General features: G+C 72.0%; 55 protein-coding genes and 2 pseudogenes (1 of these 57 cut by a window edge). 26 read left to right on the top strand and 31 right to left on the bottom strand.

Annotation, left to right across the window (positions count from 1 at the left end):
* Together POF73_RS21995 and POF73_RS21990 are read left to right on the top strand one after the other, a co-directional pair.
* Positions 1 to 1292 carry the 3' portion of an ABC transporter substrate-binding protein gene (locus POF73_RS21995; protein WP_272118029.1) on the top strand. The gene continues 415 nt to the left of window position 1, outside the view, so the window shows 1292 of its 1707 coding nt (coding positions 416-1707); its start codon lies off the left edge, out of view; its stop codon occupies positions 1290 to 1292.
* An 11-nt stretch (positions 1293 to 1303) separates the two neighbouring features.
* Complete coding sequence (locus POF73_RS21990; protein ID WP_272118027.1) at positions 1304 to 2326, top strand: GNAT family N-acetyltransferase; 1023 nt, start codon at positions 1304 to 1306, stop codon at positions 2324 to 2326.
* Positions 2327 to 2451: 125 nt separating this feature from the next.
* Here POF73_RS21990 and POF73_RS21985 read toward each other — a convergent pair whose 3' ends face one another.
* The 4 genes from POF73_RS21985 to POF73_RS21970 all read right to left on the bottom strand — a co-directional run bounded on the left by POF73_RS21985 (position 2452) and on the right by POF73_RS21970 (position 6142).
* Complete coding sequence (locus tag POF73_RS21985; protein WP_272118025.1) at positions 2452 to 3414, bottom strand: EamA family transporter; 963 nt, start codon at positions 3412 to 3414, stop codon at positions 2452 to 2454.
* Positions 3411 to 4700, bottom strand: coding sequence for a serine hydrolase (locus tag POF73_RS21980; protein WP_272118023.1), 1290 nt, complete (start codon positions 4698 to 4700; stop codon positions 3411 to 3413). Before POF73_RS21980 ends, POF73_RS21985 begins: the two co-directional genes overlap by 4 nt.
* Before the next feature lie 72 nt (positions 4701 to 4772).
* Positions 4773 to 4988: a ferredoxin gene (locus POF73_RS21975; RefSeq protein ID WP_443049588.1), complete on the bottom strand. Its 216-nt coding sequence runs from the start codon at positions 4986 to 4988 to the stop codon at positions 4773 to 4775.
* The gene (locus tag POF73_RS21970) at positions 4985 to 6142 is read right to left on the bottom strand and encodes a cytochrome P450 (protein ID WP_272118022.1); all 1158 of its coding nucleotides are present in this window, start codon (positions 6140 to 6142) and stop codon (positions 4985 to 4987) included. The genes POF73_RS21975 and POF73_RS21970 overlap by 4 nt, the downstream gene beginning before the upstream one ends.
* A gap of 301 nt (positions 6143 to 6443) precedes the next feature.
* Between POF73_RS21970 and POF73_RS21965 the strand changes: the two genes are divergently transcribed.
* Complete coding sequence (locus tag POF73_RS21965; protein ID WP_272118020.1) at positions 6444 to 7187, top strand: SDR family NAD(P)-dependent oxidoreductase; 744 nt, start codon at positions 6444 to 6446, stop codon at positions 7185 to 7187.
* A 289-nt stretch (positions 7188 to 7476) separates the two neighbouring features.
* Entirely contained in the window at positions 7477 to 8790 is a 1314-nt protein-coding gene (locus POF73_RS21960) for a LysR family transcriptional regulator (protein ID WP_443049587.1), read from the top strand.
* A 302-nt stretch (positions 8791 to 9092) separates the two neighbouring features.
* Here the strand turns inward: POF73_RS21960 and POF73_RS21955 are convergent, their stop codons facing one another.
* The 6 genes from POF73_RS21955 to POF73_RS21930 all read right to left on the bottom strand — a co-directional run bounded on the left by POF73_RS21955 (position 9093) and on the right by POF73_RS21930 (position 17726).
* Positions 9093 to 10760 (bottom strand): ABC transporter substrate-binding protein, encoded by a 1668-nt coding sequence (locus POF73_RS21955; protein ID WP_272118018.1) that lies wholly within the window; start codon positions 10758 to 10760, stop codon positions 9093 to 9095.
* A 333-nt stretch (positions 10761 to 11093) separates the two neighbouring features.
* On the bottom strand, positions 11094 to 12278 hold the full coding sequence (gene argJ, locus POF73_RS21950) for a bifunctional glutamate N-acetyltransferase/amino-acid acetyltransferase ArgJ (RefSeq protein WP_272118016.1): 1185 nt from the start codon (positions 12276 to 12278) through the stop codon (positions 11094 to 11096).
* Positions 12279 to 12429: 151 nt separating this feature from the next.
* Positions 12430 to 13407, bottom strand: a complete 978-nt coding sequence (gene cs1, locus POF73_RS21945) for a clavaminate synthase Cs1 (protein WP_272118013.1) — start codon at positions 13405 to 13407, stop codon at positions 12430 to 12432.
* A gap of 39 nt (positions 13408 to 13446) precedes the next feature.
* On the bottom strand, positions 13447 to 14388 hold the full coding sequence (gene speB / locus POF73_RS21940) for an agmatinase (protein WP_272118010.1): 942 nt from the start codon (positions 14386 to 14388) through the stop codon (positions 13447 to 13449).
* Between the two features lie 81 nt (positions 14389 to 14469).
* On the bottom strand, positions 14470 to 16002 hold the full coding sequence (locus tag POF73_RS21935) for an asparagine synthase-related protein (protein ID WP_272118008.1): 1533 nt from the start codon (positions 16000 to 16002) through the stop codon (positions 14470 to 14472).
* 2 nt (positions 16003 to 16004) lie between these two features.
* Positions 16005 to 17726 carry a thiamine pyrophosphate-binding protein gene (locus tag POF73_RS21930; RefSeq protein ID WP_272118006.1) on the bottom strand — a complete coding sequence of 574 codons (1722 nt, stop codon included), beginning with the start codon at positions 17724 to 17726 and terminating at the stop codon, positions 16005 to 16007.
* Between the two features lie 445 nt (positions 17727 to 18171).
* Here POF73_RS21930 and POF73_RS21925 point away from each other — a divergent pair, with 445 nt between their 5' ends.
* The 4 genes from POF73_RS21925 to POF73_RS21910 all read left to right on the top strand — a co-directional run bounded on the left by POF73_RS21925 (position 18172) and on the right by POF73_RS21910 (position 22807).
* Positions 18172 to 19821, top strand: a complete 1650-nt coding sequence (locus POF73_RS21925; RefSeq protein ID WP_272118004.1) for a penicillin-binding transpeptidase domain-containing protein — start codon at positions 18172 to 18174, stop codon at positions 19819 to 19821.
* Positions 19822 to 20173: 352 nt separating this feature from the next.
* The gene (locus POF73_RS21920) at positions 20174 to 20968 is read left to right on the top strand and encodes an AfsR/SARP family transcriptional regulator (protein ID WP_272118002.1); all 795 of its coding nucleotides are present in this window, start codon (positions 20174 to 20176) and stop codon (positions 20966 to 20968) included.
* Positions 20969 to 21087: 119 nt separating this feature from the next.
* Positions 21088 to 22083, top strand: a complete 996-nt coding sequence (locus tag POF73_RS21915; protein WP_272118000.1) for an MBL fold metallo-hydrolase — start codon at positions 21088 to 21090, stop codon at positions 22081 to 22083.
* Between the two features lie 136 nt (positions 22084 to 22219).
* On the top strand, positions 22220 to 22807 hold the full coding sequence (locus tag POF73_RS21910) for a BLIP family protein (protein WP_272117998.1): 588 nt from the start codon (positions 22220 to 22222) through the stop codon (positions 22805 to 22807).
* 20 nt (positions 22808 to 22827) lie between these two features.
* Here POF73_RS21910 and POF73_RS21905 read toward each other — a convergent pair whose 3' ends face one another.
* Complete coding sequence (locus POF73_RS21905) at positions 22828 to 23436, bottom strand: TetR/AcrR family transcriptional regulator (RefSeq protein WP_272117996.1); 609 nt, start codon at positions 23434 to 23436, stop codon at positions 22828 to 22830.
* A 62-nt stretch (positions 23437 to 23498) separates the two neighbouring features.
* Here POF73_RS21905 and POF73_RS21900 point away from each other — a divergent pair, with 62 nt between their 5' ends.
* Positions 23499 to 24614, top strand: coding sequence for an alpha/beta hydrolase (locus POF73_RS21900; RefSeq protein WP_272117994.1), 1116 nt, complete (start codon positions 23499 to 23501; stop codon positions 24612 to 24614).
* On the opposite strand, the gene POF73_RS21895 is transcribed toward POF73_RS21900, so the two are convergent.
* The 3 genes from POF73_RS21895 to POF73_RS21885 all read right to left on the bottom strand — a co-directional run bounded on the left by POF73_RS21895 (position 24582) and on the right by POF73_RS21885 (position 26392).
* Positions 24582 to 25055 carry a DUF6114 domain-containing protein gene (locus POF73_RS21895; RefSeq protein ID WP_272117992.1) on the bottom strand — a complete coding sequence of 158 codons (474 nt, stop codon included), beginning with the start codon at positions 25053 to 25055 and terminating at the stop codon, positions 24582 to 24584. The two genes, POF73_RS21900 and POF73_RS21895, sit on opposite strands and share 33 nt — an antisense overlap.
* The gene (locus POF73_RS21890; RefSeq protein ID WP_272117990.1) at positions 25052 to 25528 is read right to left on the bottom strand and encodes a DUF6230 family protein; all 477 of its coding nucleotides are present in this window, start codon (positions 25526 to 25528) and stop codon (positions 25052 to 25054) included. The genes POF73_RS21895 and POF73_RS21890 overlap by 4 nt, the downstream gene beginning before the upstream one ends.
* A 390-nt stretch (positions 25529 to 25918) precedes the next feature.
* Positions 25919 to 26392, bottom strand: coding sequence for an SRPBCC family protein (locus POF73_RS21885; protein ID WP_272117988.1), 474 nt, complete (start codon positions 26390 to 26392; stop codon positions 25919 to 25921).
* A gap of 184 nt (positions 26393 to 26576) precedes the next feature.
* Between POF73_RS21885 and POF73_RS21880 the strand changes: the two genes are divergently transcribed.
* The 6 genes and pseudogenes from POF73_RS21880 to POF73_RS21855 form a co-directional block, all read left to right on the top strand.
* Positions 26577 to 26753, top strand: coding sequence for a hypothetical protein (locus POF73_RS21880; RefSeq protein ID WP_272117986.1), 177 nt, complete (start codon positions 26577 to 26579; stop codon positions 26751 to 26753).
* Positions 26754 to 26788: 35 nt separating this feature from the next.
* Complete coding sequence (locus POF73_RS21875; RefSeq protein WP_272117984.1) at positions 26789 to 27460, top strand: HemK2/MTQ2 family protein methyltransferase; 672 nt, start codon at positions 26789 to 26791, stop codon at positions 27458 to 27460.
* Positions 27444 to 27689: a CDGSH iron-sulfur domain-containing protein gene (locus POF73_RS21870; RefSeq protein ID WP_443049586.1), complete on the top strand. Its 246-nt coding sequence runs from the start codon at positions 27444 to 27446 to the stop codon at positions 27687 to 27689. The genes POF73_RS21875 and POF73_RS21870 overlap by 17 nt, the downstream gene beginning before the upstream one ends.
* A gap of 32 nt (positions 27690 to 27721) precedes the next feature.
* Positions 27722 to 28840, top strand: a complete 1119-nt coding sequence (locus POF73_RS21865) for an iron-containing redox enzyme family protein (RefSeq protein ID WP_272118220.1) — start codon at positions 27722 to 27724, stop codon at positions 28838 to 28840.
* Positions 28782 to 29012 (top strand): annotated as a pseudogene (locus POF73_RS21860) (Ppx/GppA phosphatase family protein); the annotation flags it as partial. The gene POF73_RS21865 and the pseudogene POF73_RS21860, both read left to right, overlap by 59 nt.
* 223 nt (positions 29013 to 29235) lie before the next feature.
* Positions 29236 to 29789: pseudogene (locus POF73_RS21855) on the top strand (ornithine decarboxylase); the annotation flags it as partial.
* Positions 29790 to 29849: 60 nt separating this feature from the next.
* On the opposite strand, the gene POF73_RS21850 reads toward POF73_RS21855, so the two are convergent.
* Together POF73_RS21850 and POF73_RS21845 are read right to left on the bottom strand one after the other, a co-directional pair.
* Positions 29850 to 30491, bottom strand: a complete 642-nt coding sequence (locus POF73_RS21850) for a diguanylate cyclase (RefSeq protein ID WP_272117982.1) — start codon at positions 30489 to 30491, stop codon at positions 29850 to 29852.
* A 151-nt stretch (positions 30492 to 30642) separates the two neighbouring features.
* Complete coding sequence (locus POF73_RS21845) at positions 30643 to 31014, bottom strand: beta/gamma crystallin domain-containing protein (RefSeq protein WP_272117981.1); 372 nt, start codon at positions 31012 to 31014, stop codon at positions 30643 to 30645.
* Between the two features lie 290 nt (positions 31015 to 31304).
* On the opposite strand from POF73_RS21845, the gene POF73_RS21840 reads away from it, so the two are divergent.
* Positions 31305 to 31820 (top strand): hypothetical protein, encoded by a 516-nt coding sequence (locus tag POF73_RS21840; RefSeq protein WP_272117980.1) that lies wholly within the window; start codon positions 31305 to 31307, stop codon positions 31818 to 31820.
* Between the two features lie 30 nt (positions 31821 to 31850).
* Here POF73_RS21840 and POF73_RS21835 read toward each other — a convergent pair whose 3' ends face one another.
* Complete coding sequence (locus POF73_RS21835) at positions 31851 to 33227, bottom strand: cryptochrome/photolyase family protein (RefSeq protein ID WP_272117977.1); 1377 nt, start codon at positions 33225 to 33227, stop codon at positions 31851 to 31853.
* A gap of 7 nt (positions 33228 to 33234) precedes the next feature.
* Between POF73_RS21835 and POF73_RS21830 the strand changes: the two genes are divergently transcribed.
* On the top strand, positions 33235 to 33438 hold the full coding sequence (locus POF73_RS21830) for a DUF7691 family protein (protein WP_272117975.1): 204 nt from the start codon (positions 33235 to 33237) through the stop codon (positions 33436 to 33438).
* A 43-nt stretch (positions 33439 to 33481) separates the two neighbouring features.
* Here POF73_RS21830 and POF73_RS21825 read toward each other — a convergent pair whose 3' ends face one another.
* Both POF73_RS21825 and POF73_RS21820 read right to left on the bottom strand, forming a co-directional pair.
* The gene (locus tag POF73_RS21825) at positions 33482 to 34537 is read right to left on the bottom strand and encodes an MASE1 domain-containing protein (protein WP_272117972.1); all 1056 of its coding nucleotides are present in this window, start codon (positions 34535 to 34537) and stop codon (positions 33482 to 33484) included.
* Between the two features lie 4 nt (positions 34538 to 34541).
* A complete protein-coding gene (locus POF73_RS21820) occupies positions 34542 to 35390 on the bottom strand; it encodes a PP2C family protein-serine/threonine phosphatase (RefSeq protein WP_272117971.1) in 849 nt (282 codons plus the stop codon).
* A gap of 234 nt (positions 35391 to 35624) precedes the next feature.
* Between POF73_RS21820 and POF73_RS21815 the strand changes: the two genes are divergently transcribed.
* Together POF73_RS21815 and POF73_RS21810 are read left to right on the top strand one after the other, a co-directional pair.
* Positions 35625 to 36203: a tellurite resistance TerB family protein gene (locus POF73_RS21815; protein WP_272117969.1), complete on the top strand. Its 579-nt coding sequence runs from the start codon at positions 35625 to 35627 to the stop codon at positions 36201 to 36203.
* A 129-nt stretch (positions 36204 to 36332) separates the two neighbouring features.
* Positions 36333 to 37709 (top strand): hypothetical protein, encoded by a 1377-nt coding sequence (locus POF73_RS21810; protein WP_272117967.1) that lies wholly within the window; start codon positions 36333 to 36335, stop codon positions 37707 to 37709.
* Between the two features lie 34 nt (positions 37710 to 37743).
* On the opposite strand, the gene POF73_RS21805 is transcribed toward POF73_RS21810, so the two are convergent.
* From POF73_RS21805 to POF73_RS21785, 5 genes are all read right to left on the bottom strand, one after another.
* Positions 37744 to 39006 carry a sensor histidine kinase gene (locus POF73_RS21805; RefSeq protein ID WP_272118218.1) on the bottom strand — a complete coding sequence of 421 codons (1263 nt, stop codon included), beginning with the start codon at positions 39004 to 39006 and terminating at the stop codon, positions 37744 to 37746.
* A gap of 265 nt (positions 39007 to 39271) precedes the next feature.
* On the bottom strand, positions 39272 to 41494 hold the full coding sequence (locus POF73_RS21800; protein WP_272117965.1) for an MMPL family transporter: 2223 nt from the start codon (positions 41492 to 41494) through the stop codon (positions 39272 to 39274).
* Between the two features lie 258 nt (positions 41495 to 41752).
* Complete coding sequence (locus POF73_RS21795) at positions 41753 to 42166, bottom strand: arsenate reductase ArsC (protein ID WP_272117963.1); 414 nt, start codon at positions 42164 to 42166, stop codon at positions 41753 to 41755.
* Between the two features lie 74 nt (positions 42167 to 42240).
* Positions 42241 to 42978, bottom strand: coding sequence for an aquaporin (locus POF73_RS21790; protein WP_272117961.1), 738 nt, complete (start codon positions 42976 to 42978; stop codon positions 42241 to 42243).
* A complete protein-coding gene (locus tag POF73_RS21785) occupies positions 42975 to 43409 on the bottom strand; it encodes an ArsR/SmtB family transcription factor (protein WP_272117959.1) in 435 nt (144 codons plus the stop codon). The genes POF73_RS21790 and POF73_RS21785 overlap by 4 nt, the downstream gene beginning before the upstream one ends.
* 104 nt (positions 43410 to 43513) lie before the next feature.
* On the opposite strand from POF73_RS21785, the gene arsM reads away from it, so the two are divergent.
* Positions 43514 to 44413, top strand: coding sequence for an arsenite methyltransferase (arsM, locus tag POF73_RS21780; RefSeq protein WP_272117957.1), 900 nt, complete (start codon positions 43514 to 43516; stop codon positions 44411 to 44413).
* A gap of 250 nt (positions 44414 to 44663) precedes the next feature.
* Here the strand turns inward: arsM and POF73_RS21775 are convergent, their stop codons facing one another.
* The 3 genes from POF73_RS21775 to POF73_RS21765 all read right to left on the bottom strand — a co-directional run bounded on the left by POF73_RS21775 (position 44664) and on the right by POF73_RS21765 (position 49388).
* Entirely contained in the window at positions 44664 to 45938 is a 1275-nt protein-coding gene (locus POF73_RS21775) for a vWA domain-containing protein (RefSeq protein WP_272118216.1), read from the bottom strand.
* A gap of 473 nt (positions 45939 to 46411) precedes the next feature.
* Complete coding sequence (locus tag POF73_RS21770) at positions 46412 to 47659, bottom strand: AAA family ATPase (RefSeq protein ID WP_272117954.1); 1248 nt, start codon at positions 47657 to 47659, stop codon at positions 46412 to 46414.
* A 115-nt stretch (positions 47660 to 47774) separates the two neighbouring features.
* Positions 47775 to 49388, bottom strand: coding sequence for a hypothetical protein (locus POF73_RS21765; protein WP_272117952.1), 1614 nt, complete (start codon positions 49386 to 49388; stop codon positions 47775 to 47777).
* 294 nt (positions 49389 to 49682) lie between these two features.
* Here POF73_RS21765 and POF73_RS21760 point away from each other — a divergent pair, with 294 nt between their 5' ends.
* The 6 genes from POF73_RS21760 (at position 49683) to POF73_RS21735 (ending at position 53632) form a co-directional block, all read left to right on the top strand.
* Entirely contained in the window at positions 49683 to 51113 is a 1431-nt protein-coding gene (locus POF73_RS21760; protein WP_272117950.1) for a PA14 domain-containing protein, read from the top strand.
* A gap of 132 nt (positions 51114 to 51245) precedes the next feature.
* Positions 51246 to 51599, top strand: coding sequence for a PadR family transcriptional regulator (locus POF73_RS21755; protein ID WP_272117948.1), 354 nt, complete (start codon positions 51246 to 51248; stop codon positions 51597 to 51599).
* Between the two features lie 12 nt (positions 51600 to 51611).
* Positions 51612 to 52172: an HAAS signaling domain-containing protein gene (locus tag POF73_RS21750; protein ID WP_272117946.1), complete on the top strand. Its 561-nt coding sequence runs from the start codon at positions 51612 to 51614 to the stop codon at positions 52170 to 52172.
* 56 nt (positions 52173 to 52228) lie between these two features.
* Positions 52229 to 52483: a PLD nuclease N-terminal domain-containing protein gene (locus POF73_RS21745; RefSeq protein WP_272117944.1), complete on the top strand. Its 255-nt coding sequence runs from the start codon at positions 52229 to 52231 to the stop codon at positions 52481 to 52483.
* Between the two features lie 32 nt (positions 52484 to 52515).
* The gene (locus POF73_RS21740; protein ID WP_272117942.1) at positions 52516 to 52743 is read left to right on the top strand and encodes a hypothetical protein; all 228 of its coding nucleotides are present in this window, start codon (positions 52516 to 52518) and stop codon (positions 52741 to 52743) included.
* A gap of 124 nt (positions 52744 to 52867) precedes the next feature.
* Complete coding sequence (locus POF73_RS21735; protein WP_272117940.1) at positions 52868 to 53632, top strand: hypothetical protein; 765 nt, start codon at positions 52868 to 52870, stop codon at positions 53630 to 53632.
* Positions 53633 to 53644: 12 nt separating this feature from the next.
* Here the strand turns inward: POF73_RS21735 and POF73_RS21730 are convergent, their stop codons facing one another.
* The 4 genes from POF73_RS21730 to POF73_RS21715 are packed head-to-tail and all read right to left on the bottom strand — an operon-like array spanning position 53645 to position 55748.
* On the bottom strand, positions 53645 to 54214 hold the full coding sequence (locus tag POF73_RS21730) for a hypothetical protein (protein WP_272117938.1): 570 nt from the start codon (positions 54212 to 54214) through the stop codon (positions 53645 to 53647).
* Positions 54198 to 54689 (bottom strand): RNA polymerase sigma factor, encoded by a 492-nt coding sequence (locus POF73_RS21725; protein ID WP_272117936.1) that lies wholly within the window; start codon positions 54687 to 54689, stop codon positions 54198 to 54200. The genes POF73_RS21730 and POF73_RS21725 overlap by 17 nt, the downstream gene beginning before the upstream one ends.
* A 49-nt stretch (positions 54690 to 54738) precedes the next feature.
* Positions 54739 to 55398 (bottom strand): class F sortase, encoded by a 660-nt coding sequence (locus POF73_RS21720; RefSeq protein ID WP_272117933.1) that lies wholly within the window; start codon positions 55396 to 55398, stop codon positions 54739 to 54741.
* Complete coding sequence (locus tag POF73_RS21715; RefSeq protein ID WP_272117931.1) at positions 55395 to 55748, bottom strand: Tat pathway signal sequence domain protein; 354 nt, start codon at positions 55746 to 55748, stop codon at positions 55395 to 55397. The genes POF73_RS21720 and POF73_RS21715 overlap by 4 nt, the downstream gene beginning before the upstream one ends.
* Positions 55749 to 55954 lie beyond the last annotated feature (206 nt).

Raw genomic sequence — 55954 nt, 5'->3', positions numbered from 1 at the left:
ATCTAGTGCCGCTCCTTGACGACCCGGCCCGGCCCTACCCCGGCCCGTACCGGACCGACGAACCGCTGAAGTCCGTCCACACACCGGACGAGCACACCGTCGTCTTCCATCTGAACCGGCCGTTCTCCGACTTCGACCACCTGATGGCCCAGCCCTGCGCGGCGCCGGTGCCGGGGCACGCCGACACCGGCGCCGACTACGGCAACTCCCCGCTCTCCAGCGGCCCGTACCGGGTGGCCGAGCACCGGCCGGGCGCGTACCTCCACCTGGAGCGCAACCCGTACTGGGACCCGGCCACCGATCCGATCCGGCCCGCGCTGCCGGACCGGGTGGAGCTGACCATCGGCCTGGACGTCGACGAACTCGACGCACGGCTGGTCGCCGGGGAGTTCGACATCAACCTGGAGGGCAGGGGGCTGCAGCACACGGCCCAGGGCCGGGTCACCGCGGACGACGTGCTGCGCTCGCACACCGACAACCCGCGCACCAGCTTCCTGCACTTCGTCGCGATGCAGCCGCACATCCCGCCGTTCGACGACGTCCACGTACGCCGGGCCGTGCACTACGCCGCCGACCGGCTGCTCCTCCAGGAGGCCCGCGGCGGCCCGGTCACCGGCGGCGATCTCACCACCGCCCTGTTCCCGCCGCGGCTGCCCGCCCACCAGAACCTCGATCCGTACCCGAGCGGCCCGGACCTGCGCGGCGACCTGGACGCGGCGCGGGCCGAGCTCAAGGCGGCGGGCCTCGCGGACGGCTTCGAGGCGGTGATCGGCACCCAGCGCGGCAAGTTCCGGATGGTGGCCGACGCGCTCGTGGAGTCGGTGGCCCGCGTCGGCATCCGGCTCACCGTCAAGGAACTGGACGTGGCGACGTACTTCAGTCTGGGGGCCGGTCATCCGCAGACCGTGCGCGAGAACAGGCTGGGGCTGATCGTCACCGACTGGGGCGCCGACTTCCCCACCGAGTACGGCTTCCTCGCCCCGCTGGTCGACGGCCGCCAGATCAAGCGCAACGGCGGGAACTGGAACCTGCCCGAGCTCGACGACCCGGCGGTCAACGCCCTGATCGACGAGACCCTGCACACCACCGACCCCGCCGGGCGCGCCCGCCTGTGGCGGGAGGTGGAACGCCGGGTGATGGAGCACGCCGTGCTGCTGCCCCTGGTCCACGACAAGACCTTGCACTTCCGCAATCCGTGGGTCACCAACGTCTACGTCCACCCGGCCTTCGGACTCTACGACATCCAGGCGATGGGCCTGGACGCCACCGGCCCCGACTCGTCCGACGCGTAAGGAAACCTCGTATGACCGACACCCCACGGGATCTGGAGTTCGTCCCGCTCAGCGCGGACGACGACGAGACGGCCGGCCAGTGGCTCGACCTGCTCGCCGAGTCGTCCGGCGACGCTCCGCACGCCGCTCCGCCCTGCAACGTCGACATGATCGGCTCGCTGCGGCACGCCCCGCCCGGCACCGCGCTGGACGACTGGGTGGCGCGGGCCGACGGCAAGGTGGTGGGTGCGCTGCGGCTGGTGCTGCCCGAGGGGGCGCCCGCCGCCCGGGTCGACCAGCTGCTGGTGCATCCCCGGTTGCGCCGCCGCGGCATCGGGCGGGCGCTGCACGCCCACGCCCTCGAACTGGCCGGCAAGCACGGGCGGTCCACGCTCGCCGCGACGCTCTCCGAGGGGCTGCCGGACGGTCCTCCGCTGGGCGAGGGGCCGGCCGCGTTCGCCGCCGCCATGGGCGCGGTGCGCGCGGACGTCCCGGGCGGACTGCACCAGTGGCTCGACCTCGGCCGGCACAATCCGCTGGCCCACGGCGTCCCCGCCGCGCCGCCCGGCTACTCGCTCGTCACCTGGGGCACCATCACGCCCGACGAGTACGCGCTCCAGGTGTCGGCGCTGGAACTCTCCCTGGGCGACGCCCCCGCCGACGCCGCGCAGCAGGAGGTCCGCACCAGCTACGCCCGCCAGTTCGAGAAGATGCGCGTCGGCCGGGGCCGGCGGGCCCACCACACCGGCGTCGTGCACGAGGCGAGCGGTCGACTGGCCGGCTACACCAGCGTCTCCAAGACCACCGGCAACCCCGAGTACCTCCTCCAGGGCATGACCGTGGTCCACCGCGACCACCGCGGCCACGGCCTGGGCCTGCTGCTGAAGCTGGCCAACCTGGACCTCGCCCTGCGCCACGAACCGCAGGTACGGCTGGTGGAGACGGCGAACGACGAGACCAACCGGCCGATGATCGCGCTGAACGAGGCCATGGGCTTCGAGCCCTACGACCGATGGGTGTCCTGGACCCGGGACGTCGCCCCGGCGGAGAACTGAGCAGAAGGCTGAGCAGCGGGCCGGGCAGCGGACTGCGTACGGCCCCCGAGGACCGATACCCGGTCCGCGGGGGCCTTTCGGCGTCCGGCGCGAAGACTCCGACCCGGACAGCAGCCCGCCGACCGTCAGCTGTCCTGGACGCGGGAGGCCGGCTCGGCCGGGGGCTGGGCGGCGGGGCGCGTGCCGCCCTCGAAGACCGGGGCCCGGTCCTCGGGGGACTTGCGCCTTGTGGTCGTCGAGCCGAGCAGCACGCCGCCGACGACCGCCACGCTGCCCGCGGCCGCCCAGCCGGTGAGACGTTCGTCGAGAAAGAGCCAGGCGACCGCGACACCGACGACCGGTACCAGCATGGAGAACGGCGCCACCGTGGCCGCCTCGTACCGCTTCAGCAGCGTCGTCCAGATGCCGGAGCCGACGACGGAACCGGCGAGCGCGGTGTACAGCAGCGCCACCAGGGCGGGCCAGCCGTCGCCGCCGAAGGAGTCGCCGAGCGCGCGCCAGCCGGTGGTGGGTCCCTCCATGACGGCCGACAGGGCCAGCAGCGGCACCGGCGGCACGACCGCCATCCACAGGGCGAAGCGCAGCGGATGGTCGGGGCGGGCCTGCCGGCTGGCGATGTTGCCCAGCGCCCAGCCGAGGGCCGCCAGCACGGTCAGCAGCAGCGGCAGCAGCGCGGCGCTGCGGGCCCGTTCCACCGCGATGACCGTCATGCCGAGCACGGCCAGGGCGATGCCGCCCAGCTGCCGCCGGGAGATCCGCTCCCCGAGCAGCGCCGCGCCCAGCAGCATGGTGAACGGCGCCGCCGCCTGCACCACGACCGACGCCTGCCCCGACGGCATGCCCTGGTCGATGGCGAGGAACAGCAGCCCGAACTGCAGCGCCCCGAAGCCCAGCCCGTACAGCACGAGCCAGCGCAGCGGTGCCTTGGGCCGGGGCACGAACAGCACCACCGGCACGGCCAGCACCAAGAAGCGCAGCGCGGAGAGGAAGAACGGCGGGTAGTGGTCGAGGCCGATCCGCACGGCGAGGAAGTTCAGCCCCCACAGCAGGGCCACGAAGGCGGCGAGGGACCGGTCCCGGACGCTCACCGGCCGAGCAGCCCGGACTCGATCACCCGCGCGCCGAGCCCGCGCAGGAACAGGCCGTCCCCGACGTACTTCTGCTCGTCGGCCTGCTGCCGCAGCACCAGTACGTAGGTGTCGCCGGCGTGGTCGCGCAGCAGCCAGCAGAACATCATCACGCCGGGGGCGGAACCGGCCTTGAAGTAGGCCCGCGTCCAGCGGTCGCGGTCCACGACGAGGCCCGGGTAGGCGGTCATGATGTCCTCGACGGTGCCGGTGGCGTCCCGGTCGCTGTCGGCCGCGAGGCCGCGCAGGACGCCCAGCACGTCGTAGGCGTTCATGAACCAGTCGACGCCGAACTGGTGGACCGTCTCGCCGAGGTCGGACAGGCGCACCGTCAGCGGCCGGTCGATGCCGTCGAGCAGTGCCCGGCGCGCGGGCTCGTCCGCCGCGGCCCAGCGTTTCCTGAGCTCCGGGTCGCCCCAGCCGAGTTCGAAGATCTCCCGGCTGGTGGCGAACGGGCGCAGCAGCACCGGGTCGTGGTGCCCGGAGTCGGCCACCGCATCCTCCACGGCGGCCCTGCCCAGCCGGTCGAGGATCAGGTCGGCGGCCGTGTTGTCGCTCAGCACGATCATCTTGTGCGCCGTCTCGCGCACCGACACCCGGGTGCCGTCCGGGAGGTCCTGCATGTCACCGGTGGGCAGACTGCGCAGCCCGGCCCGTACGGTGATCTCGTCGTCCCAGGTCAGCTCGCCGCTGTCGATGGCGTGGGCGAGGGCGCGCATCACGTACAGCTTGTTGGTGGAGCCGGCCGGCATCGGCCGTTCGGCGGCCGAGGCGTGCAGGACGTCGTAGCCCTCGGGGGTCAGCCGTGCGGCGAGGGCGGACGTCTCGACGCCGGGGGTGCGCAGCGCCTCCTCCAGCGCGTCCCAGGTGGGTATCTCCGGTGTGACGACCTCGGGCTGGAGGGTGAACTGCTGGAGCAGGCCCTTGGAGTCGAGCGTCAGCGACAGCGTCTGGCGTCCCTCCCCCGCCCCGGCCAGCACCACCCATGCCTTGTGGGCGACGGGCTGGTAGGAGGCGACCGAGAACGGCCCCTTCGCCCGCCACCGGGCCAGCGTCGCCGCGAAGTCCGGCGCGAGCCGGGCGGCCAGCGCGGGTACCAGACGGCCGCCCAGGTCCACGTCCGTACCGGCGTCGGGCCCGGTCAGCAACTCCATCGCCCAGCGGGCCGCCTCGCCCCGCGGCGAGTCGTCGGCGGCGAGCGCCGCGAGCGCGGCGGACGGGACGGTACCGGCACCTTCGGTCATCATCGCTCCTTGTCGGCCGCCGTCCGGGCGGGATCCGTGCTGATGCACTCGCTCAGGGCCTGTACTCACAGGCGTTCAGTCCTCGTCGACGGTGATGGCCCCGCACGGGCACAGTTCGGCGCACAGCCGGGCCGACTCGTGGGACTCGGGCGGGGGTGTGGCGTCCAGCAGGACCACGGTTCCCGTGTCCGGGTCCTGGTCGAAGATCTCCGGTGCCGTGGCCGCGCAGCGGCCCATGGCACAGCAGGCGGCCGGGTCGACCACTACGGTCAGCCGGTGCACGGCGCTCACCAGGTCACGGGGAGCGCGCCGAGCCCGTAACTCGACACCTCGTGGCGGAAGTCCAGCTCCTCGAACGGCACGGCGAGCTTGGCGCCGGGCATCCAGCGCAGCACGGCCGCGAGGATCTCCTCCAGCTCGACCCGGGCCAGCCACTGACCCAGGCACTGGTGCATGCCGTGGCCGAAGGCGACGTGGCGGCGGGCGTCGCGGTGCGGGTCCAGCCGGTCCGGGTCGGGGAAGACCCCCTCGTCACGGTTGCCCGCCGACAGCGACAGCACCACGCCCTCGCCCGCCTTGATGAGCACGTCGTCGAGCTGTACGTCCTCGACGGCGGCGCGGGCCAGGCCGTTCTGCACGATGGAGTGGAAGCGGAGCAGCTCCTCGACCGCCTTGGGCATGAGGTCCGGGTCCTCGGTGAGCGCCTCGGCCAGGCCCGGGTCGGTGAGCAGGCTCAGCAGGCTGAGGCTGGCCTGGCTGGTGGTGGTGCCGTGGCCGGCCACCAGCAGCAGCCGGCACATCGGGACCAGTTCCTCGACGGTCAGGTTGCCCGGCCGCACCTGGTCAAGGACCAGCCGGCTGATCAGGTCCTCGCCGGGGTCCGCCAGCCGCTGCTCGACCAACTCGCGCAGATAGCCGTCCAGTTCGTCACGGGCGGCGGCGACCTGGTCGGGGGTGTAGCCGCGGTCGATGAGGACGGCGCTGCGGCTCTCGATGAACTCGCGGCGCTCGTCGCCCGCCCCGAAGAGCAGCGTGATGACGCGGGACGGCACCGGGATGGTCAGCCCGCCGACCAGATCGACCGGCCGCTCCCCGGCGACCAGCTTGGCGAGGAGGTCGTCTAGCAACTCCCGCACCGCCGGCCTGAGGGCCTCGGCGCGACGGGCCAGGAAGTCCCGGGTGAGCATCGAGCGCAGCCGGGAGTGGTCCGGGTCGTCCATGCGGATGAAGGACGCCGACGCCGGGTTGGCGCGCACCAGTTGGGAGGTGCGGGTCAGCATGGGGAAGCCGGGGGCGCTGGTGACCGCGGTGAAGCGGCGGTCACCCAGGACGGCCCGGACACCGGCGTGCGAGGTAACCAGCCACACATGGGCACCGTCCCACAGGGTCACCCGGCTCGCGGCCCTGCCGCCGCGCAACTCGGCGAGCTGTGGTGGAGGGTCCACGGGTGACACTCGGGTCATCGGGTACGCCGGTGCCGTCTGCTGCTCGTGAGGCGTCGCCTCGTTCATCATCCACCGCCCATCGCCGCACACGGATCACGCCATTCGTGCAGCCAATCTGCCGCAGGCCGGCGGGGCACGCCCGGGGCATCGGCGCTGCCCGCATAACCCGACGGAAACAGTCATAACCAGGGCCGCCGAAAGGAATTCAGCGGCAATGCGCCGACTGCTAGCTTCTTCTGGATTCTTCGAAAACAGCACGGCCCAACAGCACCGCCAACCACCGTACGAAGTGGGGAAATTGATGCCGTCCGCATTGCAGGGGAAAGTCGCGCTCGTCACGGGTGCGAGTTCGGGAATCGGCGAGGCCACGGCGCGGATGCTGGCCGCGGAGGGCGCCGCCGTGGCGATCGCGGCCCGCCGGGTCGAGCGGCTGCACGCGCTCCGGGACCAACTCACCGCCGCCGGGGCCGAGGTGCACGTCCTCGACCTGGACGTCACCGACGAGCAGGCCGTCCACGCGGCCGTGGCCTCCACCGTGGAGACCCTCGGCGGGCTCGACATCGTGGTCAACAACGCCGGGTTGATGCTGCTGGGGCCGGTGGAGGGCGCCGACACCTCCGACTGGACCCGGATGATCGACACCAATGTCCGCGGCCTGATGTACGTGACCCATGCGGCGCTGCCCCATCTGCTGCGCAGCCAGGGCGTCGTGGTGCAGATGTCGTCCATCGCGGGGCGGGTCGCGATGCGCGGAGCCGCCGTCTACAACGCGAGCAAGTTCGCCGTGAACGCGTTCAGCGAGGCGCTGCGCCAGGAGGTCACCGAGCGCGGGGTGCGGGTGGTGGTGATCGAGCCCGGCACGGTCGAGACGGAACTGCGCGAACACATCACCCACGCCCCGACGAAGGCCGCCATCGAGGAACGCGTCGCCAAGATCCGCCAGTTGCAGGCCGCCGACATCGCCGAGGCGGTGCGCTACGCGGTGACGGCCCCGCCGCACACGACGGTCGCCGAGATCTTCGTACGCCCCACCGACCAGGCCTGACCGGCCCCCCTCGGGACCGGGCGGCGCGCGCGTCCCCGCGTGCTCTCCGCCCGGTCTCCGGCGGCTCTCCCGACAGCGCACGAGGACGGCTCGAAGAGCGACCCGAAGAGCGGGCCTGCCTACGCTCGTTTCCGAACCGAATTGAAGAGCAGCTCAGGCAATTCAGCGGTACTGATCTTCACGGAAAAGGAAACCGAAATTGTCTCTCGGGTCGGAACTGACGTCGGTGGCCGTTCGGCCGGAAATTCACGCTCCGTTCAGCCGCCAAGACCTGTCATTACTGGACGCGGTGGGACAGTGCGGTGACCTGGGGGAGGTCGCCCGGCGGGCCGGGGCGCGGCACGCCGCCGTGGAGCGCCAACTCGACCGTCTGGACCGGGCCGTCGGGCTGCCGCTCACCCTGCGCAGCCGGCACACCGCCCGGCTGACCTCGGCGGGTTCGCGGCTGCTCGTCGCCGGGCGCCGCTTCTACCACCAGATCGACCTCGCCGCGCGCACCCATATCTTCGGCCACGGCTCCGAGGCGGTGGACGCCCCGGAGGTGCTGTCGATCGCCTCCACCGAACCGCTCCTCGAAGAGGTCGTCGAGGACGCCGCCGCCCTGCTGGGCCTGCTGCTGTCGGTCCGGCACGAGGCGCCGCACCGGGTCACCGGGCAGCTGGCCGGCTATCACGTGGACGCCATGTACACCTGGAGCCTGGACTCCCCGCGCCACTCCCTGGACCGGACGACCCGCACCTATGCCGTGCTCGACGACCCGCTGTGGGTGATCCTGCCGCGCGACCATCCGCTCGCGGGCCGGGAGACGGTGTCGCTGGCCGATCTGCGGGACGAGACCTGGGTGTCGGAGACCGGGCCCACCTCGGAGATCCTGGTGTCCCGGGTCTTCCAGACGGCGGGCCTGCCGTCGCCCACCCGGCTGCGCGTCACCGACGCCTCGGTCGCCCGGGGCATGCTGCGCCGGGGGGACGCGATAGGGCTGGGCTCCCCCACCCATCCGGCCGTCCTCGATCCCTCGCTGGTCCGCCGCTCCCTGGCGGAGCGCCCGCGCCGCACCACGAGCCTGCTCGTCGACCCCACGATCGTGCCCCGGGCGGTGGCCCGGCGGCTGGCCGCGCTGATCGCCGACCGGCATCTGCGGCGCTTCGCCGAGCAGCACCGGGACCTGCTGCACGAGTCCTGGTGGGCGAACTGGTACGTGGAGCACGCCGAGCGGCTCGCCGACGACGCACCGGACCCGGCCCCGGCTCCGGTGCCGGCCGAGACCCGCAAGCTGGACGTGGCGGACCTGCATCTGCTGCAGGCGGTGGCCCGGCACGGCAGCATCAACCGCGCCGCCGCCGTGCTGTGCATCAGCCAGTCCGCACTCACCCGCCGGATCCACCGCCTGGAGCAGTCCCTCGGCGCCCATCTGCTGCTGCGCAGCCCCCGGGGCACCGAACTGACCGGCCCCACCCGCCGTTTCCTGCACCAACTCGCCCGCTACGAGGCCGAGTTCCGCGACTCGGCCGCCGCCTGCCGCACCGTCGACCACCCCCTCCCGCCGGAGCACTGGCCGACTCGGCACGTGACTCCGGCGGGGCTGTCGGGGGAGGCGGGGTGAACGGACCCGGCGCCCAGAGCCTGTGAAGAAACCCCCGTCGTCCGCCCGAAGGGCGGGCGCTGCGGCGTCGTGGGGGCACCTCCTGCCCGAGCCGTGCGAAGCGCGGTTCGAGGGTGGGGGAGCGTGCGATCGCAAGGCGCCGGAGCGCCCTCGATGGGGGTGCCCCCGCGCGAGCCGTGCGAAGCGCGGTTCGAGCGTGGGGGAGGAACCACGTGGGCGTTTCGGCAACGCCGCTGGGGTCCCCCCTCCGGGGGAGTGCGTGCCAGACGCCGCAGCGCAGGCGGGGGTTTCTTCACAGGCTCTTACTTCGCGCCGAGGGCCACGTAGTCGTACATCCCGAAGGACCCGGTGACGTACACGTGGCGGGCGTCCGGGTGGCGGTACAGGAGGGAGCGGGGGTAGAGGTACGGCACGATCACCGCGTGGTCCATGGTGAGGCGGTCGATGCGGTGCCAGATCTCCGCGCGGCGTGCCGGGTCGGCGCAGGCGGCGCCCTCGTCGAGGAGGGCGTTGATCTCCGGGTCGTCGAGTTCGCCCATGTTCTGGTTGCCGCGCTCCTTGATCGCCCGGCCGTCGGTGATCTGCTGGAGGAAGCCGTAGCCGTCCGGGAAGTCGGCGCCCCAGCCGAACATGATGATGCCGATGCCGTGTTCGCGCAGGTACTCGGGGCAGCCGCCGTAGCGGTCGAAGTAGTCGCCGGAGGGGAAGTCCAGGACCTCCGCCTCGATACCGACCCGGGCGAGACCGGCCGACAGCGCCTCGGCGGCCCGGTACTCCTTGAGCCGGTCCTTGCGGGCGGCGATCTTCGTGCGGAAACCGTCGGGCATCCCGGCCGCCTTGAGTTCGGCGCGGGCCGCGGCCAGGTCGCCGGTGGCGTGCGGGCCGACCGGGTAGCGGTCGAAGGGCCGGTAGCCGTCGAGGGTCGGCGGCAGGATCGTGGTCGCGATGTCGCCGCCGACGGGGCCGCCGTACGCCTCCTGCATCGCGGCCTTGTCGGTGGCGAACTGCACGGCGCGCCGGCAGTGCACGTTGTCGAACGGCGCGATCCGGCTGGACAGGCAGTAGATCCAGGTGAAGCCGCTCAGCGGGTTGTCGGCGTTAGCGCGCAGCGCCGGGTCGGCGAGGATGCGCTCCTGGGTGGAGGGCTGCACCCCGAAGCCGGCCAGGTCGATGTGCGCCTCACCGTCCAGCAGCATCCGGTCCACCTCGTGCGGGTCCTTGCCGAGGTGGACCTCGATACGCCCGGCCCGGCGCACCCGCACCGGGTCGGTGGCCGGGTCCCAGTGCGGGTTGGGCTCCAGGACGGCCAGTTCGCCGCGGGTGTAGGAGGCGACCCGGTACGGTCCGGTCGCCACCGGCTTCAGCCGGTACCCGGCGCCGGTGTCCAGGCGGCGCGGCACCGGTGTCGTGCTCGGCATCGTCGCCAGCAGGTCGAGTCCGGCGAACGGCTCCTTCAGCCGGAAGACGAGGGTGCGCTCGTCGGGGGTCTCCAGGGTGATCGGGCCGTCCACGTCCGGCTCCCGCCACGGGCCGCCGTAGTCCGTGCCGAGCAGATGCCGGAAGTAGGTGGGGCCGGCGCCCAGTACGTCGGTGCCGTAGTTGCTGCGGGCGATCGCGTACTTGACGTCGCCGGAGGTGACGAGCGTGCCGTCCTCGTAGCGCAGCCCTTCACGCAGCCGGTACGTCCACACCCGGCCGCCCTCGGAGGACTCGCCGAGGGACTCGGCCAGGTCGGGCACGAGCTGCTGGCCCGCCTTGCCCGGGGCGGTGTCGAAGGTGACCAGGGTCCGGCCGATCAGCCGGAGGAAGTTCCAGGTGTAGGCGTAGTAGGTGTTGCCGGGATCGAGTGAGTCGAAGTCGTCCGTGCGGACGAGCCGGAGCGTGCCGCCCTCGGCGTCGGTGGAGCGGACCACACCCCGCACAGCGGCGTCGAAGTCCTCGTCCGTGCTCGTCGACCGAGTGGTCTCCATGGCCCTCCAGCCCTCGTCGCGTCGCGTTCCCTCACATCGTGCGGGGACGCTGCGCCGGACGAGGGCCGGAGCGGGGCGTGCGCATAGCCGGGGGCCGGTCGGTATAGCCGGGGCGGGGAGATGCCGGAGACCGCGAAGGGCCCTCCGCCCTTGCCCGCCGGAGGGCGCGCCGTGCCCGCCGCGCCGGCGGCTGATGTCACCTCGGTGCGTGCGGGCCTGCGGGCGCGCGGGCGGCCGCGAGGCGCCGGATCCGCCCTCGGCGGGGCCCCCGCGCGGAGAGCCGGGGGAACGCGTGCCGCACACCGAAGGGCGGACGGGGCCCGGTCACAGGTCTCAGGTCGTGTACTCCGAGTTGAGCCGCACGTAGCCCTCGGTGAGGTCGCAGCCGTAGACGGTGAAGGCACCCCGGTCGATGCCCAGGTCGATGCCGATGACGACCTCGTCGCCGCGCAGGTGCTCGGCGACGGCGGCGCGCAGGGTGTCCTCGTCGTGGTCGTCGCGGGCGGACGGCGGGTAGACCTCGACCTCGCCGAAGCGGACGGTGACCCGGTCCTGGTCGATGTCGGTGTCCTCGGAGCACTTGCCGATCGCCATGACGACCCGGCCCCAGTTGGGGTCGCTGCCGTGCACGGCGGTCTTCACCAGCGGGGAGTTGACGACCGTCTTGCCGACCCGCTTGGCCTGGGCGTCGTCACGGGCGCCGGTGACCTGCACCTCGATGACCTTGCTCGCGCCCTCGCCGTCGCCGGCGATGTCCTTGACCAGGGCCAGCGCGACGGTGTGCAGGGCGCGCTCGAACTCCTCCGGGTCGACGTCCCCGGCCATCCCGTTGGCGAACAGGGCGGCCGTGTCGCTGGTGGAGGTGTCGGTGTCGATGCTCACCGCGTTGAAGGTGCGGTCCATGACCCGGCGGAAGATCCGGTCCTGCTCGGCCGGGTCGAGCCGGGCGTCGGTGGCGAAGAACGTCAGCAGCGTCGCCATGTCCGGCTCCAGCATGCCGACCCCCTTGGCGATGCCCACGAGGGTCGCCTCGCCGACCCGCACCCGGACCTCCTTCGGCCGGGTGTCGGTCGTCATGATGGCGCGGGCCGCGCGGTCGAAGCCGCCGTCCGGGAACGGCAGGGCGAGCGTCTTGAGGTGGTCCCGGATGCTCTGCATCGGGTACTGACGGCCGATCACCCCGGTGGAGGCGATGAGGAGTTCGCCCTCGGGCACGCCGAGGGTGCGGGCGACGGACTCGCGGATCTCGCGCGCGTTGGCCTCGCCCTCCGCCCCGGTGGCGACGTTCGCGTTGCGGGCCAGCACCACCACGCCGCGGGCCCGGCCGTCGGCGCTCGCGTCCCGGCACAGCCGCACGCTCGGTCCGGCGAACCGGGAGCGGGTGTAGACCGCGCTCACGACCGCCGGGACCGTGGAGGCCAGCACGGTGAAGTCGTCGCGGCCGTCGTCGGCCAGTCCCACCGGCGCCGTGTGCACGACGAAGCCCTGCGGGGCGGCCTGCGGTGCGGTGTCGGACATGTCAGCGTCTCCTGTCGCAAGGGATCATGAACTACATCTTTGCCTGCATCTGTTCCTGCATCTTTTCCAATGAGTCAGCATATTCATGCGCAACGGCCGTCGCCCCCCACCGAGACCGGTGGAGGGCGACGCCCCTGTCGCTACGGCGTTCCTAGCGACGCGGCGAGAACGAGACGACGTCGCCCGCCCGCTCACCGCCGGACAGCTGGCCGTTGCGGTCGGTGCGGATGTACACCCGGTGCAGCCAGCGGTCCTTGCCGTCCCAGCGCGGGCTGAACGGCGTACGGGCGTGCGTCGTACGGAAGTTGTCGATGATCAGCACATCGCCGGGGATGAGCTTGACGCCCACGGTCACGTCGTCCAGAGCCTTGGACAGGGCGGCGACCGCCTCCTTGTCCTCCGGGTCCTCGGGCGCCAGCAGCTCGCGGTCGTAGCCCAGGTACGGGTCCTGCGGATCGCCGTACAGCGGCTTGACGTTGGCGATGGCGCCCGGGTCCTCCACGCCGCCGCGGAAGGCCACGTCGACACAGCAGGGCATCGGGCGGTCGAACAGCCGTGCCCGCGTCTCCTCGTCGAGCAGCGGCAGCGCCTTGCGGACCGACCCGACGAGGGTCTCGGCCTTGCGCTCGTGGTCGGCGCGGGAGCAGGCCAGCATGACGTAGTTCGGCTGGAGGACGTGGTACGCCATCTCCGTGTGGAACTCCAGCAGGGTCTCGGAGGTCTCCGAGGAGAGGTAGTGCGCGCCCGGCGACGGATACACGTCGTGGTAGACGGTGCCCGAGCGCAGCTCCTGGTACCCCGTGTGCAGCCCGAGCCGCCGTCCGGCCAGCGCGAGCATCGCCTCCATCACCAGGCGCCGGCGGTCCTCCGGGGCCGGGGTGGAGGTGGGCGTGACGGGCAGCTCGTCATCGTCGACGGGCAGCCCGCGCAGCAGCAGATAGCCGTCCTCGCTGCCCTTGGCGTTGAAGGTGTCGAGGGCGGCGGCCAGTCCCTCCGGCAGCCGGTCGGCCAGCTCCTTCGCCTGCTGGAGAAAGCCGTACAGGTCCGCGCGCGGCACGTCCGGCAGCTCGGCGGCGAGCGCGAGGAGCGGCTCGCGGTACGGGGTGCAGTCAACTATCGGAGAAGCCATGACGCGATGTCTCCTTCACATCTGGTGTGGTGGGCGCGTTCACATCTGGGTGTGATGGGCGCGGGCGTACTGGTAGAGCAGTTCGGCCCCGATCTCCGTGGCCAGGACCGAGGTGATCCCGCCGTGGTCGTACAGCGGAGACACCTCCATCACGTCGAAGCCGACCGGCTTGAGGTCCCCGACGCAGCGCAGCAGGGCGAGGACCTCGCGCGAGCTGAGCCCGCCCGGGGCGGGGGTGCCGGTGCCGGGGGCGAAGGCCGGGTCGACCACGTCGACGTCGACCGACACATAGACCGGCCGGCGGCCGATCCGCTCCCGGATGAGGTCGGCGGCCCCGCGTACGCCGAGCTCCCCGAACTCGTCGGCGGTGACCACGCGTACGCCGTGGCCGCGGGCGTAGTCGAGCGAGTCGGGCTTCGGGTTGTGGCCGCGGATGCCGAGCTGGACCATCGCGGTGGGGTCGATGAGCTTCTCGTCGATCCCGTGCCGGAAGGGCGTGCCGTGGTGGTAACGGCCGCCGTAGAACGCCGGGTTGGTGTCCGAGTGGGCGTCCAGGTGCAGTACGGCGACCGGGCCGTGCTGCTCCGCGACCGCGCGCAGGGCGGCCACGGTCAGCGAGTGGTCGCCGCCGAGCATCAGGAAGGCGGCGTTGGCCTTCAGCAGGGTGCCCAGGTGCCGCTGCGCCGTCTCGATCGCGATGTTCATGTCGAACGGGGTGAGGTCCATGTCCCCCGCGTCGACACAGTTGATCAGGTCGAAGGCGCCGGGCCCGCGGTCGATGCCGACGCCGTGGATGAGGCCGGACTCGTTGCGGATGGCGCGCGGGCCGAACCGCGCGCCGGGCCGGTAGCTGGTGCCCCCGTCGTACGGGGCCCCGATGACGACGACGTCGTAGCCGCGGGGATCACGCTCGTGCGGCAGCCGCATGAACGTGGGTATCTGGGCGTAGCGGGGCGAAACGTGCGAGTCGATGCGCTCCACGGTTTCAGCTCCCCTCCTGGAGATGGGTGACGGTCGGGGCTGGGGCCTGGCGGGCGTGCGCGGTCCTGCCGCCTGTCGCGCTCATGCCGCCCCTCGCCCGAACCGGTCGGCCACCGACCGCACCACCTCGGCGGTGCTCACCTGCGAGGGGTGCCGGCCGGCCGCGACGGTCAGGGCGAACAGGTCGCGCACCACCTGCCGCTTGGCTTTGCCGACCGCCTCCGGCGCGACACCGTGCTCGGCGAGCAGCCCGGAGAACGACGACGTGGTGCCCGAGCCCTCGTGGACGCCGAGCTTGGGCCGCAGCACGGTCTCCTCGGGCAGCGCGTCGGCCAGCGCGGCACGCAGCACCCACTTGTCCCGGCCGTGCCGGCGCTTGAGCCCGGCCTCCAGCGGGACGAGCAGGTCGAGCACGTCCCGGTCCCAGTAGGGGTGGGTCGTCCAGTGGCCGGCGAGCGTGGACAGCACCGGGGTCATCTCGTTGAGGCCGTCGAAGGTCGCCATGTCATGGGCCACGGCGGTGTCCAGGTTCGGCAGCCGGTCCTCGCGGTGCATGCCCGCGAGCGGAATGTCCGCGCCGTACCCGGTGAGGATCCGGCGCGGCGGGCCGTCGAGCGCGCGGTAGAGCGCCACCAGCGGCAGCAGGTACTCGATGATGTCCGGGTCCACCGACTCCGACGCCCAGACCGCGTACGGCAGTTGGGCCAGCAGGTCGGCGGCGGGGACCGTGATCTCCCGGTGCCGGCTGCCCAGATGGTCGACGACCACCCGGGCCTGGGCGAACTCGTCGGAGGTGTCGGTGCCCATGGACACCGTCTCCAGTCCGCCGGCCGCCCGGTGCGCGCAGGCCGCGACGCCGGAGGAGTCGATGCCGCCGGACAGCACCACCAACGGCGTGGCGCCCGACGGCACCCGGGCCGCGACCGCCTCCTCCAGGGCCGCGCGGACGGCCGCCACGGCCTCGTCCTCCGGCATGATCCGCCGGGCCAGGGGCGGGGTCCAGGTGCGGTGGGCCTCCGCCGTGCCGGACTCCAGGTCGATGTCCAGCACCGCGCCGGCCGGCACCTGGTAGACGCCCGCCAGACCCGGCACCCGCCGGGCGTCGGCGAGCGGGAAGCCCCGCGGCGCGTCGTCCCCGGCGAGTGTCTTGGCCTCGGTGGACGCCCGGACCTCGCCCGGGCTCATCCGCACGTACAGCGGCACCGAACCGGCGTGGTCGGTGGCCAGCAGCACCCGGCGTCCGGTGCCGACGACGGCCGCGAAACGGCCGTTGACGAGCCGGAAGGCGTGCAGTCCGTAGCGCCGCAGCAGCCGCAGCAGCAGCTCCGCGTCGCCGTCCGGCCCGGCTCCCTCGGGCAGGACGGACCGCAGGGCGGCACGGTTGTAGAACTCGCCGGCGAGGATCACCGAGGTGTCCTCGTCGCGGGCCCGCGCGGCGTCCGGCGCGGTCCCGGGAGCGTGCACCAGCGTCGCGGCCAGGGTCTGGTCGCGCAGCGGGGCCTCGATGTGGGCGAGGCTGCCGCGGGTCGCGAAGACCACCTCGGGGACCGGGCTTCCGCCGGTGCGGGCGGAAGCCAGGAACCCGAAGGCAGCCGGGAAGTCAGCTGCCTCCATGGTCAGATGCTCAGGGCGGCGAAGCCACCCGGCTTGAAGTCGTAGCTGATGGGCACCTCGATCAGGAACGGGCGGCCGAGCTCGGCGCCCTTGCGCAGCGCCGCCAGCAGCTCCTGCCGGTCGGTCGCCCGGGTCGCGTCGACACCGTTGGCCTCGGCGAGGGCGACGAAGTCGACGCCGGTGAACTTCACCGCGGGGTCGTGGCTGCGGTGGTGACCCATGTTCTGGTACAGCTCGATCAGGCCGTTGGTGTCGTTGTTGACCACCACGGTCACGATCGGCAGGCCCAGCCGGGCGATGGTCTCCAGGTCGGCGCTGTTGGAGTGGAAGCCGCCGTCACCGGCGATGAGGAAGGTGGGCTGGCCGGGCCGGGCCAGCTGGGCGCCCATCGCGGCGGGGATGCCGTAGCCGAAGCTGGAGCAGCCGGCCGAGGTGAGGAAGCCGAACGGCTGGTCGGCGCGGGCGAACAGCACGCCGTAGTGCCGGAAGAAGCCGATGTCGGAGACGATCGTGCCCTCACCGGGTCCGGCGGCCTCCGCCATGACCGTGTTCATCGAGTCGATGACCTGGTGCACCCGCATGCCGTCCTCGTAGGCCTGCGGGTCCGTGAGGAACTCCGCGACGCGGGCGCGCAGCGGCTCGATGTCGTGCCGGTTCTTGGCCGCGAGCGAGGCCGTCGCCGCGTCCAGGTGCTCGACGAAGGCGAGCACGTCGGTGACGACGTCGACGTCGGGCCGGTACACGCGCGGGATCGGGTTCGCCGTGGGCGAGACCCGCACGGTCTTCTTCTCCATGCCCCGCTCCCACATGGAGGGCCGCAGGTCCTCGGCGTAGTCGTAGCCGACGGTGAGCACCAGGTCCACCGGGGCGAACAGGGTGTCCAGCGCGGGGAAGTCGAGGATGCCGTCCATGTAGCCGGTGACGGCGCCGTAGTTCAGCTCGTGGCCGTGCGGCAGGACGCCCTTGGCTATGTACGTCGTGATGACCGGGACGTTCAGCCGCTCGGCCAGCGCACGGATCGCGGGCACCGCGCCCGAGCGGATCGCGGCGGCACCGACCACCAGCACCGGGTGCTCGGCCTGCGTCAGCAGCTCAGCCGCCCGGTCGGCCTGAGCCTGCCAGCCGTCGGCGACCGCGCCGGTCGGCTTGGCCGGGGTGACGGCCGGCGGGTTCGGCACCGAGGTGTCGATGCCCTCGGAGGAGCCGAGCAGGTCGACGGGCAGCGAGATGAACGAGGGGCCCACCGGCTCGGTCATGGCCGCGCTCACGGCCGAGTCCACCAGGTCCGTGATCTCGTGGGGGCGCTGGAGCTCCACGGCGTACTTGGACATCGGCGCGATGATCGACACCGAGTCCAGGCACTGGTGGGTGTCGTTGGGGAAGATGTCGTGCGACTCCGACTGCGCCGCCAGCGCGATGACCGGGGAGCGGTCGAGCACGGACGTGGCGATGCCGGTGGAGAGGTTGGTCATGCCGGGGCCCAGGGTGGCCCAGCAGGCCTGCGGACGGCCGCTGATGCGCGCGAGGACATCCGCGGCGACACCGGCGGTGAACTCGTGCCGGGTCAGGACGAAGTCGATCCCCTCGACCTCGTCGAACAGGATCGAGGCGGCCTCTCGGCCGACCACGCCGAACACCTTCTCCACACCGTGCTCGCGCAGCCGGGACAGCAGGGCGTGCGCGGCGGTCGGCTTGTCGCTCGGGCCGGTCGATACACGGGACATGGGCGTCTCCTGACTCGGGCAGCTCTGGACGTATCTCGGCCACAGTGGCCGCGCTCCCTCTTCGCGCCCTCTCCCGGACATATCCGGGGATCGGGCGGAGAGAGAACGAAGAGCGACGACGGCCGAGAACCGATCTTCCGAGCGGGTGACGCAGCCACGGAATCGACCGAATCAAGCCAGTTAATTCGACAGGACCGATCACATCAGAAGGGCTTCGCGTATTGGCCCATTCCGATTCCGTTACGGAGTGTGACAGCCGGGGCGGCGCGCCCCTTGGACTTTCCGATGGTGCGATTGCATTCTTGTTTGTTTGCCGTTCCTTTGCCTGTAAATCGAGGTGATTCGTTCCACTTGTCCGCTCTCAGGCTTTCTTACATAAGTGGAGGTGTCCAGAACGTCACGTGCGAGGAGTGAAGAAAGAGCAACGACACATAACCTGGGGGCCATGACGCATTCCCGCACCCAAGGCGGCTATCCGCCGCCCCGCCGCCGCTCCACCGGCCGGACTGTCATAGCGACGTGTGCCGTACTGGCCGTGGTTGCGGGCGCCGGCTACTGGGGATACACCGCCTTGGCCGGCGGGTCGGGATCGGAAGACCCCCAGGTGGCGGAGGCGACGAAGGAGCTGGAGAGCTTCTTCACCGCCTGGGAGGCGGGCGATGCCCAGCGGGCCGGCACCTCGACGGACACCCCGGACAACGCCGAGTCGCTGATCAAGTCCGTGATGACGAACCTGGAGCCCTCCAGGACCGAAATCAAGGCGGGCACCGGCGACAAGAAAACGGAAGGAGAAGTCGAGGTTCCGTTTACCGTGAAGATGGCCCTCCCGGGCGCGGGCGAGTACTCATGGGACTCGAAGGCGAAGGTCATCGAGAAAGCCGGGAAGTGGAAGGTGGAGTTCCACACGGAGATGATTCACCCGGCGATGGTGCCGGGCCAGACTCTCGCCCTGGATTCCCGGGACCGCGCCGCGATCCTCGACGCGGACGGCGACGATCTCCAGTCCGCCTCCCTCGTCGGCATGGTGGACGAGAAGACCGGCAAAGGCATGTCCGGCCTCCAGGCGCGCTATGACAAACAGCTCTCCGGCGGCTCGGCCGCGACGAAATCCGTCGTGATCGTGGACCGGCAGTCCGGCCAGGTGGTGAAGAAACTCACCGGTACCGAAGCGGGCAAGGGCAAGCCGGTGCGCACGACCATCGACCCGAAGGTCCAGGAGGCCGCGGCAACGGCCCTGGAGGGCGTGAAGAAGAACGCGGCGATAGTCGCCATCGACCCCACCAACGGCAACATCCTGGCCGCCGCGAACATGCCCTCGGGCATGAACCGCGCGCTGGAGGGCCGTTATCCGCCCGGCTCGACCTTCAAGGTGGTGACCGCCGCCGCACTGCTGAAGCAGGGCATGTCACCGTCGGATCCCGCGAACTGCCCGAAGTTCGCCACCGTCGACGGCCAGAGCTTCGAGAACCAGGACCAGTTCGTACTCCCCGCCGGATCCACCTTCCGGGACAGCTTCGCCCACTCCTGCAACACCTTCTTCGTCAACTCCCGCGCCAAGCTGGGCGAGTCCACCCTCCACGACACCGCGGAGGCCTTCGGCATCGGCGGCACCTGGGACGTGGGCACGGTGACGTACGACGGCAGTGTCCCGGTCTCCACCAGCGACAACGACAAGGCGGCGTCCACCATCGGACAGGCCCGGGTCCAGGCCTCGCCCCTGGTGATGGCCTCGCTGGCGGCCACGGTGAAGGCGGGCGCCTTCAAGCAGCCCGTGCTGGTGCCCGACGCGGTGAAGAAGCGGTACGAGGCCCCGGCCAAGCTGGACTCGAACGTCTGGGAGTCGCTGCGCGCCATGATGCGCGCGACCGTGACCGACGGCGCCGGCCGGGCCCTGAAGGGCATCCCCGGCGAGCCGCACGCCAAGACCGGCACCGCCGAGTTCGGCACCGAGACACCGCCGCGCACACACGCTTGGATGATCGGCTACCAGCAGGACCAGAACCTCGCCTGGTCGGTCATGTTGGAGGACGGCGGCTCCGGCGGCTCGGACGCCGGCCCCGTGGCAGCGAAGTTCCTGAAGAACCTGACGGGGTGAGAGATGCCTTCTGACGTTCCGGACTGATCAGCGGTACGGGGGAACTTCCGCTGTGAGAATGCCGAAGTGAGGATGCCGACGAGCGCTGCCCGACGAACGGGCCGGTCGTCCGGTACGACGGCCACCGGCCGCGCACGGCCCCACTTCGGCGGCGACTGTGCCCCCATGTCCGACGGCGGTTCCACGACCGCCGTCTCATCCGACTTCCGTCGCCGGACCCTGCGCCATCGCCAGGGCTCCCGCATGAAGTGACAGGCGCGACAGCACCAGCAGTTGCCACCGGAGCCGCACCCGGGCCCGCACCACTCCCGCGGGTGAGGGTGGGGTCCAAGGACAGTAGGGGGAATCCGTCATGAGCACCTGGAACGACGTCACGATCAGACTGCTCGGCCCGTTGGCCCTGGTCAAGGAAGCCGAGTCGATACCCATACCGGGGCAGCGCCAGCGGCGCTTCCTCACCTCCCTGGCCCTACAGATCGGACACGTCATCTCCAAGGAGAGGATCAGCGAGGACTCCTGGGACGGGGAGCCGCCGCTGACCGTGTCGAGCCAGCTGCAGACTTCCGCCTGGATGATCCGCAGGGTCCTGGAGCAGGCGGGACTGCCCCGCGACACCCTCGGCTCGCACGACGGCGGCTACGAGCTGCGGGTGCCGCCGCAGTCCGTCGACCTGTTCGTCTTCCGGGACGGCGTCCGCAAGGCCCGCGACGAGTACGCCCTCGGCAAGCACCGGGAGGCCTCCGACCGGCTCAACACCGCGCTCGCCCTGTGGAAGGGGCCGGCCTTCGTCGACGTCACCTCCAGCCGGCTGCGGCTGAAGGCGGAGGCGCTGGAGGAGGAGCGGAACACCGCGGTCGAACTGCGCGCCCTGATCGACATCGGGCTCGGCCACTACACCGAGGCGATCAGCCGGCTGTCCGAACTGGTCGGCCACGCCCCGCTGCGCGAGGACCTCTACACCAGCCTCATGAAGGCGTACTACGCCGAGGGCCGCCAGGCCGACGCGATCCAGGTCTACCACCAGGCGAAGAAGATCCTGCGCGAGCAGATCGGCATCAACCCCGGCGCCCGGATGACCAACGTGCTGCAGGCCATACTGCGCCAGGACGAAAGGCTGCTGCAGGTGGGTCAGCCCGAGCGGCGCTGAACGACGCCGAGTGCGCCGCTGACTCAAAAACACCACCAGCACCGCCACCTACCGTAAGGTCGCCATCGCTCAAGGTAGTCGCAGTGGCGGCAAGTACGGCAAGTGCGGGTGGGTGGAACATGACCGGGCGACGTACGGTCCTCAAAGGCGTTCTCGCGGCATCGGGTGCGGCTGCCGAACCCGGAGTCCTCGCCGCGAGACCCCTGGCCGGACGCGCAGGGCCGTACACCACCCCGGTGCAGCTGCGCTGGCTCGGCGTCGCCGGCTGGGAGATCGTCATCGGCGGCGACCGCAGCATCCTCTTCGACCCCTACCTGAGCCGGATGCCGTGCCGGGACCGCGGCGGCATGCTCGACCCGACGCTGCCGCTGCGGCCCGACCCGGCCATGGTGGAACGGGTGGCGGCACAACACCTCGCCGCCGCACCCGAGTTGGTGCTTCTCAGCCACGGCCACTTCGACCATGTGGCGGACGTGCCGCAGCTCGTGGCCCGTCCGGCGTGGCGGCAGGCCCGGATCCGGACCGTCTGCGACGAGACGGTCCGGTACCTGCTCACCGCCATGGGCGCACCCCGGTCCCGGATGGACGACGTCATCCAGGTCAGGGGCGGCGAGTACCTGCAGTTCGACGGCTACACGGTGGAGGTCTTCCGCAGCCTGCACAGCCAACTCGCCGACCACGGCTGCTTCGCCCCCGGCCGCAGGCTGACACCGCCTCGACGGCCGACAGTCCTCGGCGACTTGGTGGAGGGAGAAACCCTCGCCTACCTGGTCTCAGTGGACGACGGCCCGTCCGTCCTGCTGATGGGCGCGAGCAACTTCGTGGAACGCGAACTGGCCGGCATCCGCCCCGACGTCGTACTGGTCCCCATGAGTTCACACGGGGCGGTCCACCGCTACGTCGAGCGCCTGCTCACAGCAGTGGGCAACCCGCCCCTCCTCATCCCCACCCACCACGACGACCTGGACACCCCGCTCGTCGCGAACCCCGCCCGCCTGGCGGCCTCGGTCCAGCCGACGGCGGCCAAGGAGCTGTCGAGGGCGGCGGCGTCCGGCTCCCGCGTGCTCTCTCCCCGGCACCTGCGGCCGGTGGCCGTCACCACCGCACTGTCCTGACGCGTTGAAGCGGTGATGTGTCCGCCGCCGATGGCGCGGAGCGTTCCGAGATCCCCCGAAGAGCGAGGCCGGTGAGCATGGTCGTGCGTCCTGACGCGTCCCGACGGGACCACCTGACGGGACAGACGGAGAGGGGATGGACCAGATGAAGAAGGCATGGCGCTCCGCGCTCGCGCTGGCCGCGGTCACCGCGGCGACGGTCCTCGGTACGGCCGCCAACGCGGGAGCCGCGGACGAGGAGTTCAGCTTCACGGCCGAGAAGTACACCGCGGTCCAGTTCGGTATGTCGAGGGCCCAGATCCACGAGATGCTCGACGTCGGCAAGACCAAGCCCGGCGACGGGAAGGGCTGGTGCGAGGACGACGTCTCCATCCTGTGCATGACCGCGTCGGGCGACTACGTGCCGTACGGCAACTTCTGGTTCAACTCGGCCGACAAGCTGATCGGCAAGCGGCACGAGCTCCTGTTCACGCCGAAGACGCCGTCCATGACGCTGGCCAAGTACAACAGGGTGACGGTCGGCATGACCGAGGCGCAGGTCTGGTCGACCGTGTCCAAGGACTCGTGCGTCCTGCAGAGCGACTCGTACCCCAACTGGCCCGCGACGACCGGCCACAAGTACTACTACTACTGCACCGCCTCCACGGGCCTGTTCCCGCCGAACGCCCACTTCTACTTCGTCGACGGCAAGGTGACGGAGAAGTACCAGCGGGCGCTCACCTGACGGTCGGCTGAGGCAACCGGTCACGGTCGCGCCAGCGCACGCAGGCACAGCGACTCCACCGTCTCGACCACCTGAGCCGCGGTGCATCCCTCGGGCGGGTCGAGCAGGGCGCCGTGGAGCTGGGCCTCGATGCTCTGGACCAGCAGCAGCGCGGTGAGCCCCCGGTTCGGGCCGCCTACCGCCAGGCGGTGCAGATGGTGCTCCACCTCGGCGGCGATCCACTGCTGGACCTCGCGCAGCCGAGCGGCCGACTCGCGGGGCCGCGGAGCCCGGTCGTAGAGCAGACGTTGGAGTCCGGGCTCGGCCGTGTGCGCGTCGGCGACGGCGCGCACCACGGCCGAAACGGTCTGCGGCAGGGGCGGGTTGGTGCTACGCAGTTCCGACAGTGTCACGAGCAGGCGGGACGTGAGGCCCAGCATGTGCCGCTCGCCGAGGGCGTACAGCAGCGCGTCCTTGTCGGGGAAGTACTGGTACAGCGATCCGATCGACACACCTGCCCGCTCGGCGATGCGGTTCGTCGTCGCCCTGGCGTAGCCGTCACGCTCGAAAAGCTGAGCAGCCGCTTCCAGGATGGCGTCGTACGTCTCCTTGGACCGCTGCTGACGTGGGCGTTTACGGGGCAGTGGCATGGGTCGTCCCGAGGCGATGATGCGAGTTGTCAACAGTGACTATCGCTCACACCCTTGAAGGCATGTTCACCTTCGACATCGACCCCGCCGACCTGTTCGAGGAACGCGCCCGCCAGTTCGTGGCCTGGGGCATTCCGAAAGACGCCGTCGGGCATGCCCGGAGCGCGATCGACGACATGTGGGGCTCCGGCCGGGGCGGTTGGGTGGCGGTGTGGGGGCGTCTCGCGCGCCAGGCCGAACGGGACGGCAGATGGCTGCTCGCGGCCCAGCTGTGGGGAGCGGCGCGCTTCCCTGCGATGGCGACCGAGGAGCGGGTGGCGGCGTACGAGCGGCAGCGGGAGTGCTACGCGCGGGCAGCCGGGCGTTTTCCCGTGCGCTTCGAGCGTCGTGTGCTCGATGTTCCGGCGCCGGAGGGCGACCGGCCGGTCCCCGTGCACCTCATGGCCCGTCGCCGCGGGCGGCGGCGCGGCGTGCTGGTGCTGTCCGGTGGGGTCGATACCTGGAAGGTGGAGTTGCATCGGTTGGCCGTGGCGACGGCGCTGGCCACCGGCCTGCTCGTGGCCGTCGTCGACATGCCGGGCACGGGTGAGTCGACGCTGCCGCTGGCACCGGACGGCGACCGCGTGCTCGCCGGGCTGGTCGGCGTGGTGCGGGAGCGTTTTCCCGGCGAGCCGGTGGCCTACTTCGGGGTGAGCTTCGGTGGCCACTGGGCGGTCAAGCTGGCCGCTCAGGGCACCGTCGACGCGGCGGTCGACCTGGGAGGGCCCACCGGGGCCGGCGGCGAGGAGATCGACGTACTGGCCCTGCCCTACGGCATGGCGGGCATCGTGGGAAACGCCCTCGGCCTCACCGAGTTGCCCGACGCGGAAACCGCCACGTCCCTGCTGTCCGGCTTCTCCCTGCGTGGTCAGGGCGTGCTGGACCTGCCGGGCCGCACGCCGCTGCTCGCGATCAACGGTGCGCACGACCAGTTCATCCCACGCACGGACACCACCGGTCTGGCCACCCGGCCGAACACGACCGTCTGGCTGATCCGGGATGCCACCCATTGCGCGGCCGAGCGCATCCGACCGGTACTCGTGGGGACATGGGGCTGGCTGCTGGCACGAACGGGCGCACACCCACGCACCGAAGCCGTGCTCCAACTACCGGTGCGCCGCCGTCTCGACGTGTTCTGAGCGAACGCGGGGAACCCAGGCCAGGGCCAGGGCGCTGCCGACGGCGGTGAGCAGGAAGCCGAGGAGCAGACCGCCGAGGTTGGCGGTGACCAGGCTGACCAGGGACATGACGGCGGCCAGGACGCCGGAGAAGTAGCGCAGAGCCGGGTTGTGCCAGGTCGTCACACCGGCGACGACGAACAGGGCACCCAGCGCCCACGAGGCGGCACCCGCCGTACCGGTGAACCGCAGAAACCCGAGCCCCGCCCAGGACACACAGATCAGCTCCACCCCGCCGAGCCCCAGCAACAGCCCCGCCGCGAACGGGCGTCCGCGCCGCCACCCCCGCCACCTGGACCACCTGGACCGGTCGGGCCGGGCCGACCGGTCCGACCGAGCGGCGCCCCACCCGGTCCACCCGGGCCACCCGATCCGCCGACCCCGCCTGATCGCCGTAGTCACCGGCCCGCTCCCGGCTCGCAGCCGCCCTCGCTCCGGCGCAGGTCGATGACGACGCCGCGTGCCGTGATCGTCCCGGCCGTGAAGGCGTGCGGCTGAGTGGTGACCCCGGTGCCGCTGACCTTCGCGGCGCCCACCGTGAACAGGCCCGTGGGCCGCTCCAGGGACAGCCGCGGGGTGTCGAAGGTCGCGCCCGACAGCTTCACCGTGCCGGCCGTGGTCTTTCCCGCCTCCACGGTGAGGCCGGTGGCGGAGGCCCGTTCGATCCGTACGACGGCCGTCACCGCGCCGATGACCGGCAGTTGGGCGGTGGAGGTCACGCAGGCGTCCTCCACGGTGGCCCGCTCCAACCGTGTGGCCAGCGCGGGCAGCAGCCCGCCCCGCCCGGAGGCACCCGGCGAGGCCGACACCCCCGCCCCCGACACCCGCGCGGCATGCACCGTGACCGGCACCTCTCCCGCGAACGCAACGGACACGGCCCCCGCGGCGCTCCCGGCCAGCAGAGCGCAAGCACCGAGAAGCAGGGGCGCGAGAGCCACCACGAACCGCAGCCGACTGGTCCGCCCGGCGGGGTCGGGATGGCCGGGAGGACCAGGATGGCCGGGAGGACCGGGATGGCCGGGAGGACCGGGATGGCCGGGAGGACCGGGATGGCCGGGAGGACCGGGATGGCCGACCGGGATCGTCACGAGGACGCTCTTCTCTGTCACGCCCGTCCCAACGATCCCCACCAGGCCGAAGTACCGCCTAGCCCACCATCGGCTCATACGACCTGACGGCCGGCCCCGTCCAGGGGTACGGTCCAGGGCCGATCCGAACGACAGGCCCCAGCCGTCAGATGCTCGTGCTGTCAGAGACTCGTGCTGTCAGAGACTCGTGCCCGGGTCCTGCGGACGGATGCGGCCGCGCCAGGCGCCGGTGCCGCCGCCGCTCTCGACGTAGTCCTTGAACCGGCGCAGGTCCCCCTTCACCCGCCGGTCGATCACGCCCAGCGCGTCCGCGCCCTTCTCGGCGACGCCGGTCGGCTCGACGTCCATCGTGAGCTCCACCCGGGTGTGCGAGGCATCCAGCTGCTCGAAGCGGACCGAGCCGCGCTGCCGGGTCTCCCCGCCGATGGACCGCCAGGTGATCCGGTCGTCCGCCAGCTGGTCGACGATCTCCGTGTCGAACTCGCGCCGCACCCCACCGATGCTGGTGGTCCAGTGGTTGTGCCGGTCATCGAGCTGCCTGACCTCGTCGACGCCTTCCATGAAGTTCGGGAAGTCCTCGAACTGGGTCCACTGGTCGTAGGCCCGGCGGAGCGGGACGTCCACGTCGACCGTGTCCTTGACCGTGCTCATCGATACCTCCTGGTCAGTTGTTCGCCGTGCTGGTGCGAGGCGCCGGGTACCCGGGAAACCCGACGTGAAAGACCGCGCCGTTTCCGCGCAACGGCCCGGGGAACCCGGTCGGCACGTCATCGGGAGCCGGGGTCGGCCATCCGCGGATCCCGCTCCCCGGGAATCAGAGAGAAGTTGAAGCGTCGTGACCGCGCGCCCCGCCAAGAGAAACGTCCTGAAGGTTTCCAGGACCGGTTGGTCGAAGTCCCGCACCCTGCCCGGAAAGCCGATCCGTACGTGTGTCGCCGCCGTGGCGGACAGCGGTTCTCCGCCCTCGGCCCACATCGGCGCCGACGGGAACATCGTGCGGGGCGAGGACTGACCGGCCGGGAACCGACCGGCTGAGGATGACCGCCCATGACAGTCGAGGCCCGCCCCGCCGCGTCCCGGCTCCGCTGCTGGGTCGCCCCGGGCGTCTACCCGCCGCAGACCGACACCCGGCTGCTGGGGCGGGCGATGCGGCGCGAGGGGGTCACGGCGGAGACGGACGTGCTGGACCTGGGGACCGGAAGCGGCGTCCTCGCGGTGGAGGCGGCCCGCCTCGGCGGACACGTCACCGCCGTCGACATCTCGTGGCGGGCGGTCGCGACCGCCCGGCTGAACGCCCTGCTCAACGGCCAGACTCTGCACGTACGCCACGGCGACCTGACGGCTGCCGTACCGGGCCGGCGCTTCGACCTGGTGATCGCCAACCCGCCCTACGTGCCCGCCCCCGAGCCGCCCCGGGGCCACGCCCGGGCCTGGGACGCCGGCCCCGACGGGCGCCTGCTGATCGACCGTATCTGCGACACCGCGCCGGCGTTCCTGCGGCCGACGGGAACCCTCCTGATCGTGCACTCGCACCTGTGCGGCATCGGCGAAACCCTGAGCCGCCTGGCGGAGGCCGGTCTGCGCGCCCGGATCGTCGACCGGACCCGGCTGCCCTTCGGCACTGTCCTGCGCTCCCGGCTCGCCTGGCTGCGCGCACAGGGGCTGACGGCCGACGGTACGACGGAGGAGCTGGTGGTGATCCGTGCCGAACCCGTCTGAACGCCCCCACCCGATGCCCCACCGCTCCCCGGTCCGGATCCGCGTCCAGCGCGACGGGCCCCTGCTCGTCGAGGGACCGGTCGAAGTGGTGGGCGAAGACGGCGAGGTGACGGTCTCGCGGCGCTTCACCGTGGCCGTCTGCACCTGCCGCCGAAGCCGTATCTTCCCGTGGTGCGACACCAGCCACCGGCGCCGCGAGAAGCGGCCCGGGGAAGGCGGGGCCGTATGAACCACTCCGGCTACATGAACCACTCCGGCCGTATGCACCACTCCCGACCCCGGCAGCAGCCGCGGCACCGGCCGCCGCCGTTGCCCGAGCCGCGCGGTGCGCTCTCCACCGCCGTGACGGCCCTGCTACGGCAGCGGTCGGCCCCCGTGAACCCTCCGTCCCCGGCACGCTGTTCGCCGTACGGCGAAGATCTCCACCTCGCCCTCTACGTCCTCTACGAGCTGCACTACCAGGGCTTCGAGGGCGTACCCGACGAGCTGGAGTGGGACAGCGGGCTGCTGGCCCTGCGCTCCGCGATCGAGGACCACTTCCTGGGCGCGCTGCGCGAGGACGTGCCGGTCGGCGGCCCCGACGACACGGCCCGGCGGGTGCTGGACCAGCTCCAGGTCGAACCGGCGGACGGCTCCGGCGGCGTCTCGCACTTCCTGCACGACGAAGGCGACCTCGACCAGCTGCGGGAGTACGTCGCGTTGCGCTCGCTGTACCACCTCAAGGAGGCGGACCCGCACGCCTGGGTCCTGCCCCGGCTGCGCGGGCGGGCCAAGGCGGCCATGGTTGCCGTGGAGTTCGACGAGTTCGGGGCGGGCCGGGCCGACGAGATCCACGCCCAGCTGTACGCCGACCTCATGGTGGATCTGGGGCTGGACCCGGCGTACGGACACTACGTCGACGCGGCGCCCGGCGAGATGCTGGCCACCGTCAACCTGATGTCCCTGCTCGGTCTGCACCGTGCGCTGCGCGCGGCGCTCGTCGGGCACTTCGCCGCCGTGGAGGTGACCTCCTCCCCCGCCTCGCGCCGCCTGGCCGAGGCGCTGCGCCGGGTGGGGGCGGGTCCGGCGGCCGTACGGTTCTACGCCGAGCACGTGGAGGCGGACGCGGTGCACGAGCAGGTCGTACGGCACGACGTGGTCGGCGGGCTCCTGGCGGACGAACCGCGGCTGGAGGCCGACGTGGTCTTCGGGATCCGCGCGACCGGCCACCTGGAGGACCGGCTGGCGGCGAGGCTCCTCGGCGCCTGGCGCGAGGGCGGCACGGCACTGCGCCCCGGAGGGCCGACGGCATCCGGAATCCGTCCCTCGGCACCGCCCTCACCTGCGCGTTCCGTCCCCGACGTATCGAACGCCCCGCGAGAGGTACACCGGGGCCGGTGAGAATCAGCGTGCGCCGGCGTTCGCGCCCGCCGTGGTGCGTGACGCGCCCGACCGGGCGGACGTCCTGCGGGCCGTGCACAGCCGCAGCGGACTGCGCCTGCGTGTGCTGCCGGGCGAGGCGGAGGCCCGGCTGACCTCACTGGGCGCCCGGCGCTGGATGGGCTGGCGGCCCGGCCCGGCCTGTCGTGTCACGGCCCGACCTGTCGCGTCACGGCCCGCATGCCGACCATGGCGTGGGGCACCCGGCCGCCATGATTGCAAACCACGCCGAGGCCCCTGTTCTGGAGGCGCTCGCCCGGTATCAGAACGTGGACGAGCTGGGATTCACGCCCCCGGGCCACAAACACGCGCGCGGAGCGGACCCACGCGCCCGCGCGGTCCTGGGCGATGCCGTTATCCACAAGATGGGCAGCGGCCTGGAGCAGGGCTCGGTGTTCCACCTCCAGGGCGACCTCATCGACCCCGCCGAACTGGCCTCACGGGCCGACCTCCTCGGCACGACCAGCCCCAACACCCTGCTCTACGCGGGTATCGACGCCTGGCGTCGGCAGATGGTCCAGCATGGCCGTGAACTCATCGGCGGTGCACTGGAGTTGGCTGCGCACACCCGCGCCGCGATCGAGGAGATCGACGGCTTCCACGTCGACGACACGAAGGACTACTGCGGCCCGGGCCTCGCGCCGCCGACTTCGACCCGCTCCCGCTCGTCATGGACATCTGCGACCTCGGAACCACCGGCTACCGGGCTGCCGACTGGCTGCGGACCCACCATCACATCGACGCCCACCTCTTCGACCACCGGCGCATCAGCGCGCAGCTCACCCACGCCGACGACGAGCGCACCACGGCGCGCCTGCTCACGGCGCTGCGCGAGCTGGCCGACCACGCCGACCGCGCCGCCGACCTGCGAGACGCCCCTCAAGTCGCCGTCCCCACCCCGGCCGGCCTCCACCCGAGACCGGGGCCCCGGCCGCTCCCCGGCCGGGGCCCGGCCCGCCTTGCCCTGTCCCTACTTCTGTCCCTTGGTCCGGGCCCGTAGGCAGCGCCGCAGCTCCTCGGCATACGGCGCGACGACGCCCAGCCCGATCACCCCGGCGAGCCCCGCGAGATACGCCGCCGGCAGCGGACGTTCCTTGGGCAGCAGACGCCAGTCCTGGGGCCGCGGTCCGCCGCGCAGCGTCGAGCGGACCTCGTCGGGGTGCAGACAGGCGGTGAACGCCAGAGCGGTGAGCGGCAGTACTTCGAGGAAGCTGTGAATGTGCTGCTCGACCGGCCGGATCTCCCGCTCGCCGGTCGCCAGCGACACGTCGTACAGCGCGGTGGCACCGTGTGCCACGGCAGCAGCGCCCATCGTGGTGAGCACGAGGGGATTCACGCGGGCGAGCAGCCCGATCACGACCGGCACCCCGGCCTCGGTCATCATCACGGCGTGCACCGCGGACTCCTTGGTCCCGCTGGTCCGCTCGATGCCGGTCCGCCGGTGCATCCACCAGTCCGCGAGCCCGGGCACCACCCACAGCGGGAGAACCCCGAGCAGCAGGAACCGTCGGGCTGCGGCCTCGACGTCGGTGGGATGCGGCCCGGCCCCCAGCGGATCGGCCCGCCGCCCCTGTCGCCTGCCCTTCCGGGACAGAAACCGCACCGCTCCCATGGACACCTCCTGTGTACGCCCTCTGCGGGATCTTCACCGGTCGCCGCCCCGGGTACCCGGCGATGCCGCCCCGGAACCGCCACCGCGAGGGCGTGCAGCCGGCCGGGGACGGCGACCGGGCTGGATCGCCGTCCCCTGTGCCGCCGTTGGTTCAGAGGATCCTGATCTTGTCCATGCGGACCCCACCGGGGTGGTTCGGGAAGGTGTAGACGGTGTTCTTGCCGATCGGCGTGGCGGGCTGCCACTTTCCGTCCCCGTACCACTGGACGCGGTTGTTGCCGGTCTCGATCCGTTCAAGCCACATGTGGGCACCCGACATGTCCACCGTTCCGGCGTTGGCGAGACACCAGTCGTAGGCGCCGTCGGAGTCCGTCGTGTCGACTCGGATCTTCAGGAAGTCGGTACGGCCGCACGGCACCGTATTGATCGCGAACGCCTCTGTCGCGCTGACGACGGTAAGTGAGGCCGCCAGCGCGAAGGTCGTCGTCGCGGCCAGGACGGCCCGTTTGGCGATGTGCTTCATGGAGTTCTCCACCTTCACAGCAGAAGTCGAATGGGTCGACTCCTATACGCCCGAGCCGTGAAGCAGGTTGCACCGCCGCGGCAGAATTCCCGATCACGTCCTTCCCGGGGCCTTCACAGCTGCACTCATCCCTTCGGCCAGAGACCGTCGTGCCCTCCTCGGCCTTTCGGTCGATCCGCCGGGCACCGTCCGGCACCTAGGCTGCACTGCGTACCCCTGGTCACGTCCATGGCCGACAGCCTTACGGGGAAAGCCCGTTCACCCGAGCGAATTCGAAGGATCAGCGAAACATGTCGTTGAAGAACAGTCGTCTCAGGCTCGCCTCCGTGGCCCTCGTCGTGGCCCTGTCCGGTCTGGCCATGGCGGGACCGGCCATGGCGGCCACGCAGCCCACCGGAGCGAGCAGGTCCACGGCGGCCACGCAGCAGCAGGCGCCCGCCGCACCCACCGGCTTCGTGGGCCTGCCCACGAGCCGGCTCCCGGCCGACGCACAGCAGCACGAGTTCACGGTCACCTACCGCAACGGCTCGGCGGCGGACCGCACGGTCGCTCCCCAGCTCATGGTCCAGTCCCCGGACGCCGGGCCGTTCCTGGCCCCGTCGGACATCAGGCTGGAGCGGCGCACCGCGCACGGCTGCTGGGAGGACGTCCAGGTCGGCGCCCAGACCGGCACGCTGTTCACCGACCTCACGACCGCGCAGCGCACGGTGCGCGCGGGCGAGACCCTCACCCAGGTCTACCGGCTCACGGTGGTCGACCCGGAGGCCAAGGGCACGGTGACGCCGCGAGTGGCGCTCTACGGCTGAGCCCGTCCTGCCCCGTCCTGCCCCGTCCGGTCAGTCGATGCCCCGCCCCGCCCTGAAGCGATCGGCCGCCGCCGTGAGGTCCACGATCGGGGCGGGGTAGTCCAGTCCCGCACGGGCGGCCCGGTCGAGGTGCGGGAGCCGGTGGAGGGTCCCGGTGTCCAGGTGCCGGAGTTCGGGCAGCCAGCGCCGTACGTACGCCCCCTCGGGGTCGAACCGGCGTGCCTGGACAAGGGGGTTGAGGAGCCGGTTGGGGCGGGTGTCCGTGCCGGTTCCGGCGACCCACTGCCAGTTGAGCTGGTTGTCGGCGACGTCGCCGTCGACGAGCAGGTCCAGGAAGTGACGGGCGCCCACCCGCCAGTCCACGTACAGCGTCTTGGTCAGGAAACTCGCCGCGAGCATCCGGACCCGGTTCGGCATCCAGCCCTCGTGGCGCAACTGCCGCATGGCCGCGTCCACGACGGGGTAGCCCGTACGGCCCTCCTGCCACGCCTCGACGTCCCTCGGGGCGCGGCGCCAACGGTCGTGCCGGGGGCGGTAGTCGTGGTCGGCCGCGTCGGGGCGGGCCGCCAGGACCTGGTGGTGGAAGTCCCGCCAGGCGAGCTGACGGACGAACGCCCGCGCGCCGGGGTCGTCCAAGGCGCCGGCCCGGTCGAGGAGTTCGGTGGGTGAGAGACAGCCGAAGTGCAGGTAGGGGGAGAGCCGGGAGGTCGCGTCGGCTGACAGGTCGTCGTGCCGGTCGTCGTATGCGGACAGGGGGCCGGACAGCCATGTCCGCAGCCTGCGACGGGCCTCGGACTCGCCTCCGGCGGGCAGACCGGGGGACGTGGAGCCCGAGGCGAGGAGCGCCGTGCGGGACAGGCCGGCCGAGGTTACGTCGTCCGGCACCCGTACCGCGTCCGGTGCCGGCAGGACCTCGCGCCCGGAGAAGCTCTCCCAGCGGCGGAAGTACGGGGTGAACACGGCGAAATGGTCCTTGTCCTTGCCCGCGGGGGTCAGCGCCCCGGGCGGTACGACCGTCAACGAGGCTTCGTGGACGCGCAGTTGGCGCCGTTCCCCGGCCAACTCCGCGCGCAACCGGTCCTCCCGCCGTGCCGCGTAACGGCTCACCCCGCCCGCGATGTGCACGGCGCCGGCCCCGGCCTCGGCGGCCACCCGGCAGGTCTCCTCGACCACGTCACCGACCCGCACCACCAGCCGCCCGCCCCGGTCGCGCAGGGCCGCGTCGAGGTCGGCCAGGCTGTCGGCGAGGAACGCCGCGCGGTTGGGTACGGCGAATCCGGTGCGGCGGATGCCGGTGTCGACGACGAAGAGCGGGACCACGCGCTCCGCGTCCCGCACGGCGGCGTGGAGGACCGGGTTGTCGTGCAGCCGCAGATCGGCGGTGAACAGGGCGACGGAGACACGCACGGGTCCCATGCTCGGGGGCTGCAGCACGTGGACGTCCGATGACGTCGCGCAGGCCCTGGAGCAGTTCGAGGCCACCAAGCGGGCGGTGGACGAGTCGGGTGCGGCACCGCCGCTGGAGCCCGAGGTCGTGGACGCCGTCATGGAGTGCCTCGGCTGGATGCGGGCGGCGGCGGAGCGGCCGGGGTTCGGGGTCATCGGCTTCCGCAGCTGAGCGGGCGCCGTGCGCCGCGGCGGGGGTCCGGGCGCCCGGGCGTTCACGGGCTGTGTCCCTCGCGCTGATCGCGTTCCCTCCGCCAGGGCGGCGGCCACTGGTCGAGGGGCTCCTCGGGGGCGAGCTGGGACAGTGCCTCGGTCAGTCCCTCGCAGACCCGCTCGATCTCCCGGAGGGTCTGGTTGCGTTCGGTGATGACCGCCGAGAGCACCAGGGCGGTCAGGGACACGGTGCCGTTGAAGGCCTGGAGGATCACCATCTGAGCGAGGAGATCGTGGTCGTCGAAGGGGCCCACCCCCTGGGCTCCCGCGTGGATGGTGATCACGGAGGTGATCAGTACGCAGGGCGCGGCGCCGGCCAGCTGGAAGCGGAAGGCCGCCCAGATCAGGAAGGGAACGACGAGGAAGAGCAGGTCGACCGGGCTGTGGGTGGCCACGACGGAGACCGCCACGGTGCCGCCCAGCAGGGCCACGGCCTCCGCCCAGCGCAGGGCGGGTACACCCCGCGGCCACCGGGCCTCGCGTGCGACCAGCAGGAGCGGCGCGACGACCAGGACGCCCATCGCGTCGCCGGTCCACCACACCGACCAGGTCGGCCAGAAGTCGTCGCCCTCCAGGGCGCCGGAGGCGACCAGCGCCCCCGTGCCCACCGAAGCGCTGATCACCATCCCGCCGAGGGCCCCGAGGAACACCAGCGCCAGGGCGTCCTGGAGGCGGTCCAGGGCGATACGGAAGCCCACCCGGCGCAGCAGCAGATATGCGAACACCGGCGCGAGCGTGTTGCCGACGGTGATGGCGAGGACCGGGAAGGCCGACGGGCCGAGCGTCACGTTCACCACGAACGCGCCGAGCGCGACGGCGGGCCACATCCGCAGGCCCCAGAGCAGCAGCACGACGAGGGCGATGCCGGTGGGTGGCCAGAACGGCGTGACCTGGCCCCGCACCAGCTCCTGCTGGAGCCCGAGCTTGGCGCTGAGGTAGTAGGCGGCCACGACGCCGACCAGCCGCACGCCGTCGACGGCGTACCGGCGGCTCCGCGCACCGTGTGCCGTGTCGGTCGACGTCCGCACCTGCCCCGGCAGCCGGGGCGAGCCGCTCATGCCGTCACCCCTCGTCCTGCCGCGCCCGCCGTTCCCGAAGCCTTCCGTACCGAAGGACGAGGACCGCGGCGTCGTCGCTGTGACCGGTGGAGTCCGCCACCTTGATGATCTTCGCGGCCAGTTCGTCCGGGTCGTCGCTGCAGGCACCGCCCGCCAGCGTGGCCACCCGGTCGAGGCCCTCGTCGATCGGATAGCTGGGGCCCTCCACCAACCCGTCGGTGACCAGCACGAACACGCCCACGTCGGTCAGCTTGCGGCTGGTCGACGGGTAGCTCTCGCCGGCCTGGATGCCGAGCGGCAGCCCGCCCTCGTTCAGCACGATGTCGCAGCGGCCGTCGGCCGCGGCCCAGACCGCGGGGACATGTCCGGCACGGGCGTCGGTGAGCTCGTTGGTGAGCGGGTCGAAACGCAGGAACGTGCACGTCACGAAGAGGCCGGAGGCCATGTCGACGAGCAGGTCGTTGGTCCGGCGGAGCACCTCCGCCGGGTCCGTGGTGGCGATCGCGACGGCCCGCAGGCAGGTGCGCACCTGCCCCATCAGCGCCGCCGCCTCGACGTCGTGCCCCTGCACATCCCCGATCGCGAACCCCACCGAGCCGTCCGGCATGACGAAGCCGTCGTACCAGTCGCCCCCGATGTCCAGCCCGGCCCGCGCGGGCGCGTACCGTCCCGCCGCGTGCAGACAGGGCAGGACCGGCAGCTCGGCGGCGAGGACCTGCCGCTGCAGGGCGGCGGCGAGCTCCACGCGGGCCTGCTGGAACTTGATCCGGTCCAGGATCCGCCCGGTCAGGTCGCCGAGCGTCTGGAGCAGGTCCCCTGAACCACCGGACGGGGTGGTGTGTCGGTGAGCCATGGCATCACACTCCGGCTTCCATCGGAGTTGCGCCATTTATCACGTTTTTACGTTACCCCCGTGCACGTCGGCACACGGCTCCGACAACGTCGGCACACGGCCCCGACAGGTCAGCGGGCCGGACTCGAACGGGCCCTGCCCGGGAACTTCGAAGGTGCGCGGGGAGTTGGCAGGACGATGCGCGGATTCGCGTTCGCGACCGGAACGACACGGGCTGAAGCCGAGGTGGCACGGATGGCGATGTGGGATCGGATCAAGGACCAGGCCAAGGGTCTGCAGCAGCAGGCCCAGGGCGCGCGGGGCGGCGGACACGGCGCGGGCGGACACGGCGTCGGCGGACACGGCCGGCCGGGTTCGGGGTCCTCCGGTGGTTCGAAGGCGCAGCTGGTGAGCGCGCTCAAGTCCCAGCTCACCTCGCTCAAGACAGAGCTGAAGAGCGGCGCCTACCGGGACGCCAGCATGGCCATGTGCGCCCTGGTCGCCGCCGCCGACGGTCATGTCGACCCGGCCGAGCGGCAGCATGTGGAGTCGCTGATCCTGAACAACGACGTCCTGCAGAACTTCCCCTCCGAGCAGCTGCGCCAGCGTTTCAACAAGCACGTCGACCAGCTGGCGTACAACTTCCAGCAGGGCAAGCACGACGTCCTCCAGGAGATCGCCAAGGCCGCGAAGAAGCCGACGGAGGCCAGGGCGGTCGTCCAGACCGGCTTCGTCGTCGCGGGCGCGGACGGATACGTCGCCCCGGCCGAGGAGCAGGTCCTGCGCGAGGCGTGCTCGGTACTCGGCCTGTCCCCGCAGGAGTTCGGCCTCTGAGCCGCACACACCACACCCGCCGCACGGTGTGACGTCCTTCCCGGCCGCTGCGCTGGATGAGTGCCGACTGTTGATCATGACGGGCGGCGCTCATCCGCAGACGTCCCAGTGAAGGAAGAGACCGCACCCGTGCGCATCAGACAGTTCGCAGAAAGAGCAGCGCTCTCCGCTGCCCTGAGCCTGGCGTTCCTCGGCCTCGGAACGGCCTCGGCCACCGCGGACACCAGCAGCCCGCTGCCGATCGGCTCCTACCGGGACATGGCCGTCGACGCGGCCCACCAACAGGTGTTCCTCAGTGACCCGTTCGGCGGCAGCGTCCTGGTGACCGACTACACCGGCCAGGTCGTGAAGCGGATCGACGGTGAGGCCGGTGCCTGGGGCGTCGCGCTGTCCGGCGACTCCAGGACGCTGTACGTGGCCCTCCGCGACGCCGGCGCCATCGCCGCGATCGACACCGCCACCCTGGAGGAGACCGCCCGCTACGACACCGGCACCGGCGCGGGCGCCTACGCGGGCCCGACCTCCCTGGAGCTGGCCGGCGGAAAGATCTGGTTCGGCTACAGCCTCGACACCTGGCACGGCGCCCTCGGCTCCCTGGACCTGAGCGGCGGGCAGCCCGTCGTCACCCGGGACCAGGGCCTCGACACCTTCCGCGGCTCGCCCCGGCTGGCCGCCACCCCGCTCCACCCGGACACCCTCGTCGCCGCCGAGTCCGACGGCAACGCCGCCGCGCTGGCGGTGTACGACGTGAGCGCCGGCCGGGCCGACGCCCAGGCCAGGCGCGTGGATCCGGGTCCGGACGGGTGCGCCAGCCTGCAGGACCTGGCACTGACGCCGGACGCCGAGCGCGTCGTCGTCGCGTGCGCCTCGCCGTACTACCACCAGGTGTTCCGCACCGCCGACCTCGCGGACGACGGCCGCTACACCACCAGCCACTACCCGAACGCGGTGGCCGTCGCCCCCGACGGCACGGTCGCGGCGGGCGTCGACGGCGCCGCCTCGCCCGACGTCCGCCTGTTCGCACAGGGCGCCGCCGCGGACTTCCACTCCTGGGACTTCCCGGCGCCGTCGCCGTACGCCACGACCACCCTTCAGTCGGGCGGCCTGGCCTGGACCCCGGACGCCACGCGCCTCTTCGCCGTCACCAAGGACAGCGACTCCTCGACCCTGACCCTGCGGGTCCTGAACCACCCGCAGGTCGCCACCACCGTCACCGTGCAGGCCCCCGCCTCCGCACCCCGGAACAAGCCGCTCACCCTCACCGGCAAGCTCGACGCACCCGTGGGCTTCGGCACGGGCGGCACCGTCGACATCTGGCGGCTCGACGACCCGGCCGCCGGTGAGGGCACGCTGATCGGCTCCGCGCCCGTCACCGCGGACGGCTCCTTCAGCTACACCGACCAGCCGAAGGCCAAGGGCGACGTCCAGTACACGGTCTCCTACGGCGGCGACGCACGGCACTCCTACGCGTACGGCACGGCCACGGTCCACCTGACCTCCGACTGAGCCCGCACCGCCGGCCGCCGCGCACCCCCGGCCGTCACGGCGTCGTGTCCTCCGCGGCGCCGTACGGCTGCAGGGGCAGTTCGGTGGTGACCTCGAATCCGCCCTCGGGACGGTGACCGGCGCACAGCTCACCGCCGACCGAGCGGGCGCGTTCGCGCATGCCCATGACGCCGAAGCCCTGGTTCTGCCCGAGCTCACAGGCGGCGGCAGCTCCGGCGGCGGGGACCGCGGGAGGCGCCGCCCCCTCGTTGCTGACGGTGATCATCAGACGCGAACCGGCGTACTCGAACCGGACGTGCGCGGCCTGGGTGGCGGCGTGCTTGGCGACGTTGGTGAGCGCCTCCTGGACGATCCGGAACGCGGTCAGGTCGACCCCCGGCGAGAGGGACTGCGGCTCCCCCTCGGTCGTGACCGTGACCTTGAGCCCGGCGGACGCGCACGCCGAGACCAGCTCCGGCAGCCGCGCCAGCCCGGGCGACGGCTCCAGCGGCGCGGAGTCCGGGTCGCCGTTCTGCCGCAGCAGCCCCAGCGTGGCCTTCAGTTCGCGCAGCGCGGAGGAGGTGGTGCCGGTGAGGTCGGTGAGGATCGTCTTGGTCTGCTCGGGACTGGTCAGCGCCAGGTGCGCGGCGGTGCCCGCCTGGGCGTTGGCCAGCGCCAGATGGTGGGCGACGACGTCGTGCAGCTCACGGGCGATCCGCATCCGCTCCTCGGTGACCCGCAGCCGCGCCTCCTCCTCCCGGGTGCGCTCCGCGTGCTCGGCGCGGGCCTGCACCGCCTGGACGTAGGCGCGTCGCAGCCGGGTCATCCGGCCGGCGGCCAGCGGCAGCAGCAGCCAGAAGAACGGGCCGATCGTCCTGAGCAGCAGCGACAGGTGATCCATGGTGTCGGAGATCCCTGAGGCGACGACGACCACCATCAGGGTCGAGATGCCGTAGACCCGGGTGGTCACGCGGTCGGTCAACGTGGCCAGCCAGTACAGCGCCGCCATGACGGGCGCCAGCAGCAGCGGGGTGAGCAGATACCCGAGCACGATCACGGTCGCCGTGCAGAGCGCGGTCACGACGACGGCGGCGCGCGGGTGGCTGCGGTGCTTCAGCAGGGCGAGGCAGGCCACGCCCGTGAGGACGGTGGCGGTCCGGTCCTGGTCCGGCGGGTCGGCGCCGGGCAGGGTGAGCATGCTGCCGAGGGTCGCGCAGCCCATCAGCGCCATCGCCAGCACCGCGTCGACGACGAGGCGGTGGCGGTCCGAGAAGTCCTCCAGGCGGTCCGCGTAGCGCCGCTCCGGGCTGCTGGTCATCGTGCTCTCCGGTCGGTGGGCTGGGTCCATGGTGGACGCCTCCGGGAAGGAACGGCGGACGGGACCGCCCGTGTCCTTCGTCACGGGCGGTCCCGGGGGTCCTGGGGGGCCTTGGGGTCCCGGGGGTCCCGGGGGTCCTTGGGGGCCGCGGTCCCGGCGGGGCCTCTGGTGCGGCCGATGCCGCGGCGGCACCACCACCGGCGACGGGGCGGTTGCAGGTCCCTGCCAGGTCCCTGTCCGCCGCGGTCGAGGCGGGACGGCCGGATCAGGTGCGTGCCACTTCCAGCCCGGCCGGGTCCGCCGGACCGGGCTCCGTCTCCATCTCCGCCTCCGCCCGTCGGGTGAGCGCCTCGCCCTCCACGTCCACGCGCGGCAGGATCCGGTCCAGCCACTTCGGCAGCCACCATGCCTTGTCGCCGAGCAGCGCGAGCACGGCGGGCACGATCGCCATCCGTACGACGAAGGCGTCGAGGAGGACGGCGGAGGCCAGCCCGAACCCGATCATCTTGATCATGGAGTCGCTCTCGCCGATGAACCCGGCGAACACCGCGATCATGATCATCGCGGCGGCCACGACCACGCGGGCGCTGTGCCGGAACCCGGAGACGACCGCCTGTCCGGGCCGCTCCCCGTGGACGTACGCCTCCCGCATCCGCGAGACGAGGAAGACCTCGTAGTCCATGGCCAGCCCGAAGACGATGCCCACCAGGAAGATCGGCGTCAGGCTCATGATCGGCCCGGTCTGCTCCACGCCCAGCAGTTCGGCGCCGTGCCCCTGCTGGAAGACCACGACCACGGCGCCGAGGGAGGCCAGCACCGAGAGCAGGAAGCCGAGGGCCGCCTTCAGTGGGACGAGCAGCGACCGGAACACCACCAGCAGCAGCACGATCGCGAGCCCGACCACGACGATCAGATACGGGACCAGCGCGGCCTGCACCTTGTCGGCGATGTCGATGTTCATCGCGGTGGTGCCGGTGACCTCGAAGGTGGCCCCGGTCCCGGCCTCGACGCCGTCGCGTTCGCCGCGGATGGTGGTCACCAGCTCCTTGGTCTTCTCGTCGGTCGGCGCGGTGGACGGCACGACGGAGAAGACGGCGGTGTCACCGGCGCCGTTGAAGCGGGCGGGGGACACGGACACGACCCCCTTCGTGCCACCGATCTCCTCGCTGATCGTCGTGACGGCACCCTTCGGATCCGCGTCCCCCTTGGCGTCCACGACGACGGTCAACGGCCCGTTGAAGCCCGGCCCGAACGCGTCGGCGAGCGCGTCGTAGGCCCGCCGCTCGGTGGTGGACGTCGCCTTGGCCTCGTCACCGGGCATGCCCAGCTGCAACTGCGTCATCGGCACGGCGAGCGCGCCGAGGCCGACGACGCCGAGGAGCAGCACGGGAAGGGGCCGCCGCAGCACGAACCGCGCCCACCGGGTGCCGCCGTTGTCGCCGCCGCTCTCTTCCATACGGCCGCGCTTGCGGGCCCGCCGCTCAAGCACGGCGTTGGGCCAGAAGCCGAGGAAGGCGGGCACCAGCGTGAGCGCGACGAGCACGGCGACGACGACCGCGCCGGCCGCGGCCAGCCCCATCTTGGTGAGCATCGGGATGCCGACGACCGCCAGCCCGGCCAGGGCGATGACGACGGTGAGCCCGGCGAACACGACCGCCGACCCGGCCGTACCGACGGCGAGACCGGTCGCCTCCTGCGGCGTACGGCCCTTGGCGCGCTCCTCGCGATAGCGCGAGACGACGAACAGGGCGTAGTCGATCCCGACCGCGAGGCCGAGCATCATCGCGAGGGTGCCGGTCGTGGTGGACAGACCGAGGGCGTCGGACAGGGCGAGGATCGCGGCCATGCTGACGCCGACGCCCACGACGGCGGTCAGCAGCGGCAGCCCGGCGGCGGCGAGAGACCCGAAGGTGACGAGGAGTACGACCGCGGCTATCGCGATGCCGATGACCTCGGCCATGCCGCCCGCACCGCCCCCGTCGTCCATCGCGGAGCCGCCGGCCTCGACGGTCAGCCCGGAGTCCCGGGCGTCGCCGATCGCCTTCTCCAGATGCGTCTTGCTCGCGTCGGTGAGGTCGTTGGCCTTCACCTTGAAGGTGACGGTCGCGAACGCCGTCGTACCGTCCTTGCTCACCGCCTTCGCCTGGAACGGATCGGCGACGGACGCCACCTGCGAGCCGTCGCCCAGCTCGGCCACGGCCTCCTCTACGGCCTTCTTGTGCTCGGCGGCGGTCACCTTCTGACCGCCGGGCGCGACGAAGACGACCCGCGCGGTGGCGCCGTCGGCCGTCGCACCCGGGAAGCGCTCCCCCATCAGGTCGAACGCCTTCTGCGACTCGATGCCCGGCATCGAGAACTCCTCGTCGGCCGCGCCCGGGGCCTTCAGCGCGCCCAACCCGACGGCGGCCAGCACGGCCGCCCAGACCAGGGCGACGTACCAGCGCCGCCGGAAGGCCAGACGGCCCACTCGATACAGGAAAGTAGCCACGACAGGGGGTCTCCACATCTGGGACTCGAACGTGCGCCCAGGCTCTCGGGAGAGGGTGTGCCGTGTCGTCGTGCGGCTGCCGACAATCGCCTGTACTGAGAACGCAGTACGGATCGAGCGGGGCGTCCGCCATGGGTACGACGGGGATGCTGCGGCCGGGTACTGCCGGGGGACTGCGGTGGGACTGCGGGAGGGTGCTGCCAGGGGGACTGCGATGGGACCTGCGATGGGACTGCGGGGGGGACTGCTGGGTGGGCGTCAGCGGGATGTGATTTCCGAGATCAGTGTGCGGACGCGGGTCTCGATCGCGTCGCGGATGGGGCGTACGGCCTCGACGCCCTGCCCTGCCGGGTCGTCGAGCCGCCAGTCGAGGTACCGCTTGCCGGGGAAGACGGGGCACGCGTCGCCGCAGCCCATGGTGATCACGACGTCGGATGCCTGGACTGCCTCGGTCGTGAGGACCTTCGGGGTCTGGGCGGAGATGTCGATGCCGACCTCGCTCATCGCTTCGACCACGGCCGGGTTGACGGTGTCGGCGGGGGCGGAGCCGGCGGAGCGGACCTCGATGCGGTCGCCCGCCAGGTGGGCGAGGAAGGCGGCTGCCATCTGGGAGCGGCCGGCGTTGTGGACGCAGACGAACAGCACTGACGGGCGCGGGGCGGAGGTGCTCATGGCGGGTCCTTCTCGGAGGCGGGGCCGGACGAAGCGAGGCGAGGCAGGTGGTCAGGAGGAGACGGGGCGGGTGGTCAGGAGGAGGCGAGTTCCGGTTCCGCGGGCGGGGCGGACGCCTCGGGCCGTGCCGGTACGGGGCGCGTGCCGTAGACCATGGCCACGATGCCGAGTCCGAGTGCGCCGCCTACCAGTTGGGCGGCGATGAACGCGGTGACGGAGGCGGGCGCGATGCCGGCGAACGTGTCGGTGAAGGCCCGCCCGATGGTCACCGCGGGGTTCGCGAACGACGTGGAGGAGGTGAACCAGTAGGCGGCCCCGATGTACGAGGCGACCGCGGCCGGGGCGAGCGCGGCGCGGCCGATCCGGTTCAGCCCGAGGATCAGCAGGATCAGCCCGGCCGTGGCGACGACCTCGCCGAGCCACAGATGGCCGGCGGACCGCTCGTGGGTCGAGAACCGCACCATCGGCTCGGCGAACATCGCGTCGGCCAGGACCGCCCCGCCGATCGCGCCCAGGATCTGGGCGGGCACGTACGCCACGACGTCCCGCAGGGCCGGCCCGCCCGGCGTACGACGGCCGGTGAACCAGGCGGCGAGGGTGACGACGGGGTTGAAGTGCGCGCCGGAGACCGGCCCGAGCAGCAGGATGAGCACGCCCAGGCCGAAGACGGTGGCGAGGGAGTTGGCGAGCAGCTGCACACCGACGTCACGCGACAGCTCGGTGGCCTGGATACCGGAGCCGACCACCACGGCGACCAGCAGCCCGGTCCCGACGGTCTCGGCGGCGACCCGGCGGCCGAGCGAGGCGTTCACGCGGTGGCCCCGGCGGACTGCGGGGTGGCCCCGGCCGGCTGCGAGGTGACCCCGGCCGACTGCGGGACGGTCAGGAACGCGGCGAGCCGGTCCAGGACACCGGGCAGCACCCAGTAGTACACCCAGGTGCCGCGACGCTCGCAGTCGATGAGCCCGGCCTGCCGCAGCAGCTTGAGGTGGTGGGAGATCGTCGGCTGGGACAGGTCGAACGCCGGAGTCAGCTCGCACACACAGACCTCACCGCCCCCACCGCCTTCACCACCCTCGCCACGTGAGGCGATCATCGACATCAGCCGCAGCCGGACCGGATCGCCCAGGGCCTTGAAGACCTTGGCCAGATCGGCCGCCTGACCCTCGTCGAGCGGCGCGGCGGACAGGCCCGGGCAGCAGGCGGCGTCCTGGCCGATCACCTCAAGCACTTGTTTCGACATGCTTCTATGTTGACGTTTTTCGATACAAGGCGCAAGCTTGCATCAATGAACGTCAATACAGGCCGTTCCGGGCCCTGTCGCGGCCCGTCACCCGGGAGTGAGTCATGAGCGAGCAGTCCACCGACCTGAGGGAAGCCGTCCGTCGCCGGTACGCCGCGGCGGCCGTGCAGGTCACCGACGGCGGCACCACCTGTTGCGGACCCGAGCCGGTCGAGGTCGACGAGAACTTCGGCTCGACGCTGTACGCCGCGGACGAGCGCGACACCCTGCCCGCCGAGGCCCTGGCCGCCTCCCTCGGCTGCGGCAACCCCACCGCCGTGGCCGAACTACGCGAAGGCGAGCGCGTCCTCGACCTCGGCTCCGGAGGCGGCATCGACGTCCTGCTCTCCGCCCGCAGGGTCGGCCCCACCGGCAGGGCCTACGGACTGGACATGACCGAGGAGATGCTCGAACTCGCCCTGGCCAACGCGGCGAAGGCGGGCGCGACGAACGTGGAGTTCCTCAAGGGCACCATCGAGGCCGTACCACTGCCCGCGCACACGATCGACGTGGTGATCTCCAACTGCGTGATCAACCTGTCGGTCGACAAGCCCGCCGTGTTCGCCGAGACGTTCCGCGTCCTCAGGCCCGGCGGCCGCATCGGCGTCTCCGACGTCGTCGCCGACGACACCCTCACCGCCGAACAGCGGGCCGAGCGCGGCGACTACGTCGGCTGCATCGCCGGCGCGCTCTCCTTCGCCGAATACCGCGCGGGCCTGGAGTCCGCCGGGTTCACCGACGTCGAGATCACCCCGACCCACGCGGTCGCCGACGGCATGCACTCCGCCGTCGTCCGCGCCACCAAGCCCACCACCGCCCCCGGCCCGGCCGCCACCGTGCCCTCTGCGGAGACCGACTCCTGCTGCGGCGTCACGGCCTGCTGCACCCCGGCCGAGCAGGCGACCGACCCGTCCGTCACCGTCAGCGAGGCAAAGAGCACCGCCGGATGCGCCTGCCAGAACTGACCCGCCGGGACATCACCGCATGACGCAGGCCCACGAACCGGCTCCCGCCGAAGGACCGACGCGCGCAACGCGCTCGCATTCCCGCTCCCTCACCACCGGAAACTCACCACCCGACCTCACCACCCGACGTCACCGCCCGACACCCGACGTCACCGCCCGACGTCACACCCGACCTCACCACCCGACGTCACCGCCCGACCTCACCACCTGAACTCACAGCCGACCTCACCGCCCGCCTTACCGCCCGACCTCACCGCCCGCCGGAGTCCGACCCGATCTCGACCACGCGGGCCCAGTCCGGCGGTGAGTCCGGCACGTACTCGGGATTCCGCTCGGCCCGCGCGCCCCGCACCCGCGGACGGGGGAACAGCCCCACCACCGTCCGGCACGGCGGTCGGGAGCTCGGCCAGGGTGTCTGTCCGTCGGTCAGGGCCACGACGACATCGGGCCGGGGCCGCGCCCGCAGCGCCCTGGCGAAACCCGCACGCAGATCCGTACCGCCGCCCCCGACCAGCGGAATCCCCTCCGCCCGGCACAGCCGGTGCACGCCCCCGGCCGCCGCGTCGCACGACACCACGCTGACCAGGTCGCCCCGCCCGCCCACGGCCCGGGAGATCGCGGCGACCTCCAGCAGCGCGCTGCCCAGTTCGGCGTCGCTGACCGACCCTGAGGTGTCGATGACGACACAGACGCGGGGCGGCCGGCGCCGCAGGCTCGGCAGGACGGCGCCGGGCACCGAGGACGAGCGGCGTGAGGGACGGCCGTATGTGTAGTCCTCGCCGGCACCCGGGCCGGACGCCGCCGAGCGGACCGCCGCGCCCAGCAGTTCCCGCCACGGCTGGGGCGGATGGAAGGCCTCCTCCGCCCACCGCTGCCACCCCTGCGAGGCGTGCCCCGGCCGCCCGGTGATGCCCTGCGCCACCCGGAACCGGACGGCGTCCCGTTCCTGCGCGCTGAGCCCGTGCGCACCGTCCGCCCCCAGATCCCACTCCCGCTCCAGCCCGTCGGCGCCGCTGCCGCAGTCCAGCCAGGCGAGGTCCTGCATGCGCGGACCGAGCCGGAACTGACGCAGGTAGTCCTCCATCAGCTCGCCGTCCCGCAGCATCAGGGACGCGGGGTCGACGGCGTCCTTGGGCCGGGCGAGGCCCTCGCCGTAGACGTCGTCGTTGATCTCGCAGTCCGCCGCGATGTTCATCCGCAGCCGCTCGCCCGGTCCGGTCAGCCCGCGCTCACGCGCGACGCGATCGCTGCGCCCGTGGTGATCCCGGAGCAAATGCGACACCTCGTGCACCCACACCCCGGCCAGCTCCTCCACCGGCGTTCGGTCCACGAACGCGGGCGAGACATAGCAACGCCAGTGCCGGTCCACGGCCATCGTCGGGACGTCCTTCGACTCGACGATGTGCAGCGCGAAGAGGGCGGTCGCGAGGTAGGGGCGGACGCGGGCGGCGTGGAGACGGGCGGCGAAGAGTTTGTCGCGGTCGAGGGGCCGGTGCGGGGCGTTGGGCGGTCGGCCGGAGCCCAGGAGTGGGCGGGGCGTGCCTTCGGCCGTGCCCGGCGCCTCCGGGACTGGCTGGGGTGAGCCGTGGGGCGCTCGCGCGGAACCCGGGAGTGGGCGAGGCGTGCGCTCGGCCGTGCCCGGCGCCTCCGGGACTGGCTGGGGTGAGCCGTGGGGCGCTCGCGCGGAACCCGGGAGTGGGCGGGGCGTGTGCTCGGGCGTACCCAGTGCCTCTGACACCGGACCAGGCGTGCCCCCGACCGTGCCCGCTACCCCCGACACCGGACCAGGCATGCCCCCAGCCATACCCGCCACCCCCGACACCGGACCAGGCGCGCCCCCAGCCATACCCGCCACCCCCGACACCGGACCAGGCATGCCCCCAGCCATACCCGCCACCCCCGACACCGGACCAGGCGCGCCCCCAGCCATACCCGCCACCCCCGGAAGTGGGCAGAGTGGGCAGGGCGTGTGCTCGGGCGTGCCCGACGAGGCCGTCCTCATCGGGTCGCCCGCGCGGCAGCCGCCGCAGTCCGTCCCGCCGCCTGATCCGCCCGCCGGGACAGCCCCACGACTCCCGCGAGCCGCTCGATCGACGTCGGCACATCCCAGTCCTCCTGCCGCAGCGAGGCGAGCGTGGACGCCGGGACGACGACCAGGTCCGGCGCCCCCGTCTCCGTCGCCCGCACCAGCAACGCCCACGCCGCGTCCCACCGGGCCCGCTCCGGGCGCACCCGTACCGCCTCCACCACCCCGTCCAGCGCGGCCTGCCGCAGATCCCCCCGCTCGGGCAGCACGGCACCGGCCGGATCGGCGAGCAGCAGTTCGGGGTCCGGCAGGTCCATCCGGTCCACGCTCGCCAGCAGCTCTAGCCCAGGACCGTCCCCCACGGCGCCCCTGACCAGCAGCGACAGCACATCACGCGACGATCCGGCGGCGTTCGCGAAGGCGATCAGCCGCTGCGTCATCTCCCAGCTCCGGGGCGAGGGCCAGGGCCCACCCCGACGCGTCTCGCTGTTCGGCAGCCGGTGCACGAGTCCCGGCCGCCCGGACAGCAGCCCGCACACCGCGCGCCGCGCGAAGTCCACGGCCTCCGCCAGCCTCCCCGGGTCGAGCCGCGGCAGGGTCGCCCGCGGCCAGGTTCCGCCGAGTCCGCGTACGACGACCTCGTGGTCGTGGGCCCACTGCAGATGCACGAAACGGTTGGCGAGCGGCGCGCTCAGCTCCCAGCCGTCGGCCGCCGAGGCCCGCGGGTTGGCGGCGGCCACGATCCGCACACCCGGTGGCAACGTCAGCGCCCCGACCCGCCGTTCGAGCACCAGCCGCAGCAACGCGGCCTGCACGGCCGGCGGCGCGGTCGACAACTCGTCCAGGAACAACAGCCCCCGCCCGGCCCTCACCAGTCGTACCGCCCAGTCCGGCGGAGCCATGGGTACGCCCTGCTCGGCCGGGTCGTCCCCGACGACGGGCAGCCCCGAGAAGTCGGACGGCTCGTGGACGCTGGCGATCACCGTCGTGAGCGGCAGATCCAGCGCGGCGGCGAGCTGCGTGAGGGCTGCCGTCTTGCCGATCCCCGGCTCGCCCCAGAGGAGGACGGGGAGGTCGGCGGCGACGGCCAGGGTCAGGGCCTCCAGCTGGGTGTCGGGGCGGGGTTCGGTGGTGGTGTCGCCGAGGAGGGCCAACAGGTCGGCGGCGACGTCGAGTTGGGAGGGGGCGGGGTGGTTCTCGGTGGTCGTGCGTGTGGGCATGTGGGGTCACCTGTGGGGTTCGGGGGGACGGCAGTCCCCGTTACGGAGAGGTCAATTGGCCGCCGGGCACGAGGAGTTGGGCGCACGGCGGTAGGTGGTAAGCACTGCGCGTCGGTCAGGGAAAGGTCGCGTGACGCGGGTGCGCGCGATGGTCACGGGGACGCCCGCGCTCGTCGTAACGGAGGCCGCCAGGTCCCGGTCCGGGTCCGGCCAACCCGGCCCGGAACAGTCCGTAGGCGATCCGCCGCCGCGCAGCCTCCTCCAGCTCCTCCCGCAACGCCCCGTCACGCAACACCGCGTCGGGCCCCAGCAGCCCCTCCACGACGGCCAGCGCACCGGCGAAGTCACCGTGGTCGAGGCGCTCGCGCACATCGGGCAGGCACCCCGGACGCCGATGCGCCTCGTCGATGGCCTGCAGACAGGGGAGCGGTGTGCCGGTCAGGGCGGCCAGCAGTTCCTCTCGCCGGATCTCGGCCGGGTCGTGGTCCAACGGAACGAGTACGCCGTCGACCAGACCGATCCGATGCCGCGCGCCCCGGCACTCGACGAGGCGCGGCTGCCCCGTCGTCCGCCCCGGGGACAGCCGAGGCGACGGCCACGGCGACGCGGCATGTTCCGGTACGAGGGCGGAGGCGACCAGAGGATGCAGCCGCTCGGCGTCGATGAGCCCGGCGTGGAGCAACTCCAGGTCGGGCAGCACCCAGGTCGCGGCGTCGGGCAACACGGGAAGCGCGGAAGAACGGCCGCCGACGGAGGCACGGTTGCCACCAGAAGCACGGTTGCCACCAGAAGCACGGTTGCCACCAGAAGCACGGTTGCCACCAGAAGCACGGTTGCCGCCGGAGGCACGGCCGCCGAGACCGGAGGCACGGCCGCTGCCGGACACGGCCATCCGCAGTGCAGCCGCCGCTCCATCCGGACCGCCCCGGTCCTCAGCCGGCACATCCAGCACCAGCCGATGCCGTCCCCCCAACCGCACCAGCACCGCCCCGCCCGACCGCCCCTCGGCGGCCAGCAGTATCCGCGCCTCGTCCGCCCACCGGTCGACGGCACAGCGGCGTCCGTACGGCACGTCCCCCGGCAGATCCGGATCGGCCCTCGCCGGCCCCCCGGCCCGGATCCGCAGCTCACCGGCCCGACGCGCATCCCACAGATGACGGTGCAGATCGAGACGGAACCGCCGGTTGGGCCGAGGATGCGGATACGAGCAAGCACCGCCCCCGACCCCGACCCCGCCACCGAAGCCTGTACCGCCGGCACCGCCGGCACCCGCAGGCCCGCCCCGGCCCCCGTCCCACAGGGCAAGGCTGATCCGCTGACCGGCGTCGGCCCACGCCGGCGGGGTCCGTACCACGAGATGCAGCGGGCGTCGGCGCTCTCGCACCCCACCGCCGTACGTAGCCAGCGTGAGTGTCAGCCCCGGTCGCAGCAGACCGTCGGGCGCGATCCTCGGCATGTGCCAGCGCAGCAGGTCGGGAGCGAGATTGCGGAGGTCGTCGCGGAGTTGCCCGGCGATGTCCCGGCCATGGTCCCGGGCCACGGAACGCAACTGGAGATCGACATCGAAACCCGCGGCGGCACACGCCCCCGCCCAGTCACCCGCCATCCGGCGGGCGGTCGCGGTCTCGATCACAGAGGCCGGTACGGCGAACTCCCGCACGCGCGGCCAGTAGGAGAGAAAGGAAAGCTCGGAAAGCGGGGATTCCCCGTACGCGATCTGAGTGCTCATCAGCACTCACCTGGCGCGGACGGGACCCCCAATCTGGCAACAGAGTGAGTCGTCATCGCGGGCGAGCGTAACGCCGCGCGCGCGAAGCCGCCAGGCATTTTCGGCGCCCGGCAACGCCTCACCGCCCGGCGACCACCAACGGGAGCGCAGTTCGCGGCGCGCTGACCTGCCGTTCCGTGCAACCTTCCCCTCACCTCACGGGTCTCCACGCTGTACGTCCACCCCACAAGCCCCACCCCCAGCCCCGTACAGCACGAAAGGCCCCCGCTCCCCGTGCCCCAGAAGAGTCCCGTCGTGCCCCAGAAGAGTCTCGTCGCCGCAGTGACCGGCGGTGCCCTGTCCGCCGTGGTCCTCGGCAGTCTGCTGGCCGTCGCCCCGCAGGCCGCAGCCGCTGACGTCACCTGCGCGACCAACGTCTACAAGCGGACGTTCTACAAGAACACCTCGTTCTCCGGCACCCCGGTGCGGACCGACTGCGACAGCGCCATCGACCAGAGCTGGTCCGGCGCCCCGCTCTCCGGGATGCCGTCGAACAACTTCGGCGTCCGCTGGTCGGTGACCCGGGACTTCGGCTCGGGCGGCCCCTTCACCTTCACCGCCTCCGCCACCGACGGCGTCCGCGTCTACCTGGACGGCACACGCAAGATCGACCTGTGGCAGGGCACCGGTGACACGCCCCGCTCCAAGAGCGTCAACCTCACCGTCCCCTCCGGCAAGCACACCATCCGCGTCGACCATGTGAACTGGAGCGGCGCCGCGAAGGTCAAGTACTCGTACACGCCGCGGACTTCGGCGACGTACGACGGGACGAAGCCGCTGGCACCCACCGGTGTGAAGACGGCCTACAACACCACGACCCGCAGGACGACCGTCTCCTGGTCCGCCAACAAGGAGATGGACCTGGCGAGTTACTCCCTCTACCGGCGCCCCGTCGGCTCCGGCACCTGGACGAAGGTCACCACGACCACCGCCCGCGGCTTCACGGACCCCCTCGTCAACCCGGACGACCGCACGCCGTACTACTACGAGGTCCGGGCCAAGGACAAGGCAGGCAACACGTCGTCGGGCAGCACGGACGTGATCGTCCGGCCCCTGCCGGTGGTCACGTCGCTGACCGGCACGTACGACAAGGCGACCGGCAACGTCTCCCTGACGTGGCCCCTCAACACCGAGCCGCACTTCGACCACTACACGGTCCTGAGCAACGACAAGGTCGACGGCTCCTACGTCTGGGTCCCGCTCGGCACCACCAAGGGCAATGACTGGACCACCGGCCCCGTCACCGCCGACGGCGAGACCCGCCACTACCGGGTCCTGGTCACCAACGACGGCGGCACCACGACCTACAACCCCGCCTGGCTCGACGCCAACGCCACCAACGAACTCTGGCTGGCCGTCCCCGACGGCATCGCCCCCGCCTACGCCCCCGATCTGGCCCTGGCCTCCTGCGCCACCGGCATCCAGGCCACCGCCTCCGACAGCACGCCGCCCCCGATCCGCGACTTCATCGGTTTCGAGATCGAGCGCCGCGAGGCGGGGACGGAAACCTGGTCGGTCGTCCTGCACAAGACCTTCGACCCGCGCCTCGACCCGGCCAAGGCGACCGTCTGCGACCCCCTGCCGTCCGACGGCCGCACCTACCAGTACCGGGCCCGTACGTACGACGCGGCCGAGAACCACTCGCCGTACAGCGAGATGCGTGCCCTGACCGTGCCGGTCGGCTGACGGTCACGGCAAACGCGCGACTGGCGCAGCACCAGCGCACCTCACACGCAGGCCCCGGCCCATCACTGGCCGGGGCCTGCGGCGTCGACATGGTCTTTGGACTTACTGAGATAACCAGGTACTGTGCGATGCATGGAACCTGACATCGCAGGTAAGCCCGGCGCGGGCAAAGCGGAGAGCCAGCTCCGCAAGGGGGTGCTGGAGTACTGCGTGCTTGCGATATTGCGGACGGGCCCGCGCTACGGCGTGGAGCTGCTCGAAACCCTCGGGGCGGTGAACGTCATGGTCACGAGCCAAGGGACGATCTACCCCCTGCTGTCGCGGCTGCGCCGTGACGGACTGGTCGAGACCCGCTGGCAGGAGTCCCCCAGCGGGCCTCCGCGGCGCTATTACGAGCTGACGCCGTCGGGGCATACGGCGCTGAAGGAGTTCACCGCCATCTGGCCGCACTTCCGTGACGCGGTCGACCACTTCATCACCGACTGACAGGAGACCACCGTGACGATCACCAAGCACCCGCTGGTGGAGAGTTACCTGGCCACCGTGGCGCGTGAAGCAGCCGGACTCAGCCCGGAGCGCCGGGGCGAGCTGCTGGCCGACCTGGAGGAGCACATCGCCGTGGCCCTCGCGGAAGAGCCCGCACCCGACGACGCCAAGGTCCGCACCGTGCTCACACACCTCGGCGACCCGCGCACCATAGCGGCGACCGCCCTCGGCGACGAGCCGCCCGCCCCGCAAGTGAGCCAGGTGCGCACCCTCGCCATCGCCGGACTGCTGGCGGTGATCGGCCCCATGGCGGCCTTCGGGCCCCCGCTGGGCTTCGTCTTGATCGGCGTGATCTGGTGGCTGTGGACCGTGCCGCAGTGGCGCACCCGGGACAAGGCGATCGCGACGGCGGCCGCCGTCCTGCCGCTGCTGTTCGGGGTGGCCCAGTGGGTGATCCCCGCGGGCACGCTGAACTTCGGCCTCGGGGCATTCTTCCCGGTTCTCCTGGCCGTCCTGGCGCTCCCGGTCGCCGCCGGCATCTACCTGCTGCGGTCCGCACGGCGCCTGTCATAACCGGGGCTCCCCCCACCACCACGCAGACAATCCGCCACAAGCAAGAGGAACGAACGATGCCTGCACCCCTCACCGACCAGCTGGCCCTTGCCCCCACAGGCGACATAGCGATCGCCTGCATAGGGGCCGCCGCCATGCTCGGCGTTCTCGCGATGTACTTCGGCACCCTGCTCAGCATCGTCAGGTCCGACCTCACCGGCGGGATGAAGCTGGTCTGGGTCGTCTTCGCCCTGATGGCCCCCGTCCTCGGGAGCCTGCTCTGGTACCTCGTCGGCCGCCGCGACGCCCAGCGCCGGCCCGTCACCGTCTGACCCGGGAAAACTTCTCAAGGAAAGGCGGGGGCATGGCCAAGCCTGTACACGCGGCTCTCGGGGGCGTGTGGATCAAGTGCACCTTCTGTCAGGGTGACCTGTTCAGGGACCGTGAGGTGAAACTCAACAGCTCCGGCATGGAGTTCATGAACCTGGGTTGGGCGAACGAATCGGCAACCGGCCTGATCTGCTGGAACTGCGGCCATGTACAGCTGTTCGTGAACAGGAACCTCGAACTGTACAAACAGCGGAAGGGCTGAGCGGGTCCGTACACCCGACCACCCCACACCCCGCACCACCGCGTGCCGTATCCTCACGCCACCCGCCGTGCCCGCGACCAGGGGGGATCCAGGTTCGTTGGCCGGCTCGAACTTGTGGGGATTCATGCGTTCAGCATCCATAGGGGCCGTGATCGGCGGCGCCCTCGCCCTGTGCGGCTCTCTGCTCACCGTCGCTCCCGCGCATGCCGCGGAGACCGGCGTGGTGATCGAGAAGGTGTCCGTGAACGGGGGCAAGAGCATCGTCTTCGGTGTCTCACGGACGGAGTCGTTCACCATCTCGGTGACCGCTTCGGACGATTCGGGGATCGGTAAGGATCTCGCGTTTCTGCAGATCGACCGGGAGAAGGGGGACGACTACTGGTCGTACCACGGCGAGCCGTCCTGCACGGCCCTCAGCGCCACCAGGTCCACCTGCAAGCTCACGGTCACGCTGGACAGGGACATCGACCTGCCCCGCAACACCCTGGCCGGCCCCTGGGACGTGTACGTCCAGCTCAAGGCGAAGGACGGTGACTACTACGGCGGTGTCTACGGCACCCACCCCGTGAAGCGGCGCTCCACGCTCAACGTCGACGCGTCGCCCGAGCCGGTCACCAAGGGCAAGGCCATCACCGTCACGGGCAAGCTCGCCCGGGCCAACTGGGACCGGTACGTCTACGCGGGCTACACCTATCAGCCCGTGGCGCTCCAGTTCCGCCCGAAGGACAGCAGCACCTACAGCACCGTCAAGACCGTGAAGACCGACGGGTCGGGCAAGTTGAGGACGAGCGTCACCGCCAACCGCGACGGTTACTGGCGCTGGAACTTCGCCGGTACGGCCACCACTCCGGCGGTCAAGACGGCCGGGGACTTCGTCGACGTGCGTTGATCTCGTCCACCTTCACCTGCGAGCCGCACCGGTCTCCGGTGCGGCCTCGCTGCTGGTGGGGCCGCCGTCCGACGGTTCGACCCGCCCCGTCGTCGGCACCGCTGTCGGCACGGCCGTCGGTGTCGACGACGGGGCCGGCGTCGCCGGCGAACCGAGGGAAGGACCAGCGGTCTCCGGCGGCACCGTCCGGGTGGGCGAGGCCGAGCCGCCCGTCGACTCCCTCGGCGTGGCGGTCGGCGACGGCTCCGACGGCATCGGCGTCGGTGCCGGTGCCGGTGTCGTACGGCCGCTCGCGGGCGGCGGTGCCAGCGGAGGCGTCGGCGTCGCGGGACCGTCGGGCCTCGCCAGGTACAGCGGCACCGCGACGAGCGCCGCGACCGCGCAGGTCACACCGACCCCCGCCGCCGTACGCAGCAGACGGCGCCGGGATGCCTTGCGGCGGATCGCGTCGTAGTGGCCCGGGGGTGGGGCGAGGTAGTCCGAGGGCGGGCGGAGGATCACCGCGAGGGGGTCGTCGGGACCGAACTCCGGGTCGTCCAGCCGCCCCGCGCCGCCGCCGTCGTCGTCAAAGCGTCTGGTCAAGGCTTCTCCTCAGGTGGACGCGGAGCAGTTCGCGGGCCGCGTGCAGGTCGGCCTTGACGGTTCCTTCCTTGCGTCCGGTCAGCACGGACACCTCCCGGATCGGCATGTCAGCGTAGTAGTGGAGGAGGATCGGGGTGCGCAGGCGTTCGGGGAGGGACTGGACCAGGAGGCGTACCGAGGGGTCCGCCTGTTCCGTGTGGGGGTTGATCGCCGCCTCCGTCCCGGCCCGGCGCATCGCCTTCCGCTCACGCTCCAGCTTGCGCCAGTGGTCCCGGACGAGGTTGGCCGCGGTGACGTAGAGGAAACCGCGCGGCTCCTCCACGCGGCTCCAGCGGGCCCACAGCCTGGTGAAGGCCTCCGAGGCGATCTCGTGGGCCGTCCCGTCGTCGTCGACGAGACGGCGGCACCAGCCGGCGAGGCGCGGGTACAGGGCAGCGAACAGCTCGGACGCCGCCTCGTCTCGGGACCGTTTCAACGTTCTCCAACGCTCTCCATGGTCGTGCACAACACTCACCGGCCGGCCCTCAGGACGCCGTCGAGCTCAGCACCGCGAACACGATCACGTTGTCGCGGTACTCCTCCCCGTCCCGCGGCCCCCCGCAGGTGATCAGCCGCAGCTCCGGTCGGTCCACGTCCCCGTAGACCTCCTCCGCCGGAAAGTCCGCCTTGGTCACCGTCCGTACGGCACTCACCGCGAACTCCGCCGAGCTGCCGTCCTCCCTGCGCGCCACGATCCGGTCGCCCCGGTGCAGCCGGGCCAGGTGCCGAAACACCCCGTCCCCGTAGCCGCCCACTGTGACATGGCCGAGGATGACCGACGGGCCGACCTGGCCCGGCGTCGGAGAGTGCCGGTACCAGCCCGCGCGGTCGTCGGCCTCGATCGGCGGCACCTGCACCGTGCCGTCCGGCCCCAGACCGAGACCGATGACGGGGGTGTCGACCTCGATCGCCGGGATCCGCAGCCGGACCGGGACCGAACGCCCCAGCGCACGCCCCGAGTTCGCGGATGCCGATCCGGCGGACGGGGACTCCCCCGACCTCCCGGACCCCTCCGCCCCTCGGTGCCGCCGGGAGCCCGCGCTCGTGGCGTCCTGACTCGCCTCGTCACCACCGCAGCCCACCAGCAGCGAGGCCAGCCCCGCCGTCGCCGCCGTGGCGAACGCGCGCCTGGACAGCGGCGTCACGCCGCGTTCGCCCGCCGACGCCGTACGACGAAGGTCGTCGCGCCACCGGCGAGGAGCAGCGCGGCCGCTCCGCCACCGATCAGCCCGCCCCGTTCCGTCCCGGACGACGAGGACGTCCCCGCGACTCCGGTGTCGGGCGCCCCCGACGGTACGACGGACACCTGGCCGCCCTCCGACGGCGCCCGCGTCGGCTCGGCGCTGGGGACCGGGGTGGCCGACTCCGCGGGGGCGCTGGTGGACGTCGGGCTGGGGGCCGGAGTCGCCGAAGTCCCGTCGGCGAACGCGGGCGTGACGCCCGTCAGCAGGGCGGTGCAGGTAAGTGCCAGGGCACTGAAGGCAGTTCGGCGCATCGATTCGCTCTCTTTCGTCGGCCCGGCCGGTACTGCCGTACGCGGCGGACTGGGTGACGGGTCGAGCGGAGAGACGACTCAGCGGCGGGGCAGGTTGTAAAGAGATGGCAAATGCACCGAGTACCGTCAAAGGCCTTCACTGTCGGCTGATCGCCGACTCAACGGATTCCTGTTTCCGTCCGACCAGCGGTTGCGACCGAGCACTA

It is taken from the genome of Streptomyces sp. HD, from assembly GCF_028369295.1.
In the GTDB taxonomy this organism is placed as follows: Bacteria; Actinomycetota; Actinomycetes; order Streptomycetales; family Streptomycetaceae; genus Streptomyces.
This window is presented reverse-complemented; position numbering and strand designations above follow the sequence as displayed.

Excerpts from the sequence above, each read along its gene's own strand:
- POF73_RS21845 (WP_272117981.1), bottom strand. The coding sequence starts at position 31,014 with ATGAAGCACATCGCCAAACGGGCCGTCCTGGCCGCGACGACGACCTTC.
- POF73_RS21930 (WP_272118006.1), bottom strand. The coding sequence starts at position 17,726 with ATGTCCCGTGTATCGACCGGCCCGAGCGACAAGCCGACCGCCGCGCAC.
- POF73_RS21785 (WP_272117959.1), bottom strand. The coding sequence starts at position 43,409 with ATGTCGAAACAAGTGCTTGAGGTGATCGGCCAGGACGCCGCCTGCTGC.
- POF73_RS21735 (WP_272117940.1), top strand. The coding sequence starts at position 52,868 with ATGCGTTCAGCATCCATAGGGGCCGTGATCGGCGGCGCCCTCGCCCTG.
- POF73_RS21905 (WP_272117996.1), bottom strand. The coding sequence starts at position 23,436 with ATGCCACTGCCCCGTAAACGCCCACGTCAGCAGCGGTCCAAGGAGACG.
- POF73_RS21990 (WP_272118027.1), top strand. The coding sequence starts at position 1,304 with ATGACCGACACCCCACGGGATCTGGAGTTCGTCCCGCTCAGCGCGGAC.
- POF73_RS21980 (WP_272118023.1), bottom strand. The coding sequence starts at position 4,700 with ATGATGACCGAAGGTGCCGGTACCGTCCCGTCCGCCGCGCTCGCGGCG.
- POF73_RS21955 (WP_272118018.1), bottom strand. The coding sequence starts at position 10,760 with ATGGAGACCACTCGGTCGACGAGCACGGACGAGGACTTCGACGCCGCT.
- POF73_RS21830 (WP_272117975.1), top strand. The coding sequence starts at position 33,235 with ATGCTCGGGGGCTGCAGCACGTGGACGTCCGATGACGTCGCGCAGGCC.
- POF73_RS21885 (WP_272117988.1), bottom strand. The coding sequence starts at position 26,392 with ATGAGCACGGTCAAGGACACGGTCGACGTGGACGTCCCGCTCCGCCGG.
- POF73_RS21920 (WP_272118002.1), top strand. The coding sequence starts at position 20,174 with ATGAGCACCTGGAACGACGTCACGATCAGACTGCTCGGCCCGTTGGCC.
- POF73_RS21925 (WP_272118004.1), top strand. The coding sequence starts at position 18,172 with ATGACGCATTCCCGCACCCAAGGCGGCTATCCGCCGCCCCGCCGCCGC.
- POF73_RS21825 (WP_272117972.1), bottom strand. The coding sequence starts at position 34,537 with ATGAGCGGCTCGCCCCGGCTGCCGGGGCAGGTGCGGACGTCGACCGAC.
- POF73_RS21965 (WP_272118020.1), top strand. The coding sequence starts at position 6,444 with ATGCCGTCCGCATTGCAGGGGAAAGTCGCGCTCGTCACGGGTGCGAGT.
- POF73_RS21915 (WP_272118000.1), top strand. The coding sequence starts at position 21,088 with ATGACCGGGCGACGTACGGTCCTCAAAGGCGTTCTCGCGGCATCGGGT.
- arsM (WP_272117957.1), top strand. The coding sequence starts at position 43,514 with ATGAGCGAGCAGTCCACCGACCTGAGGGAAGCCGTCCGTCGCCGGTAC.
- POF73_RS21900 (WP_272117994.1), top strand. The coding sequence starts at position 23,499 with ATGTTCACCTTCGACATCGACCCCGCCGACCTGTTCGAGGAACGCGCC.
- POF73_RS21805 (WP_272118218.1), bottom strand. The coding sequence starts at position 39,006 with ATGACCAGCAGCCCGGAGCGGCGCTACGCGGACCGCCTGGAGGACTTC.
- POF73_RS21840 (WP_272117980.1), top strand. The coding sequence starts at position 31,305 with ATGTCGTTGAAGAACAGTCGTCTCAGGCTCGCCTCCGTGGCCCTCGTC.
- POF73_RS21850 (WP_272117982.1), bottom strand. The coding sequence starts at position 30,491 with ATGGGAGCGGTGCGGTTTCTGTCCCGGAAGGGCAGGCGACAGGGGCGG.
- cs1 (WP_272118013.1), bottom strand. The coding sequence starts at position 13,407 with ATGGCTTCTCCGATAGTTGACTGCACCCCGTACCGCGAGCCGCTCCTC.
- POF73_RS21745 (WP_272117944.1), top strand. The coding sequence starts at position 52,229 with ATGCCTGCACCCCTCACCGACCAGCTGGCCCTTGCCCCCACAGGCGAC.
- POF73_RS21820 (WP_272117971.1), bottom strand. The coding sequence starts at position 35,390 with ATGGCTCACCGACACACCACCCCGTCCGGTGGTTCAGGGGACCTGCTC.
- POF73_RS21795 (WP_272117963.1), bottom strand. The coding sequence starts at position 42,166 with ATGAGCACCTCCGCCCCGCGCCCGTCAGTGCTGTTCGTCTGCGTCCAC.
- POF73_RS21815 (WP_272117969.1), top strand. The coding sequence starts at position 35,625 with ATGGCGATGTGGGATCGGATCAAGGACCAGGCCAAGGGTCTGCAGCAG.
- POF73_RS21755 (WP_272117948.1), top strand. The coding sequence starts at position 51,246 with ATGGAACCTGACATCGCAGGTAAGCCCGGCGCGGGCAAAGCGGAGAGC.
- POF73_RS21910 (WP_272117998.1), top strand. The coding sequence starts at position 22,220 with ATGGACCAGATGAAGAAGGCATGGCGCTCCGCGCTCGCGCTGGCCGCG.
- POF73_RS21865 (WP_272118220.1), top strand. The coding sequence starts at position 27,722 with ATGCACCACTCCCGACCCCGGCAGCAGCCGCGGCACCGGCCGCCGCCG.
- POF73_RS21740 (WP_272117942.1), top strand. The coding sequence starts at position 52,516 with ATGGCCAAGCCTGTACACGCGGCTCTCGGGGGCGTGTGGATCAAGTGC.
- POF73_RS21770 (WP_272117954.1), bottom strand. The coding sequence starts at position 47,659 with ATGCCCACACGCACGACCACCGAGAACCACCCCGCCCCCTCCCAACTC.
- POF73_RS21935 (WP_272118008.1), bottom strand. The coding sequence starts at position 16,002 with ATGGAGGCAGCTGACTTCCCGGCTGCCTTCGGGTTCCTGGCTTCCGCC.
- POF73_RS21765 (WP_272117952.1), bottom strand. The coding sequence starts at position 49,388 with ATGAGCACTCAGATCGCGTACGGGGAATCCCCGCTTTCCGAGCTTTCC.
- argJ (WP_272118016.1), bottom strand. The coding sequence starts at position 12,278 with ATGTCCGACACCGCACCGCAGGCCGCCCCGCAGGGCTTCGTCGTGCAC.
- POF73_RS21715 (WP_272117931.1), bottom strand. The coding sequence starts at position 55,748 with ATGCGCCGAACTGCCTTCAGTGCCCTGGCACTTACCTGCACCGCCCTG.
- POF73_RS21875 (WP_272117984.1), top strand. The coding sequence starts at position 26,789 with ATGACAGTCGAGGCCCGCCCCGCCGCGTCCCGGCTCCGCTGCTGGGTC.